Below are 57671 nucleotides of genomic sequence, written 5' to 3'. Positions count from 1 at the left end.
CAAGAGTAAAAATGGCTTATGATATTCTAAAAGGTTCTGAAACAGCAGTATGTGCATGTGTTGGTTTCCCAAACGGTGCAGAACTTACAGAATCAAAAGTTGCTGATACTCAAAGAGTATACAACATGGGTGCAACAGAAGTTGATATCGTACTTAACGTTTCAGCTTTAAAATCAGGTGATTATGATACAGTATTTAACGATGTTCATGCAGTAGTAAATGCTTCTCCTGCTAATATCAAAGTTATCTTAGAAAACTGCTTATTAACAAAAGATGAAATCGCAAAAGCTTCAAGAATTTGTTCTGATGCTGGTGCTGGATTTGTTAAAACATCTACAGGTTTCTCATCAGGTGGTGCTACACTTGAAGATATCGCAATCATGAAAGCAAATATCGATACAACAAGAGTTCAAATTAAAGCTGCCGGCGGTATTTCAACAGTTGCTGATGCTGAAGCATTCTTAAAAGCTGGTTGTTCAAGACTTGGTATTTCAAGAACACAAGCTATGTTTGATGAAATTGACGCAGCAAGCAAATAGTAACTTACATTTTTCTTAATACATAAAAAAGAAGAGAATATATTCTCTTCTTTTTTATTGATAATTAAAATATAAATGATTATTCAAAACCTTTGTCTATATCATTAAATAATTCACCATTAAAGAAATCCCTTATGCTTATTTCAAAAAAGTCACATAAGATTTTAATTGTCTTTATTCCCGGGTTTTTACATTTTCCATCGAACATACTGTAAAGAGTAGTAGGAGGAATACCTGCCATGTTTGCAAGTGAATTTATGGAATATCCGCTTTCTTCACATAGCGTCATTATTTTTTTATTTATAGCTTCCCTAAGTTGCATTTTATTCACCTCCGTTTATTAATATTACATAAATTAAATTTAGCCAAAATCAAATTTCTTTTTTCTATTTTACATGATTTTATTAAATTTAAAAAGTAACCTATGGCGACTTTATGTTGACTTTTTGAAAAAAATATTATAATATAAGGTGAACAATCTTCAGGGTTGGGTGAAATTCCCTACCGGCAGTTATAGTCTGCGAGCGAAAGCTGAAAAGGTGAAATTCCTTTACCGACGGTAAAGTCCGGATGAGAGAGGATACATAAAGTATTTTTTTTAGTAATTTCCTGAAGGGTGATTACTATTTTTTTATGTATACCTTAAATTTTAAGGAGGTATAAAAAAAATGAAAGACACTAGAAGACTTGTAACAGTTTCAATGCTTATTGCATTGTCAATCGTATTAATGCTTATTGTACGATTTCCAATTATGCCATCGGCTGCATGGCTTGAATATGAACCAATGGATGTTCCACTTCTTATTATTGGTTTAATGTTCGGACCTGTAACAGGAATAATATCCGTTATAATTTCAAGCTGTATACAAGCACTAACCGTAAGTGCTATGAACGGCTGGGTAGGTGCTTTGATGCACATAATCTCAAGCAGCGCACTTGTAGGAGTTGCAGGATTTGTATACAGTAAAAACAAAACAAGAAAAGGTGCTGTATTAGGGCTTGTTCTTGGAGCTATAGCAATGGTTCTTGTTATGATTCCGGCAAACTTGGTAATTACAACTAATTTTTACGGTATGCCATTAGAAGCTGTAAAAGCATCACTTCCTGTTGCGGTAATACCTTTTAATATTTTAAAAGCCGGTATTAACTGCATAATAACTTTTATTGTATATAAACCTATCAGTAACTTTATAAAGACAAGACCTGATAGTGCAAGAGTAAATACAACAAAATAGAAATAATAATAAAATCTTTACTTAATGAATCCATTTAGCCTCTCAAAACGAGAGGCTTTAATTTTTTTTATATAAAAAAGCCCCTTAAACAGGGGCATTCGTTCTTAATAATTATTCTGCTTCTTCGGCCAGCTCTTTTAGTTTATCCTCATAAGCTTCCAAAACTTTGTTTTGCATTTCGACTCTTGTTTCAAGGTTTATCGGATGTGCAATATCTTTGAATTCACCATTAGGCATTTTTCTACTAGGCATAGCAATAAATACCCCATTGTCTCCTTCAATTATTTTGATGTCATGAATTACGAATTGATCATCAAAAGTAACAGATACGATCGCTTTCATCTTTCCTTCGTCATATGTCTTTCTTACCCTAATGTCTGTGATTTGCATTTGTCTTTCCTCCCTTTATTCTGTTAAATATATTATACATTATAAATTTAAGAATTGCAATAACGATTACATACCTATGAATAAAGGATTTCATAATTTTTCAACATGATGTTTTTACTTTAAATATTTGCCGATTTTTTTAATATAATTATAATATAAATAAATATTGTAAAAATCATTGAAAGATAGTAAAATATATTAAGTATATAATAAGCATATAATGAAATAAATAAGTGTTAAAGTTTATATAAAAACAATACGGCGGTGAAAAAATGAATATAGATTTAGAAAATATAAAAAAGATATATTTTATTGGAATAGGCGGAACCAGTATGTCTGGTCTTGCTTTAATGTCAAAAATAAACGGTAAAGAAGTTTTAGGTTCAGATATGAGACTTTGTGTTTATACCGAAAAATTAGAAAAGAACGGAATTAAAGTTATTATAGGACATAATAAAGAAAATATAACCGACGATATAGATTTAATAGTTTATTCTGCTGCAATCAGAGAAAATAATCCTGAAAGAGTTGAGGGAAAAAATAAAGGTATTCTTGAAATAGAACGTTCAATTTTCCTTGGACTTATAAGTAAATATTATAAAAAAACCGTAGCTGTAAGCGGAACTCATGGAAAAACAACAACATCTTCCCTTATGTCTTTGGTATTTTTAAATGCAAATCTTGATCCTTCAATTTCAATAGGAGGAACTTTAAGAAAAATAAACGGAAACTCAAGAGTTGGGGACAGCGACTATTTTGTAATAGAAGCATGTGAATTCGTAGACAGTTTCCTTCATTCAAGACATTTTGTAGGAACAATACAAAATATAGAAAGAGATCATCTTGATTATTTTACAGGTGGTATAGAACAAATAAAAGAATCATTTAAAAAGTTTGCAAAAATTACTCCAAAAGACGGTTTACTTGTTGTAAACGGAGATGATAAAAACGTTCTTGATATTTTAGACGGACTTGAATGTAAAATAGTTAAAGTTGGTCTTTCAGAAAATAATGACTTTGTTGCTAAAAATATAACATATAACGAACTTGGAAAACCAAGATTTGATGTATATAAAAACGGTGAATTTTATTATCACTTTGAACTTAATATACCGGGAGAACACAACGTACTTAATGCTTTAAGCGTTGTTGCAGTTTCAGATTTCTTTATGATTGACAAAAAAATCGTAAATGACAGTTTTAAAGAATTTATGGGTGCAAAAAGAAGATTTGAAAAAAGAGGAGTTGTAAACAATATTACTGTAATAGAAGATTATGCTCATCATCCAACAGAACTTAAAGTTACTATTGATGCTTGTAAAAATTATGAACATAAAAAATTATTCGTAATATTCCAACCTCATACTTATTCAAGAACATTCCTTTTATTTGATGAGTTTGTAGATGCAATGAAAGGTGCAGACGAGCTTATATTAAACGATATTTACTCAGACAGAGAAGATAACGAATGGAATATATATTCTGAAGATATAGCCGAAAAAGTAGTTGAAAAATACGGCATACCTTCAAGAGTAATAAGTGAATTTTCAGATATAAGAGATTATATTGTAGAAAATGCTAAGCCGGGGGATTTTGTTCTTGTTGCCGGAAGTCAATCAATAAATCAAGTTGCTTACGATATAGTTGATAAATTAAAAGAAATATATGAATAAAAAAGACCGAGATTTCTCGGTCTTTTATAATATGTAGCAAAGAATCGGAATTGTAATAAAGGAGCATATAGTTGTTATAAATACTCCTTTTGATGCAAGAGCAGCGTTTCCTTCATATTTACCTGCAAACATTACGGTTATGTTTCCAACAGGCATTGCCATTACTATTATGGTAAGTCCTAAAATTAATGGATTTGTAATAACATGTTTTAAAATAAACATTGAAGCTAATGGAATTAATACTTGTTTTATTATTGTATAAGGATATAATTTATATTCGTTAAATATTTCTTTTACAGGAATTCTTGCTAATGAACAGCCTATTAAAATCATTGCAAGAGGACTTGTTATACTCCCTACCATTTCAAAAGTTGAGCTTAAGAAAGATGGAATATTTATAGAAAATATAAAAATAATTATTGCAAGAACGCTTGATATCATTCCCGGGTTTATGACTTTTTTGAAATCAAATTTTGTTTTTTCTTTACTATCCATATTAAATAGATAAATTCCGAGGCTGTAAACAAATATGCCGAATACCATATTAAAAAGGCTACATAGAAATACGGCACTTTCTCCGAATATTGTTTTTGTTACAGGATATCCCATAAATCCAATATTAGAAAATATTGTCATAAACATATAAAGTCCAAAATTTTCTTTTTCTATTTTTAATATTTTATTTAATAATATTGCTATAAAAGGAAGTATTAAATACATTAAAAAAGCAATAAGTAAAATAAGAAAAACAGTGCTTTTATTATATGATATTTCGCCAGTTGTTACGGATGATAGAATCAAACACGGGGTTGTTACATTTAAAATCAGTATATTTAACTTACTTGATACATGTTTATCCATATACCCTATTTTTTCTAAGATATATCCTAAAGTCATTACCAAAAACAAAACAATCATTTGTGTTATAATATTGCTTAAATCCATTATGCTCCTTTCTTTTTACCACATTAAACTGCTTAGTATTTCAAATTCTTTTTGAGAATAAGTTTCTTTTTTCTCTTTGTAAGGGAAATTTTTTTCAAATTCTATAAAGTCATTTTCGTTTATATTAAAATCTTCACTTTCAACAAATCTAAAATCTTTTACATCACTAAGATAATCTTTTTCAAGTTCTAAAGCCAAAAGAGGAACGTCGTTTTTACCGTCTTCGGTTTTTATATCGAATTTTAAAGCAAGTGTAAAACCGAACCTATGGTATAAAAGAGGATTTCCATATATTATAATTGCTTTATATCCCATTTCTTTTGCTTTTTTTATTGAATAATTTATTAAATCACTACCTATTCCTTTGTTTTTATATTCAGGTATTATGCTAACAGGACCAAAAGTAAGTACATCTTTAAATTTGTTTTCTTTTATTAATTTAGCATTTGAATATCCTATATGCCCTATTAATTGTTCATCTTTTTGCACTACAAAAGAAAGATCTTTAATATAATCATCGTTTTTATGAAGTTTATGTAGTACATAATGTTCTACACATCCTTTTGTATAAACATTAAAAAATGCTTCCCTTGTTAAAAATTCAGTATTTTTATAATCTTCTTTGGTTTCTTTTCTAATAATATAATCTTTATTCATATTTGTTCTCCTTTTATATTTAATTTAAAAATTGATACTAATAAAGGACACTAAAATAAAGATAACAAAGTTATCTTTATTAAATATACAAATATATTACATTACCGCTAACAAAAAGACACCACCTTTATTTTTATAAATTTAACACCTATATAATAACATATTTACAGGTATAATTTTAAAATAATAAAATTTAAAAAATAAATATTTTATTATTATTATATTGTATTAAAAAACTAATTTTGGTATAATCTTGTGATATTACAATAAATTTTTATTTTTTACTTATTTTTCTATATATTTTGGCAAATAAGAAAGTTATTTGTTTTATTGTTATTTTCATTTGGAGGTGTGATATGGAAAGTATCAATACCGCTAATCCTCTTGGGTATGAAAAAATTCCAAAACTCTTAAAAGGTTTTGCAATTCCAAGTATAATAGCGATGATTGTTAGTTCTCTTTATAACATTGTTGACCAAATTTTCATAGGTCAAGGTGTTGGTTATCTGGGTAATGCCGCAACGAACGTTGCATATCCTTTAACAACTATTTGTCTTGCAATAGCTCTTTTAATAGGAGTCGGAGGAGCTTCAAGATTTTCTCTTCGTCTTGGTGCGGGAGAAAAAGAAAAGGCCGCAAAAGTTGTTGGTAGTGCAATTTCAATGATGTTTGTTTTCGGTATACTTTATGCATTTTTAATTGAAATATTTTTAGTTATTTTGCTTAAAGCTTTTGGTGCTACAACACAAGTAATGCCTTATGCCATATCTTATACAAGAATAACTGCTCTTGGTATGCCGCTTCTTGTTGTAATAAACGGTATGAGCAATCTTGCAAGAGCAGACGGAAGTCCTAAATATTCAATGATGTGTATGCTTGTAGGTGCTATTGTAAACACAATTTTAGACCCTATATTCATTTTTGTATTTAATATGGGAGTTGCAGGTGCGGCAATTGCTACAGTAATAGGTCAAGTATTTTCTTTTGTTATGGCAATATTATATATAAAAAATTTCAAGCACGTACATTTAACAAGAGATTGTTTTGGGCTTCATTTTAAAGAATGCGTTAAAATTGCTTCTCTTGGTATGAGTAACAGTTTAAACCAAGTGGCGATTACTTTTGTACAAATAGTTTTAAATAATTCCCTTACATTTTACGGTGCGAGATCAATATATGGAATGGAAATTCCTCTTGCTGCCTGCGGGATAGTAATGAAAACAAATGCAATTTTACTTGCAGTAATCATAGGAATTTCTCAAGGAACTCAGCCTATAGTAGGTTTTAATTATGGGGCAGAAAAATATGACAGAGTAATAAGCGTTTATAAACTTGCAATACTTTGTAATCTTGTAGTATCTTTTATAGGTTTTATAACCTTTCAATTTTTCCCAAATCAAATTATTTCAATATTCGGTTCGGGAGATGCCCTTTACTATGAATTTGCGGTTAAGTTTATGAGAACATTTTTATTTATGGTTGTATTAAATGGTGTTCAGCTTATCTCATCAAATTTCTTTGCTGCTATCGGAAAACCTATAAAAGGGCTTATATTATCAATGACAAGACAGGTAATATTCCTTATTCCTTTAATAATAATTCTTCCTTTATTCTTTGAACTTAACGGTATACTTTTTGCTGCTCCCGTTGCGGATTTTATTGCATTCATAACAACAACTGCAGTTGTATCTAAAGAATTAAAAATAATAAAGAATAAGGAAATTAAACTTAGTACAAATTAAAAAGAAAGACTTTTATGTCTTTCTTTTTTATATGATTGATTATTATATTTTTATAATAATATTTTACTGTTTAAAATTATTTCTTTTTATATTATTTCTTTTAAAATATCTTCTACTTCTTTTTTTGATAATACTTTTCCTTGTGATACAACTTGTTCATTTATAACAAGGGCAGGTGTAGACATTACGCCATAATTTGAAATTTCAACAAAGTCTTTAACATGTACAACATTCATATTTATGTTAAGTTCTTCTAAAGCTTTTAAAACATTATTTTCAAGATTAATACAGTTCTTACATCCAGATCCTAATATTTTAATTTGCCCATTTGTTTTATTTTCATTATTGTCATTATTTTCACATTTACAAGTACTGCATCCACATGATTTTTTTAATATTTTCATTTTTCTCTCCTTTATTTTTTATATTAAAAATCCTTGCATATAGTTAAATATATAGCCTATTAAAATAATTCCAAAAGTACAAATTGATATAAACAATATAAGAAGTTTTGGCTTAACGGCTTTTTTAAGCATTATTATTGAAGGTAGGCTTAGTGTTGTAACTGCCATCATAAAAGAAAGAATTGTTCCAAGAAGTGCTCCTTTTGATAAAAGTGCTTCTGCTATTGGAATTGTTCCGAATATATCTGCATACATAGGTACTCCTACCAAAGTTGCAAGAATTACACCAAAAGGATTGTCGCTTCCAAGTATGCCGGTTATTATATCTTCAGGTATCCAGTTATGAGTTATTGCCCCTATTCCAACACCTATTAATATATAAGGAAATACTTTCTTAAATGTAGATGTCATTTGATTTTTTGCAAATATCATTCTTTGTTTTTTCGAGCGATCCGGAATTTTTACGTTTATGCTTTTTGCATTTTTAATAAAATCTTCAACGTATTCTTCCATGTGCATTTTTTCAATTATGCTTCCTCCAATAACTGCAAGAATAAGCCCTATAATTACATAAAAAATTGCAACTTTATAACCGAAAATGCTCATAAGCAAAACCAAACTTCCAAGGTCTACCATTGGAGATGATATTAAAAAAGAAAATGTAACTCCAAGGGGAAGTCCTGCTGATGTAAAGACCATAAATAAAGGTATTGAAGAGCATGAGCAGAAAGGAGTAACGGTTCCAAGTAAGGCAGAAATTATATTTGCTCTTATTCCCTTAAATTTTCCGAGTATTTTTTTACTTCTTTCAGGTGGGAAATAGCTTTGAATGTATGAAATAATAAAAATTAAAGTACAAAGTAGTATAGTTATTTTTATAACATCATAAATAAAAAACTGAAGGCTTCCACCCATTCTTCCATTTAAATCAATTCCCAAAAGAGTAAGAAAATTTCCTATTAATGTATTTAACCATTTCATTGAAAGAATTTGATTTTGAATAAATAATAATACTGACTGAATCATATTAATTCTCCTTATAATTTTTCATATCAAAAAATTTTGATATGTTGCTTAAAATAAAAGTCATCTTTTAGATGACTATTTACAGCAATTCGTAGTGTTTTCATTTTCCATTGTTATTTCTCTAAGTCTTTTTATTGCATGTTCGCTTCCGGATTTGCTTAATTTATAATGTGTCCATTTACCATCTTGTCTGCTTTGAACAATGCCTGATTCACATAATATTTTCATATGATATGAAAGAGAAGACTGCCCTATATCCATTTTATCTATTAAAACACAAGCACATTTCTCTCCGCTTTTTAATAAATCTATTATTTTTAATCTTTTTTCATCGCATAATGCTTTAAAAATTTTTATATCTTTTGAATAGTCTTCCATATTATTACCTCATATCAAAATATTTTGATATGAGTATAATATAATTTTTTTATAAACTGTCAATATATATATCAAATTTTTTTGATATGTATATATTATTTTATGTTTAATTAAGGATAAAAAGTATAAAATTTCTAAAATTAGAAAAAATATATATGAAAATATTATAAAGGAGATAGTAATGAAAGCGACAGGTATTGTAAGAAGAATTGACGATTTGGGTAGAGTTGTAATACCGAAAGAAATAAGAAGAACTTTAAGAATAAGAGAAGGAGATCCTTTGGAAATATATACAGATAACAGCGGAGAAGTAATATTAAAAAAATATTCCATGGTAGGAGAACTCTCAAGCTTTGCTCAGGAATATGTAGACAGTCTATTTTTAAGTGCAAAAATAACAAGCGTAATTTGTGACAGAGAAAATATAGTTGCAGCTTCAACGGGAGACAAAAAAGAGCTTATGGATAAAAAAATAAGCAAAGATTTAGATAAGATAATTTCAAAAAGACAGCTTGTTACTTCTTTAAACGGAGAAGTGGATATAGTAAAGGACAAAAAAAACGAACATAAATATGAAGTTATCTCCCCTATTGTTGCAAACGGAGATCCAATAGGAGCCATAGTACTTTTAAGTAAAGACAAAAATATTTCCGTTGAACAGGCAAGTCTGCTTGCAAAAACAGGTTCAATATTTTTAGGAAAACAAATGGAGCAATAAAAAAGAACACAGTTTGTGTTCTTTTTTTATTTTTTCTCGCTTAAAAACAGTCCCGATAAAACCAGTGTTGTTCCTATAATCATAACAGGGGTTATAGGTTCTTTTAATATTATAAACGAGGCAATAATTGTTATTACTGGTGTTATATAAATGTAAGCACTGGTTTTTACCGTACCTAAGATTTTTATTGATATATTCCAAGTTACAAAGCAAAGTGCACAGGCACAAAGTCCTAAAAATAAAATATTAAATATTAATACTTTAGAATTAAATAACGTTAAATCAAAGGTGAAATCAAAAAACGGAAGCATTAATATCATAAATATCAGCCCGTAAAAAAACATTCTTCTGGTTGAAGCAATCATATTGTATCCAAAAGTTGATATTTTTCTGCTTAAAAGAGAGTAAAAAGCCCATATTAAAGCTGCAATAATAGCAAGTATATCTCCTATAGGATATACTTTTACTCCGCTCATATCTTTAATGCTTATTAAAATAATTCCGGTCATTGCTATAATAAAACCGTAAAAAAAGTTTTTATTTATTTTTTCTTTTAATATAATCCAAGAAAGCATTCCCGTAAAAAACGGAGCTATGGAAACAAGAACACCTATGTTTGAAGCATTGGAATAAGTAAGGGCCATGTTTTCCAAAAGATAATATAAGCTTACTCCCGTAAGTCCCGCAAAGATAAAATATATTTCTTCTTTTCTATCCTTAAGTTTAAGTCTTTTTGGATACATAAGAAATAAAAACAAAAACCCTAAAGTAAATCTATAAAATAAAATTTCCATAGGGGTAAAAGTTTGTAAAAGTATTTTAGTTGATACAAAAGTTGTCGACCATATCATTATTGTAAATATTGCAAGAAGATGTCCTAATTTTTTATTTTTTTCCATTTTTAACGCCTTTCTTTATTATGCGCTTAATATTCTACATTAATTTATTTCTTATTTCAATTTAATAATTTAATATAATGTTTCATGTTTTTATTTATGTGTTAATATTGTTATATAAATATTTAAGGAGAAAATCATGGATATTTTTAAAGTTTTATACGAAAAAAGGAATGAAGAAAATTCCGTTAAAATGGCTAAGTATATGAAAAATAAATTTGACTTTCTAGGTATTCCCAGAAGTGAATTGAAAAAAATAGAAAAGATTTATTTTAAGGAAATAAAAAGTCAGGAATATATTGACTATGATTTTGTAAACAAGTGTTACGAAGATGCTCACAGAGAATTTCAATATCTATCCATAGATTATTTGATAAACAAGAAAAAATTTTTAACAAAAGAAGACATTCCTTTTATAAAAAATCTCATAATTACAAAATCCTGGTGGGATACAAGCGACATGATTGACAGACTAATAGGAGACATGGCATTAAAAGATACGAGCATAAACGAAATTATCATCAAATGGAGTAAGGATGAAAATATATGGCTCAGAAGAGTAAGCATAATTCATCAGCTTTTAAGGAAAGAAAAGACAAATACCGAGCTTTTGGAAACAATAATAGTAAACAATCTTGAAAATAATGAGTTTTTTATAAACAAAGCAATAGGATGGGCTTTGAGAGATTATTCAAAGACTAATAAGGAATGGGTAAGTAACTTTATCAATAAATACAAAGATAAAATGGCAAATCTAAGCATTAAAGAAGCAAGCAAATATTTTTAATTTTAATCTGACTTTAATTTTAAAAAAGTAGCATAAATAATAAAAAAGAAAGGAGAAAATTATGAGAATTCTTGTTGTTGAAGATGAAAAAAACCTTAATAATTTAATAGTTAAAAGGTTAAAAGCGGAAAAATACAGTGTTGACAGTTGTTTTGACGGCGAGGATGCTGTTTATTATATTGAAAATACCGATTATGATGTTGTGATTTTGGATATTATGATACCGAAAATTAACGGTTTTGATGTTATAAGAAGAATAAGAGATAAAGGAATTGAAACTTATATAATAGCACTAACCGCGATGGATTCTACCGAAGACATAGTAACGGGGCTTAATCTTGGGGCAGATGATTATATGGTAAAACCTTTTTCTTTTTCCGAACTTATTGCAAGAATTTATGCAGTAACCAGAAGAAATACAAAAAACAAAACCAATGTATATAAAGTGGCAGATTTAGAAGTGGATTGTAACAGTAAAACAGTAAAAAGAGCAGGAAAAGAGATTGAACTTTCTTCAAGAGAATATGGAATACTTGTATTTCTTATAAAAAACAAAGGAATGATTTTATCAAGAGAACAAATTGAGCAAAACGTTTGGAATTATGAGTATGAAGGTGCTTCAAATATGGTTGATGTATATATAAGATATTTGAGAAAAAAAATGGATACCGGGTATGAAAAGAAACTTATTCATACAAAAAGAAATATAGGATATGTTTTAAAGGAAGAATAATGAGAAATTTATCACTAAAGACTAAACTTAATTTTTGGTATATATTCGTAATAGCCCTTATACTTATTTTTACATTTGTATTTTTATCAGTAAGCATGGACGGATTTACAAATGTTACATTAAAACAGACTCTGCAAAATGAAATTAATGAATGTGTTCAGGAAATAAATGAAGAAGGCTATGAAGAAATTTACGATGATGATTTTGAATTTTACAAAGACGGAGTAGAAATAGCCATATATAAAAATGATAAGCTTCTTAGAGGTAATGTTCCATCAGATATAAATAATGCTTCATATAATGACGGAGTAAATGAATATGATGGAGAATCCAATAACTGGTATGTATATGATAAAATGACCAATATTGACGGAGTATTTGTGAGAGGATATATGTCAATTTCTACACTTCAAACCTTAAGTACTTTCATGATGACAATATTTATAATATTAATACCAATAATTCTTATTGTTTCGTCAGTGGTTGGATATTTTATAACAAAAAGAACTTTATCACCTATTGACAAAATAGTCGATACTGCCGTTAATATTTCAAACGGAGATGATTTATCAAAAAGAATAAATTTAAAAACAAAATCTAAAAATGAAATAAGCATAATGGCAAGCACTTTTGACGAGATGTTTGAAAGACTTGAAACATCATTCGAAAATGAAAAAAAATTCACTTCAGACGCTTCTCACGAGCTTAGAACTCCTGTTTCCGTAATACTTGCATCTTGTGACTATGCCTTGTATGAAGGAAGCGAAGAAGAACAAAGAGAAGCTCTTGAAATTATAAAAAAACAAGGCGAAAAACTTTCTTCTTTAATATCTCAACTTCTTATGTTTACAAGGTTTGATTTTAACAGAATAAAAATTCAAAGAGAAAAAATCAATTTAAACGAACTTATTGAAAGCGTTTTGGAAGAAATGGAAATAAAGGCAGAGGATAAAAATATAAAGTTAAATATGGATATAAAAGATGATATAAATATATATTTAGATACTGTACTTATAATGAGGGTATTTATAAACCTTGTATCCAATGCCATAAAATACGGAAAAGAAAATGGATATGTTAATATAAAAGCATCTCAAACAAATGAAGAAGTAATATGCTATGTTGAAGATAACGGAATTGGAATAAGCAGTGAGAACATAGATAAAATTTGGAACAGATTTTATCAGGTTAATCCTTCAAGAGATAATGAGAATAGTCTTGGACTTGGTTTATCAATGGTAAAAACCATAATAGAAAAAATGGGCGGTAAAATAAATGTTACAAGCAAAGAAAATGTTGGAACTACTTTTAAAATAATTTTAAAAAAATAAATTCTTTAATTTTACTTTAATTTTTCTTTCCTATCATTTAGGTAGAAAAAAGAAAAGAACGAAAAAAAATGGAGGAAAGAAAGATGAGAAAAAGAACAGTTTTGGTTATGGTAACAATAGTAGGTATTGCTTTAGTAGGTGCAAGCGTATTTGCAAAAGATTTAAGTATGAATTATATGGAAAATCCACTAAAAACTACAAGCACAGATGCTACAAATTTAGCAGATGAAAATACATCATTAATAGAAGTAAGTTCAGTTAAACAAGATGATGACAATAAAAATATAATAGACGTTCACTTTACAACAAAAGTTATGTGGGATGATAATGCAAGCATAACTTCGCTTACAGATGCCGGCGGTAACAGTTACAATGCAAAGATTATTGATAGAGATGATGACGATTTAGAAATTTATGTTGAAGGAATTAAAGACGGAACAAATTATACAGCTGACATTCAAGGAATAAAAGCATATAATGATAGCTCTTATACAAATTTAAAAGTAACTTTTGAAACAGAAAAACAAACATCAACTAACACAAAATCAAACTTAAAAGTAAGAGATGTCGATTTTGACAGAGAAGATGAAGAAGTATCATTTGACTTTGATAAATTTATCGAATTAAAATCAGATGCTTATATCATAATCAAAGATTCAAACGGAAATACTTATTCAAGTAAAAATTCAAGAATTATATGTGATGAAGATGATATTGAATTATTTCTTGATAAAAATTTAAAACAAGGTCAAAAATACACATATGAAATAAATGGTATAAAAGAAAACGTAGGTAATTCTTATGAAACAATAAACGGTAGCTTTACTGCTTATGATGATTAATTTAACATTGTAAATTAAATATAAACAAATAATAAAAACCTCATGTAGTTTACTATATGGGGTTTTTATTTATTAAAATTCTAATTGGCAATATTGAAAAAGTTAAAAAAAGATATATAATATAATCAAACATAATTATGAATACAAATAAATATTATTTCATAATACTGGGAGGTGTATGAAATGAAATATTTAACTGTAAAAGAAGTTGCACAAAATTGGAATGTTTCAATAAGGGTAGTGCAAAGATATTGTTTAGAAGGAAAAATCGAAGGAGCAAAAAAGGTTTCCAATGTATGGCAAATTCCACAAAATGCTTCCAATCCCATTAATAATGGAAGAACAAAACAGGAAGTAATAGATACATCAAATCTTATGCCTTTATTGAATACTCCTTTTAAGCCAGGTGAATGTTTGAAATATATTAATAATATTAAAAAAGGAGATTCGAGGGATATTGCTTTATGCGAATATTATTATTTTAGCGGACAAGCTGAAAAAGCCGCAAAAATGGCAGAATTATATCTAACAAGTTCCGATTTATCTTTAAGTCTTTCTGCTTATTTTATTTATTCATATGCAAATCTTTCCTTAGGTAATATAACACAAGCGAAATATGCTCTTTCAATACTTAAAAAAACAGCTTCAAGTAAAAAAGATATTCCACTATTAAAAGATGCAAGTGCATTTATTGCCACGGCAGCAGCGATTTTATTACATCTTCCTCTTCCAAATGAAATACCGCCAATGAAAGAATATATTAATTTTCTTCCTGAAGGGCTTAGAATGTTTGCGCTATATGTTCATGCTCATTATAGATATTTACAGGGAGAATATGAAAGAAGCATAGGTATAGTTGAAACTGCTATTGCATTGCAAAAAGAAACATATCCTATTTCTTCTATATATTTACATTTAGTTGCGGTTATGGATTATATGAGCATAAAAAATGTAAAAAAAGCACAAAAACATCTTCTTATTGCCTGGGATTTGGCACGTCCCGATGATTTAATCGAAGCATTTGGAGAACACCACGGACTTCTTGGAGGAATGCTTGAGTCTGTAATAAAAAAAGACTGGCCTGATGATTTTAAAAGAATAATAGATATTACTTATCGTTTTTCAGAAGGATGGAGAAAAGTACATAATCCGATAACAGGAAGAGATGTTGCGGATAATTTAACCACTACGGAATTTGCGGCTGCAATGCTTGCTGCAAGAGGGTGGACAAATCAAGAGATAGGAGAACATATGAATATATCTGCCAATACCGTAAAACAGTATATGTCTTCAGCTTTTCAAAAGCTTGGAATAAATCAACGTCAAGATTTAAAAAAATATATGTTGGATTAAAAAAACTCTGCATTTAGCAGAGTTTTTATTTTATATTATTGCATCTACAAAATCATCAACATCAAATTCTTCTAAATCTTCAAGTCCTTCTCCAAGGCCTACATACCACATAGGAGGTTTGTCTTCTCCTGCTAAGGAAACTATTACCCCGCCTTTTGCGCTTCCGTCAAGCTTTGTCATTATTATACCATCAACCTTGGCGCTTTCATTAAAGCTTTGTGCTTGAATTACACTGTTTTGTCCTGCTCCCGCATCTAAAACAAGAACTGTATATAAATTATAATCTCCTTTGAACTTATCACAGACTCTGTAAATTTTGTTAAGTTCGTCCATTAAATTCTTTTTGTTTTGAAGTCTTCCTGCGCTGTCTGCAAGAATAATATCCATATTTTTTGCTTTTGCAGAATCAAGACAATCATAAATTACACTTGCCGGATCTTGACCTTGTTTGCTTTTTACGATTGGAACATCTAGTCTTTCTGCCCAAGTTGCAAGCTGTTCGCTTGCTGCGGCTCTGAAAGTATCTGCTGCCGCTAAAATTACTTTTTTATCTTCTTTTAAAAATTTATTTGCAAGTTTTGCTATTGTTGTTGTTTTTCCAGCTCCGTTTACTCCTATGAAAAGTATTAAAGCTGGTTTTTTAATTTCTTTATCCCAAAGATTTAATTTTAGTCTGTTTTTAATTTCTTCTTTAATTAAATCATGTAGTTTGTTTATGTCTTTTACATCTTTTTTAGTGGCATTTTCCTTTACGTTTTCGATTATTTCTTCGCTTACATTAAAAGGAATATCGCTTAAAATAAGTACTTCAATTAATTCTTCATATAAATCATCATCTATTTTGTTTGATGAAAATACATCTTTTAACTTTGATAGTAAACTTTTTTTTGTTTTATCAAGTCCTTTATTATATTTATCTTTTGACATTTATTTCACCGCCTTCATGTATATCTTTTAATTTTACGCTTACGATTTTTGTTATACCTTCACTTCCCATGGTTGCTCCGTAAAGTACGTCGGCTATGCTCATGGTTATTTTTCTGTGAGTTACAACAATAAATTGGTTGTCTTTAATTATTGATTTTAAATATTTGCAGAACCTTGCAACATTTGCATCGTCCAAAGCTGCGTCGATTTCGTCAAGAACACAGAATGGTGCAGGTTTTAATTTAAGTATTGCAAATATCAAAGCTATTGCAGTCATGGATTTTTCTCCTCCGGATAGAGAAGAAATGTTTTTAAGTTTTGTTTTTGGAGGAGAAGCGACAATATCTATTCCGCTTTCCATTATATCATCGGGATTTGTTAAAATAAGTTTAGCGTTTCCTCCGTTGAATAACTGCTTGAATACTTCTTCAAACTCTTTGTTTATGTTGGTAAATTCTCTTAAAAATCTTTCTTCGATTTTAGAGTTCATATCTTTTATTATGTGTAGAAGTTCTCCTTTTGAATCTTCAAGGTCATCTTTTTGTTCACTTAAAAATTCAAATCTTTCTTTTACTTCTTTATATTCTTCTATGGATTCAACATTGATGTTTCCCAGTTTTTTTATGCTTGCTTTTAAGTCCTTTACTGTTGTTTCCGTTTCAAGCATATTTTCAATAGGCTTTTTATATTCAAGTGCTTGTGCGTATGTTAGGTTATAATCTTCTATTATTCCTTTTTGAAGATAATCCATTTCAAGATTTGTTTTGTCTTTTTTATTTTCAAGCTTTTGTATTTGCTCGCTTAAACGATATCTTTCTTCTTGAAGATTTTTTAAGTTGTGGTTAACTTCTTCAAACTCTTCATTTGATTGTTTTTTCTTTTCAATTAAAGAAGCATATTTATCGTCTAAGTTTTTCTTTAGTTCATCGTAATCTTTATCAAGCTCTTTAGCCTTATTTATTTGTTCATTTAATAAAGAAATATTTTCTTCGTTTTCTTCAATTTCTTTTAAACTTTCTGATGTGCTAAGTTCAATATTTTTAATGTTTTTGTTAAGCTCAAAAATAGCCGTGTTTATTCTGCTTAACTGTTCTTCTTGTTTATAAAGATTGATTTCCTCTTTATTTAGTTTTGTTGCCATATCAAGATATTTATCTTTATATAAACCAAGACCTATCTTTGATATTTCGTCTTTCTTTTCTTCAATTTCTTTATTTAATTGCTCAATTTCTTCTTTTGATTGTTCATTCATAAGAAGGATTTTTTCATCTGAAGTCTTTAAGTTTTCTATTCTTTTCTTGTTTTCTTCAAATGTTTTTATTTTCTTTTCAAGATTTTCTTCAGCTTCTCTGTTCTTGTCTTCTTCCTTGCTTATGATAAGAGTCAGTTCGTTTATTTCATCGGCCTTTAACTTTAACTGTTCATCTTTTTCTTTAAGTTTAATATCAAAAGAACCGCTTTGTTTTAAGTATTCGTTATAATCTTTTACCGCTTCTTTTATTTGTTTGTTTAGTTTTTCAATTTCGTTTTTTCTTGATAAAAGTGAACGGTCATTGTTTTTATTTTGTCCACCTACCAAAGCTCCTCCCGGGAATAAAACTTCTCCGTCAAGAGTTGCTATTTTATATTTATGTGCACTTTTTTTTGCAAAGTCATTTGCATTTTTTAGATTATCAAATATAAGAAGTGTGCCAAGAGCATTTTTAACGATATTTTCAAACTTCTTATCATATTTTACAATATCGCTTGCAACACCCTCAAATCCTTTTGCATTTGTTATTACAGAGTTTAAGTTATATATTTCTCTTGGTTTTATTATGTTATGAGGTAGGAATGTTATTCTTCCCCACTTGTTTTCTTTTAAAGCTTTAATTGCTCTTGCAGCTGTGCTTTCATCTTTAACTACAACGTGTTCAACGGTAGATGTAAGGGATTTTTGTATTGCATCCATATATTTATCGGGTACGGAAATAAGATCCCCTAAAGTGCCGTACACTTCGTCAGAAAGGCTTGTGTTTTTTGCAAATTCAAAAAGTTTTTTGATTGCGAATTTATAACCTTCCTTGTTTTCTTCATATCCCGTTAAAATGTCTCTTTGTCCTTTTAGAAGTTTTACTTTGTTGTATTTTTCAAGAAGATTTTCTTTGTAGTCAGCTTTTGCTTCTTCTATTAAATATCTTTCTTCTAAAAGCTTGTTGTTTTCATCGTCGAGTTTTTCAAGTTTTTCTTCGTTTTTAAGGTTATTTGAAGTAAAGTCCTGTTTTTCAAGTTCTTCTATTTCTACCTTTAATTCTTTGTTTTCTTCTTCAAGTTTTGTAATGATGAATTTATTGTTTTCGATTCTGTTAAAGCTGTCTGCAAGAAGGCTTTCTTTATCTTTTAGTAATCTTTCTTTTGTTTTAAGATTTATGTTTTCTTTTTCAATTGCACTTTCTGTTTCGTCTGAAAGTCCTTTTAATCTTTCCACTTCTTGTTTTAACTTAGAAAATTCTTCTTGTAATTTTGTAAATAATTCTTCTTGTTTTTCTTTATTTTCCTTATTTTCATTTAAAGATAAGACTGCTTGTTCTTTTTCTTCTTCAAGTTTTAATATTCCGTCTTTTAAGGATTTTATATTTTCTGTGTGAGTTAATATTTTATTTTTGTTTACTTCAACTTCAACTTTAGAATTTTCGTAATTTGAAATGAAGTCGTGTATTTCTTTATTTGCGTTGTTTATTTCTTCATCAAAAGAATTTACTTCAAGTTTTAATTTAGAGTATTTTTCATCCAAAACAGAGATACTCTCTTCTTGTTTTGTTAAAGTATCTCTCATTATTTTTTCGTCTTCTTCTATTTTTGAAAGTTCTTCTTTGTATTTATCTGCTTTATGAACGAATAAATTAAGCTCTATTCCCTTAAGTTCATCGCTTAATTTTATATATTCTCTTGCCTTTTTGGAATTTCTTTTTAAAGTAGGAATTCTTTTTTCAAGCTCTGAAATTATGTCTAAAATTCTGTATAGATTATTTTGTGTTTTATCAAGCTTTTTAATAGCTTCGTTTTTTCTGCTTTTATATTTAACTATCCCTACGGCTTCTTCAATCATTAATTTTCTCTCTACCGCAGAGTTGTTTACAATGCTTTCTATTTTACCTTGAGAAATTATTGAGTATCCTTCTCTAGATAGACCCGTATCCATGAAAAGTTCTTGAATGTCTTTAAGTCTTACGGAGTTTTTATTTATGTAATACTCACTTTCTCCCGAACGATAAAGTCTTCTTGAAACATTTACTTCGCTGTATTCACTTGGTAAAATCCCCGAAGAGTTGTCTATTGTTATGCTTACAAAAGCGTAACCAAGAGCTCTTTTTTCTTCAGTTCCGGAAAAGATGACATCTTCCATCTTTCCTCCTCTTAGGGATTTAACTCTTTGCTCTCCTAAAACCCATCTTATTGCATCTACAATATTACTTTTTCCGCTTCCGTTTGGACCTACTATTCCCGTTACGGGATTGTCAAATAAAATCTCGACTTTCTGTCCAAAGGATTTAAAGCCGTATATTTCAACTTTTTTTAAATACATTTGTTACCGCCTAAATTAATTTTAATTTTTTTAGTGTAGCAAAAGCAGCGTGTTGTTCGCTTTCTTTTTTGTTTTTTCCGTCCCCTTCACCCATGTCTTTGTTATTTATTACAACTTTTGAAGTAAACACTTGATCGTGTTCCGGACCTTTTATTTGAACTAATTCATAAGAAAAGTCTTTTATGTTTTTTGAGTGAATATATTCTTGAAGCAAAGTTTTATAATCATAAGTAAGTTTTCCGTCAATTGCCTTTTTTGTTATGCCAGAAAGAAGGTTAAGAGCAATTTTGCTTACTGTTTCGTAGTCGCTGTCTAAATATATTGCTCCAAGCACAGCTTCAAAGCAGTCTGCAATGATGTTTTTCTTATATTTGCCTCCGCTTATCATTTCTCCTTTTCCAAGAAGAATAAATTCTCCAAGGTCTAGTTTTTCGCTTGCAATATATAAAGAATCCGCACAAACGATTAATGCTCTAAGTTTTGTAAGAACGCCTTCTTTATCTTTTTTTAGTGTATTATAAAGATATGCTCCCACGCATAAATCAAGCACAGCGTCTCCCAAAAACTCAAGTCGTTCGTTGTTTTCGAGATTTTTGTTTTCATTGCTTTTTGATGAATGTGTAAGAGCAACTTTAATTAAATCTTTATTTTTAAAAGTATAACCAAGTTTTTGTTCCAATTTATAAATTTTATTTTCCATTTTCTCCCTCGTAAACCATGTAAAAAATTACAGAAGTTTCCTTTAATTTTTTAAATAGTTTAAGGCTCCTTTACGGAGCCCTTTTTTATTTTTATAGTGATTCTAAATAATCAACAACATCTTTAACTGTTTTCATATCTTCAAGTTTATCTTCTTCTATTTCGATATCGAACTCATCCTCGAAGTCAGCTATTAATTCGATCAATGTTAAAGAGTCAACGTCCAAATCATCAGTAAAAGAAGTATCCATTGTAACGGCTTCTTCACTTACTTCTAACTGCTTTACAATAATGTCTCTGACTTTTTCAAAAATCATTTACAATAAACCTCCATACATTTACTTAATATTATATATATACTTATATCATATATTTTCTATTTAGCATAGATATTTTTTATTTTTTCTAAAACTTCGTTTTCTTCAAATTTTATGGCTTGTTTAATTGCGTTTTTAAAAGCTATTTCATCTGAGTTTCCATGAGCTTTTATTATTCCTCCGTTTACTCCAAGAAGGGGAGCACCGCCGTATTTTTTAGATGAAAGTTTGCTTAATTCTTCGTTTAAAACGCTTTTTGCAAGAACATAACTTAATTTTGTTTTTGTATTTGTTAAAAATACATCTTTTAGTATGTCCTTCATTAAATTTCCCATACCTTCAATTGTTTTTAATATAATATTTCCCGTAAAACCATCACATACTATAACGTCGTTGTCGCTATTCATTATTTCAGTTCCTTCAACGTTACCTACGAAGTTGATTTCTTTGTTGTTTTTTAATATTTGATGTATTTCCTTATATAGTTTATCGCCTTTTTCTTCTTCTGAGCCTATGTTTGCAAGAGCAACTTTAGGGTTTTTAACTCCCATTACGTTTTCCATATAAATGCTTGACATTGTTGCGAATTGTTCTATATAGTCACTGTTACAATCTGCATTTGCACCGCAGTCCATTAAAAGTACAGGTTTCTTTCTTGCAGGTAACACTGCACCAAGGGCAGGCCTTTTTATCCCTTTTATTCTTCCTGTTACTAAAACTCCCGCAGATAAAACAGCACCTGTGCTTCCTGCTGTAACCAAAACACTGTTACGGTCTTCTTTTATCTTGTTTGCCGCAACAACCAGTGAAGATTGTTTTTTTCTTCTTATGGCAAGTGCGCTTTCATCATGACATGTAATTTCTTCAGGAGCATGGATAATACTTATTTTATCCATACTTAAGTTGTTGTCTTCAAATACTTTTTTTATTTTTTCTTCGTGTCCTACCAAAGTTATTTCTCTATCAAATTCTTTTACTGCAAGTACGGCACCTTTTACCATTGCATCAGGTGCATAATCTCCGCCAAAAGCATCTACGTATATCATATTTTTATACCTCTTTTTTTATAATTATATTCTATAAATTATATCATAAATTTAATTTCTTTTCTATATTGTGAGTATGCATTAATAATGTATATTTATGTATAATAAAAATAAGCTGTATTTTATAGGTGTTATTAAGGTTATCAAGTTTTCCACAACTTATCAACAAATTGTGAAAAAGTAGCATATAACCACCGGTTTTTATATATATGAGGTATATTAAATATCTTCTTAGTTATTTATATTCTTCCTCTGTATTTATTATTTAAAGGAACAAAAAATCCTTTTATAATAGGTATTTCGACAATTTAATGAATACAAAAAGTAAGCTATAAGACTACAAAAAATCAGTTATATAACTACAAAAAGTAAGTTTTTATTATAAAAATATTCTTTTTAAAAAATCTTTAAGTAAGCTATAAAGCTACAAAAAGTAAGGATTATAAATACAAAAAGTAAGTAGGCATTTTTCGTAAAAAAGCCCTTAAAAAAGCTATTTTAAGTTGAAAAACATAGAAATATGCACTTTCAAATTAGAAAAATAACGATAAAACGGATAAAATAGATTGTATTTATAATAAACTTTAACAATTTATTTAATTATAAACATACAAAAAGAGTATTTTTATTTACATTACATTTTTAGGATTTAAAATATCTTTAAAGTGTATACAAAAAGTAAGCAATTTTTATTTAAATTAATATTAAAAACTACAAAAAGTAAGTTAAAAATGTACAAAAAGTAAGCTGTTTTTATAACGAATTTAAAAAGAGTACAAAAAGTAAGATAAAAGTATACAAAAAGTAAGTGAAATTTATAAAATTTTTGTTAATAAGTACAAAAAGTAAGCTGAATTTAAAATAAATTTTAAAGTGTATACAAAAAGTAAGTTGTTTTTAAAATCGTTTTGATAATAGATACAAAAAGTAAGCTACAAGTATACAAAAAGTAGGTTATTTTTATAATAAATTTAAAAAGAGTACAAAAAGTAAGTTATTTTTGATATTAATTTAATAAGTGTATACAAAAAGTAAGTATGGTTTTTATCCATTAAAATAAAGGTACAAAAAGTAAGTTAAAAGTATACAAAAAGTAAGTTAATTTTGTTGACATTTTTTGACAAGTAATGTAAAGTATTAAAAGTGTATACAAAAAGTAAGTAGTAAAGATATAATCGAGGATTTAGAATGAGCGAAAAAAATGATTTAATCAATTTGGAAAACAGTTTTGTAACTCAAGTTACAATGCTTAACGTTGTTGCCGAGGCAAGATATGATATGCCTTTGGTTTCTCAGAAATTATTTATAGAAGCACTTTCCAGAGTCGATATTGACAGTGATGATTTTTCAGTTATAAGAATAGGGCTTAGTGAATTTGCAAAAAGAAACAACGTAAACAAAGATTATCTTTACAGAGAAAAGGAGAATATTACATCTAAAACCCTTACGGCTCAAATAATGATAAAGGATTTAGATACTGACAGCTACACTCAAAAGAATTTATTCTCTCAGTGCAGTTATAAAGACGGACAGTTTATTTTTGAATTCTCTGAAAAAATGAAACCGTATTTTTTAGATATATATTCTAAGGGCGGTTATTACTTTAAATTTATAAAAGAATATATTTCAAGATTCAAATGTAAATATACAATGAAACTTTATCTTCTTTGTCAGTCAAATTTATATAAATGTCAAAGAAATCAGGAAGTTAGTTTTTCTCTTGATACTCTAAAGAGTTTTTATGATATAAAAGGGGGAAAATATTCTTCTTATAGAAATTTTAATGAGAGAGTATTAAAACCTGCTTTTGAAGAGATAAACGAAAAAACAGATTTGAACGTTGAATATATACCGGTAAGAACCAGCGGAAGAAATATTGATAAAATCATTTTTAACATAGTAAGTAAAAAACTACTTGAAAATGCAAAATATACTGTTACTGACAGTACATTCAATAATTTCCTTGATTTTATTAATTATGATAAAGATGAAGATAAAAATATAAACAATAAAGTAGAAATGTTTAAAAACTGGCAGGAAAATTATGATATATATTTGATTTTCTATGTTTCCGAAAAAGCAAAGAAACTTGCAAATAAAAATATTTTCAGTTATATAGACGTAAGCCTTAAAAATACATACTTAAAAGGATATAACGTATATGAAAGTTTATTTGGAAAACATGAAGAACAAACTTATATAATGACAAATTCCGAAACAGAGTCATTTGGAGATAATATGTATATAGATTATCTTTCAAAATTCGATAAATATATTGCAGATAATGAAAATACCGCACAAGATATTTATAATAATTGGAGAAAAAACGTACGAAAATCCTTTGATAATGCTCTTAAATTTTGCAATGACATAATGGTAAGCATAGATGAAGAAGACGAAAATGTTATCTTAAACGTAAGAGACAGAATAAAACAAAACGATATTATGTCAAATGAATTTTTTGAAGTTTATACTGATATAACTTCAAAGGTTAATTATATAAAAGATTATATTAGTAAGAGCGGAATGAACATAAAAGAAGGAATGGAATTTTTAAACGGAATAAGCATGGATATACTTGATCCAACCCTTGAAGATGTATATTTCAAAATTGTATCTTTAAATGAAAAAGAAAAGAAGATGAAAAAGAAAAAATTATCTAAAGCTTAGGAGGGAGATAAAATGAAAGAAGAAATTCTTATAAGAGCAATGATTGACTATAATAAACATGACCCAAAGAGAATACAGCATTTAATAAAGGTACACTCTCTTGCAAAAACAATAGGAATTCTTGAAAATATAGATAAAAAAGATTTATTTATTCTTGAAACTGCAGCAATTTTACACGATATAGGAATAAAAGTAAGCGAAGAAAAGTATGGTAAATGCAGCGGAAAGCTGCAGGAAAAAGAAGGTCCAAAAGAAGCAGAAAAAATGCTTGAAAAATTTGGATATGACAGGGAAGTAATAGATAGAGTATGTTATTTAATAGGTAATCATCATACTTATGATAATATTGATGGGATTGATTATCAGATTTTGGTAGAAGCAGATTTTCTTGTTAATATTTATGAAGATAATTTAAAAAAGGAAAGTATAGAAAATATTAAAAATAAAATATTTAAAACAAAAACAGGAATAAATTTTATTGAAACAATGTATTAAAAAAAGCACCGTTAGGTGCTTTTTTATTAGTTATTGATTAATTTGTCGCTTTCGTCATTCCAGCTGTATAATTTACGGATTTCTTTACCTACTTCTTCTGATGGATGTTCAGCAGCTAATTTTCTCATAGCTCTGAAGTGAACTTGTCTTCCTGCATCAGACATATCAAGTAAGAATTCTTTAGCAAATGAACCATCTTGGATATCTGAAAGAACTTTTTTCATAGCTTCTCTGCTTTCTTTTGTGATGATTTTCTTTCCTGTTATGTAATCACCATATTCAGCTGTGTTAGAAATAGAATATCTCATTCCTTCAAATCCTGATTGGTAAATTAAGTCAACGATCAATTTCATTTCATGGATACATTCAAAGTAAGCATTTCTTGGGTCATATCCAGCTTCAACTAATGTTTCGAATCCAGCTTGCATTAATTCGCATAAACCACCGCAAAGTACTGCTTGTTCACCGAATAAGTCAGTTTCTGTTTCAATACGGAATGTTGTTTCAAGAACACCTGCTCTTGCTCCACCAATACCTGCTGCATATGCAAGTGCGATATCTTGAGCTTTGCCTGTTGCATCTTGTTCAACAGCGATTAAGCAAGGAGTACCTTTTCCTTCTAGATATTCAGAACGAACTGTATGACCAGGAGCTTTAGGTGCAATCATTGTTACATCGACATTTTTAGGTGGAACGATACATCCAAAGTGGATATTGAAACCATGAGCAAACATTAACATGTTTCCTTCTTCTAAGTTTGGTTCGATATCTTTTTTATACATGTCAGCTTGTTTTTCATCGTTGATTAGAATCATGATGATATCAGCTTTTTTTGCAGCTTCTGCAGCTGTATATACTTTAAGTCCTTGTTGTTCTGCTTTTGCCCAAGATTTTGAGCCTTCATATAGACCAACAATTACGTCACATCCAGATTCTTTAAGGTTTAATGCGTGTGCATGACCTTGGCTACCGTAACCGATAATAGCGATTGTTTTACCATCTAATAATCCTAGATTACAATCTTCTTGATAAAATATTTTAAAATCACTCATTTTAAAAACCTCCGTATTTGTATGACAACTTTATATTACTTGTATGATGTTTATTTTAAATGGTATTCCTAATATTGTCAAGACTTTTCTGAAAATTTTAAAAAATTTTTATTCCAAGCTTTATTACTGTATATTTTATGTTTTATTATAATTTATTTTAATAAAAAAAGACTTCATATATTTGAAGTCTTTAAAGTTCTTCTGTCCAAAAAGCATGATGCAAATGTATGGTAACCGCACTTTTTAATGCTTCTGAATCTCTTTTTTTTAGGAAATTCATTATCATAGCATGGTCTTTGTATGCATCTTTTGCAATAATGTCAAGATTATAGTTTAGGGCAAATGTTTTTTCTATTGTTTGTGTAAGTACCGGCATAAATGAACTTATAAATTCGTTGTGAGATGCTTTTATTATTGCACAGTGAAAGTCATTTTCCGATTTTATTCTTTCTTTTGCCGTTGGATTTTGCAAAATTAAATTTTGACATTTTTCTCCAAGTTTTAATATTTCTTCTATTTCTTTGTCGCTTGCTCTTTTACATGCAAGAGCAGCCGCACTTGGTTCAAATATCATTCTTGTTTCGTATAAGTCTCTAAGGGTAATCTTCATATCAGAAAAAGAATTTATCCCCATATCGCTTTTTGCATATCTGTTTAAAGTATCATTTACGAATGTTCCCCTGCCTCTTTGAACATCTAAAATACCTTCTGAAACAAGAGTTTTAACAGCTTCTCGAAGGGTAGAACGGCTAACTCCCAGTTTTTTTGAAAGGGAATTTTCGTTTGGCAGTTTTTCTCCCGTTTTATATATTTTTTCTTTTGTAATTAAATCTCTTAATTTATCAGCAGTTATTTGTGTTAAGTTTTTCTTTTCTTCTTGCATGATATTTCTCCGAAAACATTAAGTGTATATTGATTATAAGTAACTTGTCTGATGTTTGTCAAGAGTTATCATACAAATATTTATATTAACACATTATAAATACCTATCATAATAGGAATTGTAATAATAGATAAAAGTGTCGTTAAAACATAAAGACTGCTTGAATATTTTGCATCTAAGTTGTATAGCTGTATCATTGAAGTAACCGTTGCACAGGAAGGAGTAACACATGCAAGATAAACTATCATTAAGATATTTTTTCCGTCTATAATATAACTCGATGCATTTGTTATATATAATAAAAATAATGTAATTAAAGGATATATTATAAGCCTTAAGAAACATATAAAATAATATCTTGTTTTCTTAAATAGATTTATTATGGAAACTTCCCCCATTACCATTCCGGCTATTAACATTCCAATAGGTCCCATCATAGAACCTAATGTATCTACGGTATCAGTTATAATACTTGGAAGATTTATTCTAAATATAAATACCAACATTCCTATAAATATAGAAATAATATTTACATTTAAAATTATTTTCTTTATTTCAATTTTCTTTATTCCTTTAAGAAGGCTGTTACAATGTGTCCAAAGAAGTATTAGTTGAACAACAATAAAAGCGCAAGAATATATTACATATTCTTTTCCTAAAATGGAACTTATAAGAGGAATAACCAATATCCCCGCATTTGTATAAATTATATTTACTTTTTCCGCTACATTAAAATTAAATATTTTATTTAACATTGATGTAAGAATGATAAAAAGAATATGAACCAATATAGAAATTATAAATGCAAATATTAAACCTGTTTTTATTTTTTCATCATATTCAATCATAAATGAGTTTATTATCATACAGGGAGTTAGAAGATACACAAGTATTGCGGATATACTCTTGCTGTCCTCTGATTTTAATACTCCTACTTTTACGATAATATATCCTAAAAACATTATTATAAAAAGTTCTAAAATTTCTTTTGCTAAAATTAAACTAATATCCATGTTCTGTCCTTTTTTAATTAAATATAGTTAAAGTATAGTATAAATAAATAATCTTTAAAAGATAAAAATAAAAAGTCTTTACTTTAAGTAAAGACTTTAATTTATATTTTTTTGAATTTTGCAACTGATGCCATGAATTTTTTTATTCCTGTTCCAGGGAATGCTGCTGTGATTTTCATGTCATCTCCGCTTCCTTCAATGCTTACAACAGTACCTTCTCCCCATGCATTATGGTCTATTTTGTCTCCCGGGCTAAGTTTTTCGTCAAATGTATTGTTTTGTTTAAAAAGATTTTGTGTTTGTCTTATTGTATTTGCATAAGGGTCATACATCTTTTTAACATTGTTATTAATAATTTCTTTTTCCTTATTTGATTCTTTTATTGCACTGATTCCTTCAATAAGTTCATCGGGAACTTCAAGTAAAAATCTTGAAGGATTTCTCATTTCGTTTCTTCCGTAAACTCTTCTTGTTTCGGCTGAAGACATATAAAGTTTTTTTCTTGCTCTTGTTATTCCAACATAGCAAAGTCTTCTTTCTTCTTCCATTTCGCTTTCTTCGTTTACGGCTCTGTATGTAGGGAATAAATTTTCTTCCATTCCCGGCATAAATACAATGTTAAATTCAAGTCCTTTTGCATTATGAAGAGTCATAAGCAGTACCTTAGAGCTGTTTTCATCATAAGAATCAACTCCCGCAACAAGTGCTGCATTTTCAAGGAAAGCTTCAAGAGAACCATCTTCTTCGTTATTTTCAAAATCTCCCGCAGCATTTACAAGTTCGTCTAAGTTTTCAAGTCTGTTTTGTGCGTTTTCAACTTTTCCTTCTTTAAGCATTTGTTCGTATCCGCTTAAGTGAATTGTGTTTATTACAGTATCCATTAAAGAGTTTTCTTTTGCTATTCTTTCAAGTTCTTCCATTGTATCTTTAAATAAAATAAGTTTTTCTTTTACGCTTCCTTTAAATAAAGGGCAGGTGTCTATATCTTTTATAACTTCATACATGGATATGCCTTTCATGAAAGCATAATCTCTTATTTTTTCTATACTTGCAGGACCTATTCCTCTTTTTGGAGTATTGATTACTCTAATAAATGCAATATCATCTTTTGGATTTACTAAGAGTTTTAGATATGCAAGAATATCTTTAATTTCCATACGGTCATAGAATTTTGTTCCCGCAACAATTTGATAAGGGATATTTCTTCTCATAAGACCTTCTTCAAGTACACGGGATTGTGCGTTTGTTCTGTATAAAATTGCTATGTCACTATATGGAATGTCATGATATTCATTTAAGCAGAATATTTCCCTGGCAATAATTGAAGATTCTTCCAAATCCGAATTTGCATGAAGATATTTTATGATTTCTCCTTCTTCATTATCGGTAAACAAAGTTTTACCCATTCTCTTTTTATTATGCTCGATTACACCGTTTGCGGCATTTAAAATATTCTTTGTACATCTGTAATTTTGTTCAAGTCTTATTATTTTGGCATCTTCAAAGTCATCTTCAAATTCTAAGATATTTCTTATTGATGCACCTCTCCAACCGTAAATACTTTGGTCATCATCACCGCATACACATATATTTCTGTGACCTTCAGCCATTTTACTTATTATTGCGTACTGAGAAATATTTGTATCTTGATATTCGTCTACAAGAATATATTTGAATCTATTTCTATATTTATTTAATACTTCAGGACATTTTGCAAAAAGAATATTTGTATTTAAAAGCAAATCATCAAAGTCCATTGCATTTGCACTTAAAAGTCTTTTTTGATATTCACTGTATATTTGTGCAATTCTTGCTTCTGTATATCCTTCGTCAAAATCTCCATGCTCGTCCATGTAGTCGTCGCTTGTTTCAAGATCGTTCTTTAGTAAAGAAATTTGAGCTTTAACGCTTTCTACCGGAAATTCTTTATCTGAAATATCAAGCTCTTTAAGTATTGTTTTTAAAAGTCTTTTTGTATCATCATCGTCATATATTGAAAAATTACTTGTAAACCCTAGATTATCCCCTTCCATTCTTAAAATTCTTGCACAAATTGAGTGGAATGTTCCCATCCATATATCAGAAGTGAAAGGAATTCCCATTGAGTCAATTCTTTCTCTCATTTCTCCTGCTGCTTTATTTGTAAATGTAAGAGCAAGAATTTCCCAAGGTTTTGCATATCCATTTTCTATTATATAAGCAATTCTATGAATTATTGTTCTTGTTTTTCCGCTTCCTGCTCCCGCAAGAATAAGAAGAGGTCCGTTAACACAGGTAACGGCCTTCTGTTGTTTATCATTTAACATACTAAGTAAGTCCATTTTCATTCTCCTCGTAAGATATTAAAGGAAGTGTTATTATAACATCAGTTCCTTTATTTTCAATGCTTTCAATGTTTATATTTCCATTTAAGTTTGTAACTATCCATTTAGCTATTGGAAGACCAAGTCCGCTGCCATTTTTTCTTTTGCTTCTGGCTTTGTCTACTCTGTAAAATCTTGTAAAGACTTTTTTGATTTCTTCTCTTTTCATTCCAATGCCTTGGTCTTTAACTTTAATTGTAATATTATTTTTTGCTTTATCTACTTTTAAAGCCGTTATAATGTTTGTATTTTCATGTGAATAATTTACCGCATTGTCTAAAAGTATCATCATAAGCTGTGTAAACTTATCTTCATCAACATTTGCGATAACTTTATCATATGAGCAGTACATATAAGCTCTTATTTGTTTTTTTATTGCAATAGGTTCTATTTTTTCTATTGCGTCTTTTACAAGGTGTACTATATCACATTCTTTATTGTTAAATGGGATTTGACCTAAATCTGCTTTTGAAAGAGTAAGCAAATCTCCAACCATTTTATCCATTCTGTTTATTTCACTTTTTGCATATTCAAACCACATTTCCTGTGATTTTACCGTTTCGTCTTCATTTGTTTGTATAAGTTCAAGATTTGTTTTAATTACCGCAATAGGCGTTCTTAACTCATGGGATGCATCAGCGATAAATTGTTTTTGATTGTCTATTGTATCTTTAATTGGAACCAAAGCTCTGTCGGCAGTGTAAAATCCTCCAAGAAGAGATATAATTACGCCCACTATTATTGCAATAATCAAAGCTGAAAGAATTATGTTAAGATTTGAGTTTTGCTCTGTATTATCTTTTGCCATTAAAATAAGCTGCATATTTCCGCTATCGTTAATTACAAGAGTTGTGCAGCTTCTAAATGAGACATTGCCATATGAATAGTTTGTAAAAACATACTTTCCGTCTTGTTCTTTTATTTCTATGTTTTTATCGTCTGGATCATAGAAATAGCAGTAAGCAATATCCGCAAAAATATTTTCGTCAACGTTCATTTTGCCATAGCTATATGTTTGATTTAAGTTTTCGTCAAAAATAACGATTTTACATTTACCTGCATTAATCTGCTGTTTAAAATATTTTAATTCTTCATTATAAGATAAATCACTTGTATTTTTTAAATTGCTTTTTGTATATCTTTTTGCTTGATATACCATATTAATAAGTTCATTATCGGAAGACTCAGAAAAGGAATAAGATGAAAGCAGGTAAATAAAAGCAGTCATTGAAAGTAAAATGACCAGTAAAACAAAAGTATTTATAAAAATTAATTTATTTTTTATTTTATTTATCATTGTTTTTTTCCTTTAAGGAATAACCAAGACCTCTGTTTGTTACTATTTTTATATCTGCGTCGCTTGATAATTTTTTCCTTAAGTAATGTATATATATTTCAACGCTGTTATCTATTGCATAACTGTCAATTCCCCATACTTTATCAAGTATATAATCTTTTGATAAAACATGGTCTTTGTTTCTCATTAGGGTTTCAAGAAGATTTGCTTCTTTTTTAGTTAAGTTTTCCTTTCTTTCTCCTACCGTAAGAGATGCATCGTTTGTGTTTAGGCTTACGTTTCCTATGCTTATTATATCATCAGAGATACTTCCCTTTCCTCTTCTTGACAAAGCTTTAATTCTTGCTATAAGTTCTTTTGTGTCAAAAGGTTTTGTAAGGTAATCATCAGCCCCAAGGTCCAAACCTTTTACTCTGTCGTCTATATTGTCAAGAGCCGTCAAAAGAAGAATCGGAGTATAGTTGTTTTCTTCTCTTAAAGTTTTTAAAACACTAAGTCCATCCATTTGAGGTAGCATTATATCTAAAACTATAACGTCATATATCATTTTTCTTGCAAGCATTAAACCTGATTCGCCGTCTTCAACGGTATCTGCAAGAATTTGGTTTTTCCCTAAAAGAGCAACCAAAGGTTTAGCCAACGTAACTTCGTCTTCTACTATAAGTACTCTCATATTAATCTTTCCTTTCTGCTTTTAATATTATAATTCATAAAATTAAATTTAACAAATTTTTTTACAATTTTTAATTTTTTAAGGTAATTTAAAGGTTTTAATCATATAATAATGGCATATAAGGAGAAAAGGGAGTGTTTATATGAAGTGTCCTTATTGTTCTAGTAAAGAAATTGGTAAAATTGGAAGAAAGAAATATTTTTGCAGTAACTGTTTTTCAGAAATAGTAGTTAATTCTGATAAAATGAAAGTAATTTCATTAAATGAAAAAGGTATTGCGAAAGTTATTAAAACTTGTTCAATAGCTGATTAGCATAGATAAATTTAGAAGTACCCCTTAATCCCCTCAATACTTCTAAAAATCTATTACAGATTATATAGTAAAAAGCAGCTTTTAAAAGCTGCTTTTTATTTTTTTATTCTATAAAACCAAACTCTTTATCTATTTGGTTAAGTTTTTCAAGATCGAAAGGTGTAGTTTGATATACATGATAATTTAACCAGTTTGAAAAAAGCATATTTCCGTGTGCTCTCCATCTGACTATTGGTTTTTTAGTATCGTCATCATCTGGGAAATAATGTTTTGGAACTTTAGGATTTAAACCTTTTTTCTTGTCTCTTTCGTATTCTTCTTTTAATGTATTTGGATCATATTCGCTATGTCCAAATACAAATATTTTTCTTTGGTCTTTGCTTACAAGTAGATAAGCACCTGCTTCTTTACTGCTTGCAACAATTTCAAGGTCTTTTTCTTTCTTAATATCCTTAATAAGACACTGGGTATGTCTTGAATGAGGCGCATAGAAAACATCGTCAAATCCTCTTACTATCGGTCTTCTTCTTAAAACTCTATGCTCGAATACTCCAAACATTTTTTCCGGAAGATCTTTTTTGTCTATTCCGTAGTAATGATTTAGGGCTGCCTGTGCTCCCCAGCATATAAACATGGTGGAGAAAACATTTTTATCTGCGAAATCAAAAATTTGTTGAAGTTCTTCCCAGTAGTTTACATCATCAAATTCAAGTTTTTCCACAGGTGCTCCCGTTATAATCATACCGTCATATTTTTTATGTTTTATATCATCAAAATTTTTATAGAATGTTTTTAAATGCTTGTAAGACGTATTTTTACTTACATGGCTTTTCATATTAATTAAGTCAACTTTTACCTGTATAGGTGTATTACTTATAAGCCTTAGAAGCTGTGTTTCTGTTACTATTTTTGTAGGCATCAAATTTACAATAGCAATTTCAAGTGGTCTAATGTCTTGTGTTTCTGCTCTTTCTTGATGCATTACGAATATATTTTCCCTGTCAAGCTGTTTTGCCGCAGGTAAATCTTTTGGTATTATAACAGCCATATTTAAACCTCTTTTCTATTATAAAAATTACTTTATTATTTTTTGATAGATTGCAATAATAATTTTTTATACTAGTTCAAGAGCTTTATTTAAATCTTCGATAATATCATCAATATCTTCAATACCAACTGATAATCTTATTAAATCAGGTTGAACTCCCGCTTCAATTAATTCTTGATCATTCATTTGACGATGAGTATGACTTGCAGGGTGAAGTACTGATGTTCTTGCATCTGCAACATGAGTAACAATTGCTGTCATTTCTAAATTGTCCATCATTTTTACTGATGCTTCTCTTCCGCCTTTTAATCCGAATGAAATTACACCGCATGTACCATTTGGCATATATTTTTGTGCAAGGTCATAATATTTGTTTCCTTCAAGTCCCGGATAATTAACCCATGCAACTTTTTCGTGATTATCTAAGAATTTTGCAACTGCCAAAGCATTTTCGCAGTGTCTTTGCATTCTAAGATGAAGTGTTTCAAGTCCCAAGTTTAAAAGGAAAGCATTTTCAGGGGACTGAATTGAGCCTAAATCACGCATTAATTGAGCTGTTGCTTTTGTTATATAAGCAAGTTTGCCAAATCTTTCAGTATAAACAAGACCGTGATATGTTACATCAGGAGTTGTAAGTCCAGGGAATTTGTCTTTATGTTTATCCCAGTCGAAGTTTCCGCTGTCTACTATTGCTCCTCCTACACATGTTGCGTGTCCGTCCATGTATTTTGTTGTAGAATGAGTAACAATATCTGCACCCCATTCAAAAGGACGGCAGTTGATAGGTGTTGCGAAAGTATTATCAATAATTAAAGGTACACCGTGTTCATGTGCCGCATTAGCAAATTTTTCAATGTCTAGTACTACAAGAGCTGGGTTTGCGATTGTTTCTCCTACAACAGCTTTTGTGTTTTCTTTGAATGCTTTATCAAGTTCTTCTTTTGATATGTCTGGATCTACAAAAGTACATTCAACTCCCATTTTCTTTATTGTATGAGCGTAAAGGTTATATGTACCTCCGTATACTGCAGTTGAGCAAATAATATGATCTCCTGCCTGAGCAATATTCATTATTGCATAAAAGTTAGCAGCTTGTCCTGAAGAAGTAAGCATTGCTGCAACCCCTCCTTCAAGTTCGCATATTTTCTTTGCAACCATATCGTTTGTAGGATTTTGAAGTCTTGTATAAAAATATCCTTCTGCTTCAAGATCGAAAAGTTTTCCCATTTCTTCACTTGTTGAATACTTAAATGTTGTTGATTGTATTATAGGAAGAATTCTTGGTTCTCCCGTTTTAGGCTGATATCCGCCTTGAACGCACTTTGTGCCTTGTTTTTTATTTGTAATGTCCATATTTAGTCATCTCCTGTGTAAAAGTTAATGTAGAAATAATATTATCAAATATTTTGTTATAAGTAAATATATAAATTGTTATTTAGAAATAGATTTTATCTATAGCCAGTTATAAGGCTGAAAGGTCATAAAATATATTGTATGTACGCTTAAGATACTATATAATTTATATATAATGATAAAAGGGGAAATTAAAATGAAAAAGAAAATTTTAAAATGTTTATGCGTTGTGTTTAGTTTGTTAATGCTTGTTTCTTTATCCGCATGCTCTAATATGGGACCTGAAGAGACCTTTAATGAGTATATACATATTATTACAACAGGTGAGAATCCTGAGAAGCTTTTTGAAATAGGGACAATGGAGAGAGATGCTAAGGAATTATTTGATAAATCAGGTCTTGCAGAGGAAGAATATATGAATTATGTTACTAATACTAATTTAGATGAAGATACACAAAATAAATTAACATCAAAGTTATCATATAAAATTGTTTCTGTAAAACAAAATGAGAGCACTGCGACGTTAACTGTAGAGTTTACCAATATCGACTATTCTACTTTAATGGACAATATAATGGATAGACTTTTTGATTATTCATCAGAAGATATGGCTAATTTTAGTGAGGAAAAAATAAACGAGCATATAGAAAAGTTATACGAGGAAGAGATAAATAAAATTTATGAAAAAGGCAAAATTATAACCGTTACTGGTGAAGTTAATATGATAAAAGAAAACGGAACATGGATGGTTGAAAGCAGCCCTGAATTATATAGTATGATTTATGGTCAAATGCTTAATTATAAAAATATGGATAGTTTTAATTACTAATAAAAAAAGAGGGGTAACCTCTTTTTTATTTTATATAAAATTTACTTGTATCCACACCTTCAAATTCCAAAAGATTTATTTTTTTTTCTATTCCTCCTGCATATCCCGTTAAGTTGCCGTCTGATCCTACTACTCTATGACAAGGAATTATTATGCTTATGGGATTATGAGAAACCGCTCCTCCAACAGCCTGAGGCGACATGTTTTTTTTGTTCATTTTTATTTTTAACTTTTCAGATATTTCTTTGTATGTAGTAGTTTTTCCGTAAGGTATTTCACATAGAATATTTAGTACTTCCATTTGAAAATCACTTGCATTTGGTTTTATGTTTAAATCTACAATATTTGGTTTTCTTCCGCTGAAATAATCATCAAGCCATAATTTTGTTTTATTTAGAATTTCTATATCTTCGTTTTTTAAAGGGGTTTCTTTTATTTTATTCATGAAATATTTTTGACCTTCTATATATAGACCTATTAAATATTTATTATCGCTTATAAGGGTAATCTTTCCCACAGGTGAATAATATGTATCATAGTAAAGCATTGGTTTTCTCCTTGTATATTTTGTTTTAAGTTTAGTTTATTTTAAATGTAAGTACAATATATTATTTAATTATACTATATAATTTGATTTGAATTATATACGATGATTATTTAATATTACTTAAAAAAAGAGGCTTAAGCCTCTTTTTATTTTTCTTTTATTATTTTTTTACTTGAAAAATATGTAATAAGAAAATATCCTCCGTATATTAAAATTATTGCTATTGCCGTTACAATTATAGAAGGAAGAATATTCATATGCCCTATTGTTGAAAGAATATAATCGGAGAATTTTAGACCAAATATAGAGTGTATTACTGCAAGCAGTAATGGAAGTATAAAGAATATTCCTATTTGCATAAATAAAGCTTTATTTATCATTTTTTCGCTGGTTCCTATTTTTCTTAAAATCTTATATCTTTCAATATTATCAGCACTTTCCGAAAGTTCTTTTAATGCAAGTATAGCCGCAGATGTAATAAGGAATATTATTCCAAGATATATACCGATAAAAGTAACTGTGGCACCAAGCCCTTTTGATGATTCATAGTTATATATTTTTGTAGATGTATCAATTTTGATTGAATATACATCTATATCTTTAAACCCACTGTTTTCATCTATTTCTTTTGTAAGTTTATTTTCAAAATCAGCTTTTTGTTCTTCATTTCCTAAATTATAATTTGCATTAAAGTAGTTTATTTCCATTTGTTCCCTTGTAAACTTAGTACTGTCGGGAACAATTATTATACCTAAATTTATTGCTTGAATTGAATCTTCGATAAATCCATCGTAACATTCACTTACAGAAGGTTTATAAGTTTTGCCGTTTATTGTAATTTCTGTTCCCATCTTTAATGCTTTGTTTCTGTAACCTGTCATCATGTCATAGTTACAAACTACTGCATATTCTCCTTCTTTAAGACTTATTTCTTCATTCCCAAAAACTCTTGCGATTTTATTATAATCGGAAACTTTCATTATGCTTTCTGCTGCATCAAATTGTGCCGTAGGGGTTTCTTTTTTTATTTCATCTATAATACTTTTTAAAGTATCTTTTAATGTAACTGTGTCTGCGGTATAAGTGCTTACTTCGATGTAGTCTTTAAAGTTGCTTTCTACATCGTATCCCATATCTTCAAGTACTTCATTTATGCTTTTTTCTGAAAAGTCAACGGCAGAAGGGGAGTACTCTCCGTTATTTGGTAACATCATTGTTTTTGATATTGTTATGTCAACGGGATTATATTTTGTAAGTTCGCTTGTAAGAGACTGGTTCATTGCAAGCCCTGATGAAAGCATACATATTGTTGTAAAAAGCATTAAACATATTATGCTCATGGAAACAACAGTAGTATTTATTTTCGAGTTAATCTGTTTTAAAACAAACATATTAAGGTTTTTGTAGTAAAGTTTTTTACATGATTTTACCAGTCTTAAAACAAATCCCGAAAGGGAGAAGAAAAATAAAAATGTTGAAACTGCTCCGATTATTATGTATTTTACTATTTCATTTACTTCTAAATCGTTAATGCCTATTGTAACTTTATAATATGCAAATCCAAGCATAATGATTGAAATGATAAATAGTAATACAGAAAGAAAAGGACTTCTCATTTTTATTTTTTCGATTCTCTTACTGCCCGTTATTAAGTCTATTAATTTATATTTGTTTATTACAAAAGTATTGAATATCATTACAAATATATACATTAAAGAAAAGTATAATATTGTTTTAAAAAGTGCCCCAGAGGAAAAAACAAATTTGAATTCGTTCATATCCGCTTCAAACATACTGGCAACTATTATAGACATAAACTGGGAAGCAAAAATTCCAAGTATTAAGCCCACAAAAAGAGATATTATACCTATAAAAAGAGTTTCCAAAAATAATATTTTTGAAAGTTGCCCCTTACCCATTCCAAGAATAAGATATATTCCAAATTCTTTTTTTCTTCTTTTTATTAAAAAATTATTTGCGTATATTATCAAAAAACCAAGTACGATTGATATAAAAACAGATAATCCGGAAAGCATTTTTACCATTAAGCCAACAACGTCATAGGATGATTTTGCAAAATTTTGTATTGGTTCTTGTGCATCCATGGAATTGAATACATAAAATACTGCAATACCTAAAATAAGTGTCATGAAATAAATGGCATAATCCTTTATGCTTTTTTTAATGTTTTTCATGGATAACTTAAATAACATCGTTAAGCTCACCTCCAAGAAGTGTCACAACTTCAATTATTCTGTTAAAAAATTCTTTTCTGCTGCTGTCTCCTTTTAGAATTTCATTAAATATTTTTCCGTCTTTTATAAATAAAACTCTCTGTGCTTTTGATGCGGTAAAAGCATCATGTGTAACCATTAAAATCGTGGCTTTAAGTTTTTTGTTTAGAAGTTCAAGACTTTGAAGAAGCATTTTAGCACTTTTTGAATCTAATGCTCCTGTTGGTTCATCGGCAAGAATAAGTTTAGGATTTGTTATAATTGCTCTTGCACATGCTACTCTTTGTTTTTGTCCTCCCGACATTTCATAAGGATATTTATCAAGCACATCTTCTATTCCAAGGGCTCTCGATATGTTTTTTACTCTTTTTTCTATTTCGCTTACTCTCATTTTTTGAATGGTCAGTGCAAGGGCAATGTTTTCATATGCCGTAAGAGTATCCAGTAAATTAAAATCCTGGAATATAAAACCGAGTCTGTTTCTTCTAAATTCGTTTAGGTGTTTGCCTTTTAGGTTTGTTATATTTATATCTCCAACAAAAATATCGCCGCTTGTTACTTTGTCTATTGTTGATATAACATTTAATAATGTTGTTTTACCGCTTCCGCTTGAACCCATTATTGCAACGAATTCTCCGTTATTTACATCAAAACTTATATCTTTTATGGCTTTTGTAAGATTTGATTTATTGCCATAATATTTTTCTATATTTTCAACTCTTAATACTTTTCCCATTTTTTTCTCCTTAAATATATTTTGTGGTGATTTCAATTTTTCCACTGAAATCTTCACCTATAATGCTTAAATAATATTCACCATCCGTTAGGGATAAATCTCTTCCCCCGCTTTCCGGTCCTTCTATATCAAAACTTGCTATAATTTTTGTTTTTGAATCATTTTTTACGATTAGCTTTGCTTTTCCTTTTTGAATATCTGCTTTGTAGCTTATATTAATGTTTTTGTTCTTTCTATTTACTTCCACGGAACCGAATATTACTTCTTTTATATTTTCATCTTTATATAAGGAAGTATACTTGCCGGTGTTTGTGTCTACATAAAAAATTCTTTCTCCCATTAAATCTTCATCGGAAGTTAAAAATTTTTTCCCTACAAGATTTAGTATATCATTATATTTATTTATTAATTGATTTTTGTTTATACTGCATCCTGTAATTATTAACGATATTGAACATAAAAGTATGATTGCTGTTTTTTTCTTCATGTCTATCCTCCTTTCTTTAAATTGATTATAGAAAGGATTAAATTTTTTATCCATCGATTAAAATTACAAAACATTACAATTTTGTAAGGTTTTGTAATTAAGTTTATTTTAATTATTAACATTCCTCATTTTGATTGATTTTTTATAGTATTTATAATATAATTAAATTGCTTACTTTTCATGGTGTGTACCATTACATATATGGCGCTCCTTGAACCCTTTGTCTCAATCGGGGCAAAGGGATTTTTTATTTGAATTTTTATAATATTTAATCCGAAACCCGTGTAATATAATGTAAATTATTTTGCTGAAACCACGTTTTTTTATTAACATTCTTTCTTTGTCGGTTTCCATAACGTTTGTTGCAATATTTTGTAATTAAAAAGTTTAACATTTAAAATTTCATATAGTTCTTAAATATATTTTATTATTACTAAATATGATATAATATTTATAAATTTTACATTAATAATGCAAAACAGGTGAAATAATGGAGAATATCGTTTTAATAATAGACTGCGGAACTCAAAGCATAAGAGCGATGCTTATAAATGATAAAGGCGAAATTTTAATAAAAGAAAAAGAAAAATATGAATACATAACAAAAGAAAAAGGAAGTATTATAGAGTTTGACGCAAATAACTTTTTTGAGGAAATAATTTCTCTTTTACTTAAGTTAAAAAGTAAAAACGAAAAACTATATTCTAAGATAAAAGGGATAAGCATAACTACTCAAAGAGATACTTTTGTTTTGGTAGATAGAAACGGAGCTCCTTTAAGAAATGCTATTTCATGGCTTGACAGAAGAAAAGCAAAAAATTATAAAAAACCTAATATATTATATAGAATGCTTTTTTCTTTAGTTGGTATGGGAGCCATGACTAAAAATTTAATGAGTGAAGCAAGGTTTAATTGGATTATAGAAAATGAACCTAATGTATGGGATAAAACATATAAATATTTGTTGTTGCCTCAATTTTTAAATTATAAGTTTACGGGTAAGTACATAGAAAGTGATGCGGGAACGGTCGGTCACATTCCTTTTGATTACAAAAAGAGGGAGTATGATAAATCTTACGGAATTAAAAGGCAGCTTTTTGACATAGACCAAAGGAAGCTCGCAAACGTGATTCCTTCGACAAAAATAATAGGAAGTATATTGGATGAAGTTTGTGAAAGAGCGGGAATAAAAAGAGGAACTCCTCTTGTTGCAAGCGGAAGCGACAAAGCTTGCGAAACAATCGGAGTAGGTTGTATAAAAGAAGGAATAGGCAGTATATCTTTGGGAAGTCAGGTTACGATACAGGTAACCACAGGCAGATATTATGAACTTACAAGGTTTGTTCCTCCTTTTTGCAGTGTGATTCCAAATACATATAACCCTGAAATTATTTTATATAGAGGTTTTTGGCTTGTTACATGGTTTATAAAAGAATTTGCTTATAAGGAAGAACAAATATGTAAAGAAACCGGTAAAGATATATATGATGTAATGGATGAAAAGTTAAAAGAAATACCCGTAGGTTGTGATGGTCTTATTCTTCAACCTTACTGGGGACAAGATATTCTTCGTCCCGAAGCAAAAGGAAGTATACTTGGATTTAATGATAAACATACTAGAATGCATATTTACAGGGCAATAATTGAGGGAATAGGATATTCCTTAAAAGAAGGAATAGAGAGAATTGAAAAAGTATCTAAAGTTAACATAGATAAAATAGCATTATCAGGTGGAGGGTCAAGAAGCGACATAATATGTCAGATAATAAGTGATATTTTAAATAAAGAAGTTTATAAAATTCAAACCTATGAGGCAAGCGGTATAGGAGCTGCTATGGCAGGTTTTATAGGTCTTAAGGTTTTTAAAGATTTTGATGAAGCAAAAGAAAATATGGTAAGACAGACAAAAACATTTTCTCCAAATGAAGAAAATGCAAAAAAATATGATGACATTTATAATAATGTATATTTAAAAATATATAAAAATGTAAAAAAAATATATACAAAAATGAATAATATTAATTTATAGGGGGGAAAATTATGCCACTTAAAAGTACAGTTGAAAACTACAAAGATTATATGGGGATATCTCCAAAAGCAGAGGATTTTGATAAATACTGGGCAGAAGGAGTAAAAGATTTAAAGGAAACTGATTTTTCTTATACTCTTGAGAAGAGGGATTTCCCAATGAAAGATATCGAAGTATACGATATGTATTTTAAAGGAATGAATGGGGAAAGAGTTCACTGTGAACTTGTTAAACCTAAACACATTGAAGGAAAAATCCCGGGAGTAATGTCATTCCATGGTTATACATCAAATGCAGACAGTATTTATTCAAAAGTTCCATATGCATATAATGATATGGCCTTTTTAGCTTTTGAAGTTCCTGGACAAGGTGGAAAAAGCGAAGATAACTACACTGCTGACGGACCTACTCTTTATGGTCAAATAATAAGAGGCGTAATGGATGAAGACAAGAAAAAATTATTTTTCAGAAATATTTATCTTGACGCCGTAAAAGCTTTTGTTCTATTTGAAAATATGGATTTCATAGACGAAAACAGAATTGGCACAACAGGAAAAAGCCAAGGGGGCGCATTAAGTCTTGTTGTTGCGGCATTTAATAAAAATGTTAAGGCTAGTGCTGTTATTTATCCTTTCCTTGCAGACTTTAAAAAGGTTTTTGAAATGAATATGTGTGAAGATGTGTATGTTGAATTTAAAAATTGGTTTAGAAAATACGATACATTACACGAAAAAGAAGATGAATTTTTTGAAAGACTTTCTTACATAGATGTTCAAAATTTTGCGGATAAAGTAAAATGTGATGTATTATTCTTTACGGCGCTTCTTGATACAACTTGTCCGCCTATAACACAATTTTCAATATACAATAAATTAAAATGTAATAAGGAATTAAAAGTATACTGCGAATATACTCATGAAAGACTTCCTTATTCAGACGATATAATATATGAATTCTTTAAAGAAAAACTTTAATTAATAAGCACCCTGAAGTTAATATTCAGGGTGTTTTATTTTTGTTAAAATTTAAAAAAAATTATTAAATTTCCAAACAAGTTTTTATATTTTTTGTCAAATTTAAGGTATAAAATATTAAAATTAAAGGTAAAAAAATACATTTAATTAAGCTAAAACCCTTTATTTAAAAGGGTTTTGGTTGTTTGAAAGGTTTTAGATAAATAAATATTATAAAATTATTAATTTGTAATTAAAATTATATAATTCTATTGACAAATTATATAATCAGGTATATAATTTAGCCAAAATAAAGGAAAGGTGCAGGTAAAATGGGAAAAAGTGTATATAGTTTAGTATTAATGGATGAAGTCGTAGAAAAAGTTGATGAAGCGGCTTATAAAATGGGTACAAGCAGGTCTAATTTAATAAATCAAATTTTGGCTGATTATGTATCATATACAACACCTCAAAAACAGGTTGAAGGAATATTTACATCCCTTGAGAATATGTTTAAGGAAATGAATACTTTTCAAGTTTTAGCTAATCCATCTCCTTATTTTATGAATATAACCAGCTCTCTTAGATATAAATACAGACCAACCATAAAATACGGAGTAGAGTTATATGACAATTCAAAGTATTCATTTGGAGAGCTTAAAGTTACTTTAAGAACGACAAATCAGACTTTAATAAGAGATATGAACAGATTTTTGAATTTTTATTCAAAGCTTGAAGAAAAATATATTAGAGGAATACTGGAGGATAATTTATGTTACAAGATAGAAGAAAAGAAATATACAAGACAATTTGTTTTACCAAAGGAACAAGGTGTTGACAAAGTTGACCTTGGAGTTTTAATCGGAGAATATATAAAGGTATTTGACAGCGTGTTAAAAGTATTTTTAAATGATCTTCCATATATTGATGACGCATGCTCCGATGCTGAAAAAGAATATGTTACTTTAATGCAAAAGGTTCATGCAATTATATAATGATTATTTAACATAAAGGAGGGTTTTAAAATGAATGCAAATGACTATACTGAAAAATCACTTCTTGCACTTCAAAATGCACAGAATTTAGCTATAGATAACAATAACTCGGTTATGGAAGCCGAACATTTATTATACGCATTACTTGATGACAGAGGAGGGCTTATTCCTGAACTTCTTGAAAAAATGCAGGTTAATGTATCTGGATTAAAATCGGAAGTAGAAAACAAAATAAAATCTTTTCCGAAGGTTTCATCAAGCAGCGTAGATAACTTATACGCAAGCAACAACTTAAATAGAGTTATTCGTCTTGCAGAAAATATAGCAAAGAATATGAAAGACGAATATGTTTCCGTTGAACATTTATTCCTTGCAATGTTTAATGAAGGCGGAAGCTTTATAAAAGATGAATTTAGAAAATATAATGTTACAAAAGATAACTTCACAAAGAACTTGTCTTTGGTGAGAGGAGGGAGAACAGTGAACAATCAAAATCCTGAAAACACATATAATGTACTTGAAAAATATGGTTCCGACTTGGTGGAACTTGCAAAACAAAATAAACTTGACCCTGTAATCGGCAGGGACGATGAAATAAGAAATGTAATAAGAATACTATCAAGAAAAACAAAGAATAACCCTGTTTTAATAGGTGAACCTGGTGTTGGTAAAACAGCAATCGCAGAAGGTCTTGCTCTTAGAATTGTAAGAGGAGATGTTCCAAACAACCTAAAAGACAGAAGTATTTTCTCTCTTGATATGGGTGCTCTTGTTGCAGGTGCAAAATTCAGAGGTGAATTTGAAGAAAGAATCAAAGCCGTACTTGATGAAATCAAGAAAAGCGAAGGTAAAATTATTCTATTCATTGATGAACTTCATACGATAGTAGGCGCAGGTAAGACTGACGGTGCAATGGATGCCGGCAACCTATTAAAACCACTTCTTGCAAGAGGGGAATTACACTGTATAGGTGCAACTACTTTAAATGAATATAGAGAATACATCGAAAAAGATGCTGCACTAGAAAGAAGATTTCAACCTGTTATGGTAGGAGAACCAAGTGTTGAAGATACAGTTGCAATCCTTAGAGGTCTTAAGGAAAGATATGAAATATATCACGGCGTAAAAATCACAGACCAAGCTCTTGTTTCTGCAGCAATTTTATCAAACAGATATATTACAGACAGATTCTTACCTGATAAAGCAATTGACTTAATCGATGAAGCCTGTGCTTTAATCAAGACTGAAATGGATTCAATGCCAACAGAGCTTGATGAAGTAAACAGAAAGATTATGCAATATCAAATTGAAGCAACAGCTCTTAAAAAAGAAAAAGACGAACTTGCAAAGAAACGTCTTGAAGAAATCAACAAGGAAATCGCTGAACTAACCGATAAATTCAACGCCATGAAAGCAAAATGGATGAAAGAAAAAGATACAATCGGAAAAGCTCAAAGATTAAGGGAAGAAATAGATAGAGTAAACGGAGAAATAGAACAGGCTCAAAGAGTAAACAATCTTAATAAAGCAGCCGAACTTAAATATGGTAAATTGCCAGAACTTCAAAAAGAACTAAAAGCCGAAGAAGAAAAATCAAAAGAAAAACATTCTACTCTTTTAAGAGATAAAGTTACGGAAGAAGAAATCGCAAAGATTGTTTCAAAATGGACTCATATTCCGGTATCTAAACTTGTTGAAAGCGAAAAAGAAAAACTTCTTCACCTAGAAGATACACTTCACAAGAGAGTAATCGGACAAGATGAAGCAGTGAGACTTGTAAGCGATGCGATAATCAGGTCAAGAGCAGGTATTCAAGACCCATCAAAACCAATAGGTTCATTCTTATTCCTTGGTCCAACAGGGGTAGGTAAAACAGAGCTTGCAAAAACTCTTGCTTATACACTATTTGATAATGAACAAAATATCATACGTATCGATATGAGTGAATACATGGAAAAATTCAGTGTGTCTAGACTTATAGGTGCACCTCCGGGATATGTAGGATATGATGAAGGGGGACAACTTACGGAAGCAGTAAGAAGAAGTCCTTACAGTGTAGTACTTTTCGATGAAATTGAAAAAGCTCATCCTGATGTATTTAACATCTTACTTCAAATCCTTGATGACGGAAGAGTTACAGACTCACAAGGAAGAACTATCGACTTTAAAAATACAATTATTATATTAACATCTAACCTTGGAAGTGAATACTTGCTTGAAAGTACAGAAAAATACGGCGATATTACAGAAGAAACAAAAGATAATATAGATAAACTTCTTAAATCACACTTTAGACCTGAATTTTTAAACAGACTAGATGAAATAGTTATTTATAAACCACTTAAGAAAGAAGAAATATCTAAGATTGTCGACCTTATGTTGGAAGAACTTAAAAACAGACTTGAAGATAAATTCTTACATTTGGTTATAAGTGATAAAGCCAAAGAATTTATAATCGACAATGGCTATAACCCAATATTTGGTGCAAGACCTCTTAAGAGATTTATTCAAAGTCATGTTGAAACATTAATAGCTAAAGCAATTTTAGCAAATAACTTTGAAAGCGGAACAACATTAAAGGTAGATGTAGAAGACGATAAATTAGTCGTAAGATATTAATAAAAGGACCTTAATTGGTCCTTTTATTTTTTTTGTTTATAAAGTAAAATATGATTAAGTATATATTATTACTTTAATTATAACGAGGTGGGGAAATGAAGGTATTAAAAAAACTTATTATAGTTATTATTCCAATTTTACTTATTGCCGGATATTTTACATTTAAAAATATAAATTCCAATTGGCCTAAAAAGTTTAGTGATGAGTTTGATATTTTCTTTGGTAAAGGTAATTGGGAAAGTGTATCAGAAGAAACAAAGGAAAGTATAATATATGATGAATATATAGTAGTTCATTCTGCTCCTTATTTATCTCACAGTGTACCGGGTAAGTTCAATGAGTGGAATATAACTTATATGAATGCTGACAATAAAAGAGAAATGGCAATAATTTCAGACCATACCTATAGAATAAATAACGATAAATATTCTTTTCTCAGCAAAAAACGATATTCAAAAAAACAAGCTCTTACATTAGAATTTATGAATATTTCTTTTTCTATTTGCGGGGATAAAGTTATGAAAGAGAGCATAGCACCTTATTTAAGCGAAAAAGAAAGAGAGGCTTTAACCATAGAGATATCTTATAACGGCGGTAACCCTGAACCCGAATTTTATGATGATTTAATAAAACAGGAATGGTTTAACGTAAAAGATGTAAGTGCTAAAGATTATCTAAATTATGATAAGCATGAATTTTTTATTTATATACGTTCCTATGACTATAAATTGGATAAATTAACCGAAGAAGAAAAACAACATCTTTTTGATAGCATGGAAAAAATAGAGAAAGATTTACTTGAAAAATATGGGAAAAATGCTTCATTTGAAATATATATAGACGAAAATCACAAAGCAGAATATAAAGACGGAGTAAAAGTTACAAATTAACATGAATTCTCACCCTCTGTCCTTTATAAAAAACATAAAAATATCATAATGAGATTAAAGATAGGATAGAAAAGGAGAATTAACATGAATCAATCTCAGATTGGTAAATTTATAAAAAGTCTAAGAGAAGAAAAGAATTTAACTCAAGAGCAGCTTGCCGAGAAGTTAAATGTAAGCAACAAATCTGTTTCAAGGTGGGAAAACGGAAAAACAATGCCGGATTTATCTTTGCTTGATATGATTTGTGAAGAATTCGATATAACAATAAGTGAGCTTTTAAATGGAAGAAGAATGAATATTGATGAGTTAAAGCAGTTAAAGGATACTGTGGAAAGGCTTATTAATTATTCTATGGAAGAACAGTCATCTAAAGCAAAAAAAGTAAACAGATTTTTATTCTTAGGAATTTTGTTTACTATTCTTGCAATTTTAAATAATTATATTCTTTATTTAGATTTTATTTTTAGGGAAAACATAGCCCAATTTGTAAGCGGACTGTTTTATGGGCTTGGAACTTCTTTTGAACTTGTGGGTTTATATAACAGTTCAAATAGAATATCTTTAAAAGAAAGAAAAAAAGCATTAAAAAAAGATAAGTAAAACTTATCTTTTTTTCTTTTCTTTTTTTGCTTTAATAAAAATTATTATTGCGCTTATTACATCTAATACAAAAATGAAGTGCATTATTATATAAATAACAGCTTCTTTCTTTGATAAAATATTTTCATTTCTCATTTTTGTAATAGCATTTATTCCGTATGAAGAAGATACCAGGATTAATATATAATCAAGACATGCTAGAATAAAACAAATTATCGGAGAAAGGATAAATAATGCTGGAACTACCATAGCCATTAAAAATATCATTCCAATTATAAATATTAAAATAAAGAAAGGAATATGTATAAGCTTTATTAGCATATTCCAAAAAGCAAGTTTATAAAATCCATTTTCTTCATTTAATATACATGCATTTATTATATTTGCTATGTATAAGATAATCGTAAAAATAAAATATGGGAAAAGAACATAAAGCAGATTATCTTCGTCTATTAGTCCAAACATAAAAAGAAGAATATAAGGATAGAATATTAATAATAAAGGCAGTATAATTCTTTTTCTCATTTTTTGTTCCCTCTTTTTTTATTATATTATAAATTTATGTAATAGTATATAAAAAAAACAAAGATATTTTATATCTTTGTTTTTTAACCTATACCAAAGAATTTATCAAAAAATTCTTTTAGATTTTCAATAACCTTTTGTTTTTTCTCTTTTCGTTTGTTTCCCTCTTTAGAAAATCTTGATACAGGAGGCATTATTTTGTCAATGTCCGTTCCTGTTGTTTTTATATATCCGTCTCTAAACGCATTTTGAATAAACTTTTTAGTGTCTTCTTCTTTTAAGTTTTCTTCTTTAATTATTTTATCAAGTTCTTTTTCTTTTTCTTTCTTTATAAAATTTTTCCACTCTTCGTTTATATTGTCTGTTTCATTTACTCTTTCAATAAAGTTTTCAATTAGAACTTTTTTACTTCTTAATTCATAACTTGCATCAACTGCGTTTTGTATATTAATTAATACTTCTTTGTCTTTGCAGTGACTTTCATGATATTTTTTTACAAGCATTAATATATAATCAATATTTATATCTACTTGCTTTATAAGTTCTATTTCAAATATAACATCATTGGTTATATCTTCTTTTTCCATATCTTTTTTGTTTATCCATTCATCTCTAATATCTTGATATCTTCCTGTGTAGTTTTGTATGTCTCTTATGGATATTATGTCATTTTCTTCAAATTCATCAAAGGAATTTAAAAGATTTCTCATTCTAAGTATAGAGCCAAAAAGCATTATAAATTCTTTTTGTCTTTCTTCCCCTGTTATTCTTTCTTCACTTAACGGGAATTTCTCTTTTAATTTATTTATTAGGTCGATATAACCGGGTTTGTTTTCTCCCTTTTCGTTTGTATAGCCATAAAAATAGTCTTTGAATTTTCTTATTAATACAATTCCTCCTGCGTCTTTATCGCCAAATAATGCAAGAGCATCATCTACTTCTTTTTGAAGATTTCTAAAACAAACTATATTCCCAAATGTTTTAATTGAATTTAAAATTCTGTTGGTTCTGCTGAATGCTTGAATCAAGCCATGCATTTTTAAATTTTTATCTACCCATAATGTATTAAGAGTAGTTGCATCAAATCCTGTTAAAAACATATTTACTACAATAAGCAAATCAATTTCCTTATTTTTCATTCTAAGGGATACATCTTTATAATAATTTTGGAATTTATCGCTTGTTGTATCATAGGAAGTGTTAAACATTTTGTTATAGTCTTTTATTGCATCTTCCAAAAATTCTCTGCTGTTTGTATCTAAAGCGGAAGTATCTTCGCTGTTTTCTTCTCCTAAAATTCCATCTGCTTCTTCTTCATTTTGGCTATAACTGTAAATAAGAGCGATTTTTAATTGCTTATTCCTATTTTCGTTCATCTGTTTTTTAAACTCGCTGTAATAAGCCTTTGCCATTTCAACGCTTGCTACTGCAAAAATGGAATTAAAACCGCTTAATCTTTGTTTTTGTTTTATTTCTTCAATTTTCTTATCTTTATTTGTGGCAACTTGTTCAATATTTTTTAGGGAATTAAAAACATAGGTTTTGTTTCCCCTATATGTCTTTTGGTCAAAGTGGTCTAAGATATATTTTGTAATAAGTGAGATTCTTTCTTTTGCCATATATACATTTTCTCTGTCTATGTCGTATACCTGCTTATCTTTGATATTATCTTCATAGTCCATTGTCTTGTTGTATTCTACTCTAAAAGGCAGAACATTTCTGTCGTTTATGGCATCTACTATTGTGTATGTATGAAGTAAATCCCCGAATGTTTGAGCTGTCGTTAAATTGCTGCCACTATTTATTCCTTTCGCATTTACGGCAAAAATAGGCGTTCCCGTAAAACCGAATAAATAATATTTCTTAAAGTTTTTTACTATTGCTTTGTGCATTTCGCCGAATTGACTTCTATGGCACTCATCAAAAATTAATACAATTTGTTTATCATATATATCGTGTTTTTCATTTTTCTTTACGAAAGTTGAAAGCTTTTGTATTGTCGTTATTATAATTCTTGCATTATCGTCTTCAAGCTGTTTTGTCAATACGGCAGTTGAAGTGTTGCTGTTTGCACATCCTTTTTCAAACCTGTCGTATTCTTTCATTGTCTGATAATCCAAATCTTTACGGTCTACGACAAATATAACTTTATCTATAAAATCTAAATTAGAGGCTATTCTCGCAGTTTTAAAGGAAGTTAGGGTTTTTCCGCTTCCTGTCGTATGCCAAATATATCCACCTGATGCAATACTTCCGTATTTTTTATAGTTGTTTGCAATTTGTATTCTGTTTATTATTCTTTCCGTTGCCGTAATTTGATAAGGTCTCATTACCATAAGCATATTTTCCGATGTAAATATGCAGTATTTTGCAATTATGTTAAGAATTGTATGTTTTGCAAAGAATGTTTTTGCAACGTCTATTAAATCGGGAATTATTTTATTGTTTGCATCTGCCCAAAAGCTGGTAAATTCAAAACTATTGCTGGTTTTATTTTTGTTTGAATTTTTTGTTGTGGCTTCTTTTATGGCATTATATCTGGTGGAGTTGGAATAATATTTTGTATTTACTCCGTTTGAAATAACAAATATTTGAACATATTCAAAAAGACCGTCTCCCGCAAAGAAAGAATCTCTTTGATAGCGGTTAATTTGATTAAAAGCTTCTTTTATGTTTATTCCCCTTCTTTTTAGTTCAATATGAATAAGAGGAAGTCCGTTTACGAGAATTGTAACATCGTATCTGTTATCGTAGTTTGCCCCTTCTTCTTTTGTCACTTCGTATTGATTTAAAACCTGCAAATGATTGTTATGAATATTGTTTTTATCTAAAAGAGAGATATTTTTTGATGTGTTGTCGTCTCTTTTTAATACTTGAATATAGTCTTCTTGTATTTTTCTTGTCTTTTCAACTATATGTTCATTTTTATTTGCTATGGAATCTTTATAAAATCTTTCCCATTCCATATCGCTGAATTCATAGTTATTTAATTTTTCAAGCTGTTTCCTTAAATTAAGTTTAAGTTCATCTTGTGTATGTATATCTACATATTCATAACCTTGAGACATTAGCAGATTTATAAATTCTTTTTCAAGTTCTGCTTCGCTTTGATATGCTTTTGCAGTTTGTATTCCCGGTTTATATTCTGTTATTACGGTGTTTTCGGTTGTTGATGCAACTATGTTAAAGTAGCTCATGTTTTCACCTCTTTTTTATTTTGAAAGTTCCTTAAAATCAAGCAGTTTATCTCTATAATATTCATATTGTTTCTGTCTTTTTTCTATTTCAGCAGGAAGACCATTTGTTATATCGTTACAAAGGGTATCGAAACGGTCAAGTATGTCTACTATTCTTTGTTGTTCTGATAGCGGAGGGAGGGGAATAATTATATTATTTAGTTTTTTTGGTGAAACCTCTATAACTTTTGTTCCATGTGCGAGTTTTATTTTTTGTTTAAAAAACATTTGTGTATTAAAATAATAAGTTAAATATTTATGATTTTGATTATGAGAAATAATGGCAGTATGTCCTCCTACTGCAACTTCATTTTCTCCACACCATGCAATACATTTACATACATCTTCAATATTTTCACTTGTTACAGCCATAATAATATCATTTTTGTTTGCTTTTTTTTGTTTAAAAGCTTTTTCTTTAGATATATAAGTAAATGTTTTATTCGGGAATTTACTGTATTTAGTATATATTTGACCATAATGTATACAAGGAAATCCTTGTTCAATAAAATCTTTTTTTTGTAAAGATCCACCTCTTTCAATTTTAGCAATATCCCCAAGTTTAACTCTTTCAACTTCATCTCCAAATTTCAACAACTCATCCCTATAATACTCATACTGTTTTTTTCTTGCTGTAAGCTCTGCTGTAAGCTCTGCTGTAAGCTCTGTAAAGGTATCCAAAATACGCACGATCTCTTCTTGTACGGGAAGAGGGGGGAGAGGGATTTTTATTTTTGCCATAGTATTACTCATTAATTTTGGGTTGCCCATCCCTTTTTTTACATGTTTTTTTGCAAGTACTAATAAAGAAAAATATAAAAAACGAGCATTTAAATTTTTAATTTTTACTTTTAATAATCCACATACATTTGTTATGTTAAATTTTTCATTTCTATAGAAAACAGACCCAGCATTTGCACCATCTGTTGTCCAAGTGATAAATTCTCCATCATATTCGTATGTAGATATTTTTCCTAATTCTCCATTATTTTCTGTTTGAGATGAATATACTGGATAATCTCCTATATTATTTTTTATATAAGTTTTAGATATAACTCTTCCTCTTGAAATATTACATGCATTACTAATTGTCATATACTCAACCCCATCGGGACAAAGTTCATTTATCAGTTGTTCTAATTTGCTCATATGTTTTCACCGTTTTCTTTAAGCATTTTGTTTATTTGTTTATCAAAATCAGATTCTATTTTTTGTGTCTTGTTGAATTGGTCGTATTCCAAATAGGCTTTTTCCTTTGCATCCTTACTTGATATTTTGCCTTTATCTTTTAATATTTCATATCTTCTGAATTCCAAAAATGCATTTATGCTTTTTGCAAATTCTTCCATTGTAAATGTGTTTTCTCTCTCGATTAGGTCTTCAATATAATCAAAATATCCGCTTACTGCTCTTTCGAGACTTTTAATTTGTTTCTCATCCAAATAATTTTTTGCAACTGTTACATCTGATTTTAATATTCTTCCAGCAGGAGCATTTTTCCATGTTGTAAGCCCCATATGTTCTTTATTATGATCTGATTTTGTATATACTATTTCTGCTGCTGTTTGACCTGTTATTGCAAAATGAAATTTATTTTGCACCATAGCATAAAATCTTTTTGTAATATCTGAATTTTTGTCATAATCAATACTGCATTCTGCAAAAATATCTGTTATTTGCTGCCATATTCTTCTTTCGCTCGCCCTTATAGAACGAACTATTTCCAGCAATTCTTTAAAATAATCTTTGCCAAATAAGGTTTTGCCTTGTTTTAGTCTTTCATCATCCATTGCAAAACCTTTAATCATATATTCTTTTAATATTTTTGTCGCCCAAATTCTAAAATTTGTTGCACGCAGAGAATTTACACGGTAACCTACTGAAATGATTGCATCAAGATTATAAAAGTTTGTCATATGAGTTTGTGTTTTATCTTCAATGGCACCATGTTTAGTGGTTGTTGCAAATTCTGCAACAACCATGGATTGTTTTAATTCTCTTTCTTCAAAAATATTTTTTAAATGTCGGCTTATTGTTGATTTATCTACGTCAAACAGTTCAGCCATTGCTTTTTGTGTAAGCCAAATTGTTTCATCTTTTATAAAAGCATTTACTTTTATATTTTCTTCTTCTATTTTATACATTAAAAATTCAAATTGATTTTTCATGTTATCCCTCAATCTCCTTGATTATTTTGTCGATTTCGGCTCTTAAAATTTCTTCTTTTTCTACTATCTCTTTTATTTCTTTGTTTAATACATCAATATCTATTACTTCTCTTGTATCTTGTAGTTCAACATATGTATTTACAGATAAGTTGTAATCTTCTTCTTTTATCTTTTCATATTCCACAAGAGAAGAAAAATGTTCTTCTTCTTTTCTTTCTTTAAATACTGATAGTATTTTATCCATGTTTTCTTTTGTAAGTTTATTGTTGTTCGTTACCTTTATGCATTCTTTGCTTGCATCAATAAACAAAGTTTTGTTATCGGTTTTGTTCTTTTTCATTACCATAATGCATGTTGCTATTGATGTTCCAAAGAATAGGTTTTCCGGAAGCTGGATAATAGTATCTATAAAGTTATTATCAATAAGATATTTTCTTATTTTTTTCTCTGCTCCTCCTCTGTACATTACCCCCGGGAAGCATACTATGGCAGCTGTTCCGTTTGTGGCAAGCCAGCTTAATGAATGCATAATAAAAGCAAGGTCTGCTTTTCCTTTTGGTGCCAAAACTCCGGCAGGGGAAAATCTTGGGTCGTTTATTAAGGTTGCGTTGCTGTCTCCTTCCCATTTTATTGAATAAGGAGGATTTGATACGATAAGCTCAAAAGGTTCATCATCCCAGTGTTTTGGTTTTGTTAAAGTATCTTCACAGGCTATATCGAATTTGTCATAGTCTATATCGTGAAGAAACATATTTATACGGCATAAGTTATAGGTTGTTATATTTATTTCCTGACCGTAAAAACCGTTTCTTACATTTTCTTTTCCAAGTACTTTAACGGATTTTAAAAGAAGCGAACCTGAACCGCAGGCAGGGTCGTATACTTTGTTTACTTCTTTTTTCCCTACTGTTCCAAGAAGCGTAAGAAGAGTCGAAACATCTGCCGGTGTGAAGAACTCGCCTCCCGATTTTCCTGCATTTGATGCATACATTGTCATAAGATATTCATAAGCATCACCAAAGGTATCTATATCGTGATTTTGAACATTGTCCAGTTTCATGTTGTTTATGCCGTCTAAAAGTTTAACAAGTCTTTCGTTTCTCTTTTTAACCGTTGAACCAAGCTTGTTGCTGTTTACGTCAAAATCATCAAACAGTCCAGCAAAAGAATTTTCTGAATCGGTTCCTTTTGCCGAATTTTCAATATTTCTAAACACTTTTTCTAATGTTTCGTTTAAATTTTCATCGCTTTTTGCCTTATTCTGCACATTGCAGAAAAGTTCGCTTGGAAGAATAAAAAAGCCTTTTGAATTTACTATATCTTCTCTTATTGTTTCTGCTTGTTCATCTTCTAATTTAGCATAGTCAAATTCAAGGTCACCGGCGTCTCTTTCTCCTTTGTTTATATATTCTGATATATTTTCTGATATATATCTATAAAACATTGTGCCAAGGACATAATTTTTAAAGTCCCAGCCGTCAACTGCTCCTCTTAATTCATCGGCTATAGCCCATATAGCTCTATGAAGCTCATCTCTTTCCATTTCTTTTTTATTGTCTGCCATAATTTTTATCCTTTGTTATATATTTAATTTTATTTTACATAATTTTTAAACCCATTTCAATTTTATTGGATATTTTGTAGAAATAAGAATTTTGTTAGGGAAATTTTTCCTTATAAAACTTATAATAAATAAATCAAATCTTTTAATGTATATTATAATAAATAAAAAAACAGGAGATAAAAATGAACGAATGGGAAAAAGCACAAAGAGGAATGCTTTACGATGCAAATTATAATAAAGAAATTTTAAAGCTTAGAGAAAAATGTGCAGATTTGTGTTTTGAATTTAATAATATAAAACCATCAGACAAAGAAAATCAAAACAGTATTTTAGAGAATATTTTAGGTGAAATAAAAGGTGAAATAACAATAACCCAACCTTTTTACTGTGATTACGGATTTAATATTTCTATCGGAAAGAATTTTTATTCAAATCATAATTTAACTGTTCTTGATGCGGCAAAAGTTACAATAGGAGATAATGTATTCATAGGCCCAAACTGCGTTATAACAACGGCTTCTCATCCCAAAAATAAGGAAGAAAGAAGAAGAGGGCTTGAATTTGCAAAGCCTATAAAAATCGGAAATGATGTTTGGATAGGTTCAAACGTCGTTATTCTTCCGGGTATTACCATAGAAGACGGGGCGATAATTGGAGCGGGAAGCATTGTAACAAAGGACATCCCAAAAGACAGCGTGGTTTATGGAATTAAAGGAGAGATTAAAAGATAAGGGTTTATTTAGGGGGATTTATTATAAGTTATTAAATTCTTAAGAAAAAGTTAATTGTAATATAAAATAAAAAAATTATAATAAAAATAAAATATTACAATAAATTAAGGGAAATAGATGAAAACAAAATATAAGTATAATCCTCCTTTTTCTTATAGCTTACATGATATGTATGTTAATAATATTAAAATTATTGATAGTAACATAAAACTTGAATTTGAAAATGGGTATGTAAAACTTATTGAACCGTACAACGTAATACCGGGCAGTATTATTATTGAAAATGTAGATTTTGATTTTTCAAGTGTGGTTATTCAAAACAGTCTTGGTGAATATGGAATGTTCAAAAGTGAAAAATTAGAAATTGGAGAGTTTATCAAAAAATATGATGATTTTAGTTTTGAAATTGTAGATGAACTTTATGGATATAATAAATTATTCTATTCAGGTTATCTAAGACGTAAACATAAAGATGAGATTTATGCCATGGATTTATATGTTTATTTTACCGGTGATATTATTTATGAAACAGAAGAATAAAAATACCCTTTAATATATTTAAAGGGTACTTTTATATTTTAAATATTATGATTAATGCAATTATAATTTTATATTATTTAATAATATAATTGAATTTTTTATAATATGAAAACACAATTTTTTTATTATTTAAATATCTTCATCAATTTTCTTTACATTAAACCAAGAGCCTTTTGTATCAATTATTCCCAATTTTTTTAATTTGCCAATTTCTGCCGACATGGCACTTCTTTCTACCCCCAAATAATCGGCAAGAGCCTGCCTGTCAAAAGGTATTGTAAATTCACAGCTGTTGTTTTGTTTTGCTTGATCTAAAAGATACAGCATTAGCTTGTTCTTTGTTGTCTTTTCTGACATATATCTTATTTTTTTATTTAATGATAGTGTTTTTTGTGCCATCTCTTTTAATAAATTTTTGATTACTAAATTATGATAATGACAGGAAGCGGAACACATTGTCATTACTTTATCTGTATTTAAAAGCATTATTTCGCTGTCTTTATCTGCTACCGCACTTACGGGAAAAGTATTAAGCCCTGCAAAAGCAAATACTTCCGCAAACATCTCTGACTCTTTTAATATTGTTAAAACGCTTCTATTTCCATAATAGTCATCTCTTATAATT

53 protein-coding genes and 1 riboswitch (2 of these 54 cut by a window edge) are annotated in these 57671 nt (G+C 29.1%); of the genes, 22 read left to right on the top strand and 31 right to left on the bottom strand.

Features of this window, described 5'->3' with window-relative positions; genetic code table 11:
* On the top strand, positions 1-539 hold the 3' portion of the coding sequence (deoC, locus tag V2W16_RS04275) for a deoxyribose-phosphate aldolase (protein WP_329382028.1). 133 nt of this gene lie to the left of the window's left edge; 539 of the gene's 672 nt are visible here — the last part of the coding sequence; the start codon falls outside the window, past its left edge; the stop codon is at positions 537-539.
* Between the two features lie 79 nt (positions 540-618).
* On the opposite strand, the gene V2W16_RS04270 is transcribed toward deoC, so the two are convergent.
* Positions 619-861: a helix-turn-helix domain-containing protein gene (locus V2W16_RS04270; RefSeq protein WP_329382025.1), complete on the bottom strand. Its 243-nt coding sequence runs from the start codon at positions 859-861 to the stop codon at positions 619-621.
* A 151-nt stretch (positions 862-1012) separates the two neighbouring features.
* Positions 1013-1125, top strand: a riboswitch (FMN riboswitch).
* An 82-nt stretch (positions 1126-1207) separates the two neighbouring features.
* Here V2W16_RS04270 and V2W16_RS04265 point away from each other — a divergent pair.
* Entirely contained in the window at positions 1208-1774 is a 567-nt protein-coding gene (locus V2W16_RS04265) for an ECF transporter S component (protein WP_329382022.1), read from the top strand.
* A gap of 111 nt (positions 1775-1885) precedes the next feature.
* Here V2W16_RS04265 and spoVG read toward each other — a convergent pair whose 3' ends face one another.
* Positions 1886-2164 carry a septation regulator SpoVG gene (gene spoVG / locus V2W16_RS04260; RefSeq protein WP_138269243.1) on the bottom strand — a complete coding sequence of 93 codons (279 nt, stop codon included), beginning with the start codon at positions 2162-2164 and terminating at the stop codon, positions 1886-1888.
* 272 nt (positions 2165-2436) lie between these two features.
* Between spoVG and murC the strand changes: the two genes are divergently transcribed.
* Positions 2437-3837, top strand: coding sequence for a UDP-N-acetylmuramate--L-alanine ligase (gene murC, locus V2W16_RS04255; RefSeq protein WP_329382016.1), 1401 nt, complete (start codon positions 2437-2439; stop codon positions 3835-3837).
* Between the two features lie 24 nt (positions 3838-3861).
* Here the strand turns inward: murC and V2W16_RS04250 are convergent, their stop codons facing one another.
* Entirely contained in the window at positions 3862-4782 is a 921-nt protein-coding gene (locus tag V2W16_RS04250) for an AEC family transporter (protein WP_329382013.1), read from the bottom strand.
* A gap of 15 nt (positions 4783-4797) precedes the next feature.
* Positions 4798-5439 (bottom strand): GNAT family N-acetyltransferase, encoded by a 642-nt coding sequence (locus tag V2W16_RS04245; protein ID WP_329382010.1) that lies wholly within the window; start codon positions 5437-5439, stop codon positions 4798-4800.
* Between the two features lie 356 nt (positions 5440-5795).
* Between V2W16_RS04245 and V2W16_RS04240 the strand changes: the two genes are divergently transcribed.
* On the top strand, positions 5796-7181 hold the full coding sequence (locus tag V2W16_RS04240; RefSeq protein ID WP_329382007.1) for an MATE family efflux transporter: 1386 nt from the start codon (positions 5796-5798) through the stop codon (positions 7179-7181).
* A gap of 86 nt (positions 7182-7267) precedes the next feature.
* Here the strand turns inward: V2W16_RS04240 and V2W16_RS04235 are convergent, their stop codons facing one another.
* From V2W16_RS04235 to V2W16_RS04225, 3 genes are all read right to left on the bottom strand, one after another.
* Positions 7268-7585 carry a thioredoxin family protein gene (locus V2W16_RS04235; protein WP_329382004.1) on the bottom strand — a complete coding sequence of 106 codons (318 nt, stop codon included), beginning with the start codon at positions 7583-7585 and terminating at the stop codon, positions 7268-7270.
* An 18-nt stretch (positions 7586-7603) separates the two neighbouring features.
* Positions 7604-8611: a permease gene (locus V2W16_RS04230; protein WP_425353938.1), complete on the bottom strand. Its 1008-nt coding sequence runs from the start codon at positions 8609-8611 to the stop codon at positions 7604-7606.
* A gap of 75 nt (positions 8612-8686) precedes the next feature.
* Positions 8687-8989 carry an ArsR/SmtB family transcription factor gene (locus tag V2W16_RS04225; protein WP_329382001.1) on the bottom strand — a complete coding sequence of 101 codons (303 nt, stop codon included), beginning with the start codon at positions 8987-8989 and terminating at the stop codon, positions 8687-8689.
* A gap of 181 nt (positions 8990-9170) precedes the next feature.
* Between V2W16_RS04225 and V2W16_RS04220 the strand changes: the two genes are divergently transcribed.
* A complete protein-coding gene (locus V2W16_RS04220) occupies positions 9171-9707 on the top strand; it encodes a stage V sporulation T C-terminal domain-containing protein (protein WP_138269251.1) in 537 nt (178 codons plus the stop codon).
* Between the two features lie 26 nt (positions 9708-9733).
* Here the strand turns inward: V2W16_RS04220 and V2W16_RS04215 are convergent, their stop codons facing one another.
* On the bottom strand, positions 9734-10606 hold the full coding sequence (locus V2W16_RS04215; protein ID WP_329381996.1) for a DMT family transporter: 873 nt from the start codon (positions 10604-10606) through the stop codon (positions 9734-9736).
* Positions 10607-10742: 136 nt separating this feature from the next.
* Here V2W16_RS04215 and V2W16_RS04210 point away from each other — a divergent pair, with 136 nt between their 5' ends.
* The 5 genes from V2W16_RS04210 to V2W16_RS04190 all read left to right on the top strand — a co-directional run bounded on the left by V2W16_RS04210 (position 10743) and on the right by V2W16_RS04190 (position 15649).
* Complete coding sequence (locus V2W16_RS04210; protein WP_329381994.1) at positions 10743-11390, top strand: DNA alkylation repair protein; 648 nt, start codon at positions 10743-10745, stop codon at positions 11388-11390.
* 61 nt (positions 11391-11451) lie between these two features.
* Complete coding sequence (locus V2W16_RS04205; RefSeq protein ID WP_253229697.1) at positions 11452-12123, top strand: response regulator transcription factor; 672 nt, start codon at positions 11452-11454, stop codon at positions 12121-12123.
* Positions 12123-13454: a sensor histidine kinase gene (locus tag V2W16_RS04200; protein WP_329381990.1), complete on the top strand. Its 1332-nt coding sequence runs from the start codon at positions 12123-12125 to the stop codon at positions 13452-13454. The genes V2W16_RS04205 and V2W16_RS04200 overlap by 1 nt, the downstream gene beginning before the upstream one ends.
* 83 nt (positions 13455-13537) lie before the next feature.
* Positions 13538-14296 carry a hypothetical protein gene (locus tag V2W16_RS04195; protein ID WP_329381988.1) on the top strand — a complete coding sequence of 253 codons (759 nt, stop codon included), beginning with the start codon at positions 13538-13540 and terminating at the stop codon, positions 14294-14296.
* 183 nt (positions 14297-14479) lie between these two features.
* A complete protein-coding gene (locus tag V2W16_RS04190; protein ID WP_329381985.1) occupies positions 14480-15649 on the top strand; it encodes a LuxR C-terminal-related transcriptional regulator in 1170 nt (389 codons plus the stop codon).
* A 30-nt stretch (positions 15650-15679) separates the two neighbouring features.
* On the opposite strand, the gene ftsY is transcribed toward V2W16_RS04190, so the two are convergent.
* The 5 genes from ftsY to plsX form a co-directional block, all read right to left on the bottom strand.
* Positions 15680-16576 (bottom strand): signal recognition particle-docking protein FtsY, encoded by an 897-nt coding sequence (ftsY, locus tag V2W16_RS04185; protein WP_329381983.1) that lies wholly within the window; start codon positions 16574-16576, stop codon positions 15680-15682.
* Complete coding sequence (gene smc, locus V2W16_RS04180) at positions 16563-20141, bottom strand: chromosome segregation protein SMC (RefSeq protein ID WP_329381980.1); 3579 nt, start codon at positions 20139-20141, stop codon at positions 16563-16565. Before smc ends, ftsY begins: the two co-directional genes overlap by 14 nt.
* A 10-nt stretch (positions 20142-20151) precedes the next feature.
* Positions 20152-20841: a ribonuclease III gene (gene rnc, locus V2W16_RS04175; RefSeq protein WP_329381977.1), complete on the bottom strand. Its 690-nt coding sequence runs from the start codon at positions 20839-20841 to the stop codon at positions 20152-20154.
* A 91-nt stretch (positions 20842-20932) separates the two neighbouring features.
* Entirely contained in the window at positions 20933-21157 is a 225-nt protein-coding gene (gene acpP / locus V2W16_RS04170) for an acyl carrier protein (protein WP_329381975.1), read from the bottom strand.
* Between the two features lie 59 nt (positions 21158-21216).
* Positions 21217-22203: a phosphate acyltransferase PlsX gene (gene plsX / locus V2W16_RS04165; RefSeq protein ID WP_253229702.1), complete on the bottom strand. Its 987-nt coding sequence runs from the start codon at positions 22201-22203 to the stop codon at positions 21217-21219.
* A gap of 1188 nt (positions 22204-23391) precedes the next feature.
* Here plsX and V2W16_RS04160 point away from each other — a divergent pair.
* On the top strand, positions 23392-24873 hold the full coding sequence (locus V2W16_RS04160; RefSeq protein WP_329381970.1) for a replication initiation protein: 1482 nt from the start codon (positions 23392-23394) through the stop codon (positions 24871-24873).
* 12 nt (positions 24874-24885) lie between these two features.
* Positions 24886-25368, top strand: a complete 483-nt coding sequence (locus tag V2W16_RS04155) for an HD domain-containing protein (RefSeq protein WP_329381967.1) — start codon at positions 24886-24888, stop codon at positions 25366-25368.
* 26 nt (positions 25369-25394) lie between these two features.
* Here V2W16_RS04155 and ilvC read toward each other — a convergent pair whose 3' ends face one another.
* The 6 genes from ilvC to V2W16_RS04125 all read right to left on the bottom strand — a co-directional run bounded on the left by ilvC (position 25395) and on the right by V2W16_RS04125 (position 32649).
* The gene (gene ilvC, locus V2W16_RS04150; protein WP_138268392.1) at positions 25395-26420 is read right to left on the bottom strand and encodes a ketol-acid reductoisomerase; all 1026 of its coding nucleotides are present in this window, start codon (positions 26418-26420) and stop codon (positions 25395-25397) included.
* A 190-nt stretch (positions 26421-26610) separates the two neighbouring features.
* Positions 26611-27303: a FadR/GntR family transcriptional regulator gene (locus tag V2W16_RS04145; RefSeq protein WP_329381962.1), complete on the bottom strand. Its 693-nt coding sequence runs from the start codon at positions 27301-27303 to the stop codon at positions 26611-26613.
* A gap of 80 nt (positions 27304-27383) precedes the next feature.
* A complete protein-coding gene (locus tag V2W16_RS04140) occupies positions 27384-28316 on the bottom strand; it encodes an AEC family transporter (protein WP_329381959.1) in 933 nt (310 codons plus the stop codon).
* A gap of 101 nt (positions 28317-28417) precedes the next feature.
* The gene (pcrA, locus tag V2W16_RS04135) at positions 28418-30637 is read right to left on the bottom strand and encodes a DNA helicase PcrA (RefSeq protein WP_329381956.1); all 2220 of its coding nucleotides are present in this window, start codon (positions 30635-30637) and stop codon (positions 28418-28420) included.
* Positions 30624-31976 (bottom strand): sensor histidine kinase, encoded by a 1353-nt coding sequence (locus V2W16_RS04130; protein ID WP_329381953.1) that lies wholly within the window; start codon positions 31974-31976, stop codon positions 30624-30626. The genes pcrA and V2W16_RS04130 overlap by 14 nt, the downstream gene beginning before the upstream one ends.
* Complete coding sequence (locus V2W16_RS04125; RefSeq protein ID WP_329381951.1) at positions 31966-32649, bottom strand: response regulator transcription factor; 684 nt, start codon at positions 32647-32649, stop codon at positions 31966-31968. Before V2W16_RS04125 ends, V2W16_RS04130 begins: the two co-directional genes overlap by 11 nt.
* A gap of 142 nt (positions 32650-32791) precedes the next feature.
* Between V2W16_RS04125 and V2W16_RS04120 the strand changes: the two genes are divergently transcribed.
* Positions 32792-32962 carry a hypothetical protein gene (locus V2W16_RS04120; RefSeq protein ID WP_171020566.1) on the top strand — a complete coding sequence of 57 codons (171 nt, stop codon included), beginning with the start codon at positions 32792-32794 and terminating at the stop codon, positions 32960-32962.
* A 103-nt stretch (positions 32963-33065) separates the two neighbouring features.
* On the opposite strand, the gene metA is transcribed toward V2W16_RS04120, so the two are convergent.
* Complete coding sequence (gene metA / locus V2W16_RS04115) at positions 33066-34010, bottom strand: homoserine O-acetyltransferase MetA (protein ID WP_138268398.1); 945 nt, start codon at positions 34008-34010, stop codon at positions 33066-33068.
* Between the two features lie 66 nt (positions 34011-34076).
* Positions 34077-35363, bottom strand: coding sequence for an O-acetylhomoserine aminocarboxypropyltransferase/cysteine synthase family protein (locus tag V2W16_RS04110; RefSeq protein WP_329381946.1), 1287 nt, complete (start codon positions 35361-35363; stop codon positions 34077-34079).
* A 196-nt stretch (positions 35364-35559) separates the two neighbouring features.
* Between V2W16_RS04110 and V2W16_RS04105 the strand changes: the two genes are divergently transcribed.
* Entirely contained in the window at positions 35560-36192 is a 633-nt protein-coding gene (locus tag V2W16_RS04105; protein ID WP_329381943.1) for a DUF5105 domain-containing protein, read from the top strand.
* 25 nt (positions 36193-36217) lie between these two features.
* Here V2W16_RS04105 and V2W16_RS04100 read toward each other — a convergent pair whose 3' ends face one another.
* From V2W16_RS04100 to V2W16_RS04085, 4 genes are all read right to left on the bottom strand, one after another.
* Positions 36218-36739, bottom strand: coding sequence for a methylated-DNA--[protein]-cysteine S-methyltransferase (locus V2W16_RS04100; RefSeq protein WP_329381940.1), 522 nt, complete (start codon positions 36737-36739; stop codon positions 36218-36220).
* Positions 36740-36885: 146 nt separating this feature from the next.
* Positions 36886-38952 (bottom strand): ABC transporter permease, encoded by a 2067-nt coding sequence (locus tag V2W16_RS04095; protein ID WP_329381937.1) that lies wholly within the window; start codon positions 38950-38952, stop codon positions 36886-36888.
* Entirely contained in the window at positions 38942-39709 is a 768-nt protein-coding gene (locus tag V2W16_RS04090) for an ABC transporter ATP-binding protein (protein ID WP_329381934.1), read from the bottom strand. The genes V2W16_RS04095 and V2W16_RS04090 overlap by 11 nt, the downstream gene beginning before the upstream one ends.
* A 10-nt stretch (positions 39710-39719) precedes the next feature.
* Complete coding sequence (locus V2W16_RS04085; protein WP_329381930.1) at positions 39720-40196, bottom strand: hypothetical protein; 477 nt, start codon at positions 40194-40196, stop codon at positions 39720-39722.
* A gap of 490 nt (positions 40197-40686) precedes the next feature.
* On the opposite strand from V2W16_RS04085, the gene V2W16_RS04080 reads away from it, so the two are divergent.
* The 6 genes from V2W16_RS04080 to V2W16_RS04055 all read left to right on the top strand — a co-directional run bounded on the left by V2W16_RS04080 (position 40687) and on the right by V2W16_RS04055 (position 48282).
* Positions 40687-42225 (top strand): FGGY-family carbohydrate kinase, encoded by a 1539-nt coding sequence (locus tag V2W16_RS04080; protein ID WP_329381928.1) that lies wholly within the window; start codon positions 40687-40689, stop codon positions 42223-42225.
* A gap of 11 nt (positions 42226-42236) precedes the next feature.
* Positions 42237-43199: an acetylxylan esterase gene (locus tag V2W16_RS04075; RefSeq protein ID WP_329381926.1), complete on the top strand. Its 963-nt coding sequence runs from the start codon at positions 42237-42239 to the stop codon at positions 43197-43199.
* A gap of 311 nt (positions 43200-43510) precedes the next feature.
* The gene (locus tag V2W16_RS04070; RefSeq protein ID WP_329381925.1) at positions 43511-44173 is read left to right on the top strand and encodes a CopG family transcriptional regulator; all 663 of its coding nucleotides are present in this window, start codon (positions 43511-43513) and stop codon (positions 44171-44173) included.
* 30 nt (positions 44174-44203) lie between these two features.
* Positions 44204-46792, top strand: coding sequence for an ATP-dependent chaperone ClpB (gene clpB, locus V2W16_RS04065; protein ID WP_329381922.1), 2589 nt, complete (start codon positions 44204-44206; stop codon positions 46790-46792).
* Between the two features lie 95 nt (positions 46793-46887).
* Positions 46888-47682 (top strand): hypothetical protein, encoded by a 795-nt coding sequence (locus V2W16_RS04060; RefSeq protein ID WP_329381919.1) that lies wholly within the window; start codon positions 46888-46890, stop codon positions 47680-47682.
* 84 nt (positions 47683-47766) lie between these two features.
* Complete coding sequence (locus V2W16_RS04055; RefSeq protein ID WP_329381916.1) at positions 47767-48282, top strand: helix-turn-helix domain-containing protein; 516 nt, start codon at positions 47767-47769, stop codon at positions 48280-48282.
* Between the two features lie 3 nt (positions 48283-48285).
* Here V2W16_RS04055 and V2W16_RS04050 read toward each other — a convergent pair whose 3' ends face one another.
* The 5 genes from V2W16_RS04050 to V2W16_RS04030 all read right to left on the bottom strand — a co-directional run bounded on the left by V2W16_RS04050 (position 48286) and on the right by V2W16_RS04030 (position 55775).
* Entirely contained in the window at positions 48286-48807 is a 522-nt protein-coding gene (locus V2W16_RS04050; RefSeq protein ID WP_329381913.1) for a DUF6652 family protein, read from the bottom strand.
* Between the two features lie 83 nt (positions 48808-48890).
* Entirely contained in the window at positions 48891-52004 is a 3114-nt protein-coding gene (locus tag V2W16_RS04045; protein ID WP_329381909.1) for a type I restriction endonuclease subunit R, read from the bottom strand.
* A gap of 15 nt (positions 52005-52019) precedes the next feature.
* A complete protein-coding gene (locus V2W16_RS04040; RefSeq protein ID WP_329381906.1) occupies positions 52020-53192 on the bottom strand; it encodes a restriction endonuclease subunit S in 1173 nt (390 codons plus the stop codon).
* Positions 53189-54211: a virulence RhuM family protein gene (locus tag V2W16_RS04035; RefSeq protein WP_329381903.1), complete on the bottom strand. Its 1023-nt coding sequence runs from the start codon at positions 54209-54211 to the stop codon at positions 53189-53191. Before V2W16_RS04035 ends, V2W16_RS04040 begins: the two co-directional genes overlap by 4 nt.
* Before the next feature lies 1 nt (position 54212).
* Positions 54213-55775 carry a type I restriction-modification system subunit M gene (locus tag V2W16_RS04030; protein WP_329381900.1) on the bottom strand — a complete coding sequence of 521 codons (1563 nt, stop codon included), beginning with the start codon at positions 55773-55775 and terminating at the stop codon, positions 54213-54215.
* 182 nt (positions 55776-55957) lie between these two features.
* Here V2W16_RS04030 and V2W16_RS04025 point away from each other — a divergent pair, with 182 nt between their 5' ends.
* The gene (locus tag V2W16_RS04025; RefSeq protein WP_329381897.1) at positions 55958-56506 is read left to right on the top strand and encodes a sugar O-acetyltransferase; all 549 of its coding nucleotides are present in this window, start codon (positions 55958-55960) and stop codon (positions 56504-56506) included.
* Between the two features lie 117 nt (positions 56507-56623).
* Positions 56624-57046: a hypothetical protein gene (locus V2W16_RS04020; RefSeq protein WP_329381894.1), complete on the top strand. Its 423-nt coding sequence runs from the start codon at positions 56624-56626 to the stop codon at positions 57044-57046.
* Between the two features lie 129 nt (positions 57047-57175).
* Here the strand turns inward: V2W16_RS04020 and V2W16_RS04015 are convergent, their stop codons facing one another.
* On the bottom strand, positions 57176-57671 hold the 3' portion of the coding sequence (locus tag V2W16_RS04015; RefSeq protein ID WP_329381892.1) for a Crp/Fnr family transcriptional regulator. The gene runs 182 nt beyond the window's last position; the window shows 496 of its 678 coding nt (coding positions 183-678); its start codon lies beyond the right edge, outside the window — the gene reads right to left on this strand; the stop codon is at positions 57176-57178.

Origin of the sequence: Anaerofustis butyriciformans, from assembly GCF_036289385.1 — a bacterium.
In the GTDB taxonomy this organism is placed as follows: domain Bacteria; phylum Bacillota; class Clostridia; order Eubacteriales; family Anaerofustaceae; genus Anaerofustis; species Anaerofustis butyriciformans.
The sequence above is the reverse complement of the archived record's forward strand: the minus strand, read 5'-3'. Positions and strand labels throughout refer to the sequence as shown.

Excerpts from the sequence above, each read along its gene's own strand:
- V2W16_RS04270 (WP_329382025.1), bottom strand. The coding sequence starts at position 861 with ATGCAACTTAGGGAAGCTATAAATAAAAAAATAATGACGCTATGTGAA.
- V2W16_RS04265 (WP_329382022.1), top strand. The coding sequence starts at position 1,208 with ATGAAAGACACTAGAAGACTTGTAACAGTTTCAATGCTTATTGCATTG.
- spoVG (WP_138269243.1), bottom strand. The coding sequence starts at position 2,164 with ATGCAAATCACAGACATTAGGGTAAGAAAGACATATGACGAAGGAAAG.
- murC (WP_329382016.1), top strand. The coding sequence starts at position 2,437 with ATGAATATAGATTTAGAAAATATAAAAAAGATATATTTTATTGGAATA.
- V2W16_RS04250 (WP_329382013.1), bottom strand. The coding sequence starts at position 4,782 with ATGGATTTAAGCAATATTATAACACAAATGATTGTTTTGTTTTTGGTA.
- V2W16_RS04245 (WP_329382010.1), bottom strand. The coding sequence starts at position 5,439 with ATGAATAAAGATTATATTATTAGAAAAGAAACCAAAGAAGATTATAAA.
- V2W16_RS04240 (WP_329382007.1), top strand. The coding sequence starts at position 5,796 with ATGGAAAGTATCAATACCGCTAATCCTCTTGGGTATGAAAAAATTCCA.
- V2W16_RS04235 (WP_329382004.1), bottom strand. The coding sequence starts at position 7,585 with ATGAAAATATTAAAAAAATCATGTGGATGCAGTACTTGTAAATGTGAA.
- V2W16_RS04230 (WP_425353938.1), bottom strand. The coding sequence starts at position 8,611 with ATGATTCAGTCAGTATTATTATTTATTCAAAATCAAATTCTTTCAATG.
- V2W16_RS04225 (WP_329382001.1), bottom strand. The coding sequence starts at position 8,989 with ATGGAAGACTATTCAAAAGATATAAAAATTTTTAAAGCATTATGCGAT.
- V2W16_RS04220 (WP_138269251.1), top strand. The coding sequence starts at position 9,171 with ATGAAAGCGACAGGTATTGTAAGAAGAATTGACGATTTGGGTAGAGTT.
- V2W16_RS04215 (WP_329381996.1), bottom strand. The coding sequence starts at position 10,606 with ATGGAAAAAAATAAAAAATTAGGACATCTTCTTGCAATATTTACAATA.
- V2W16_RS04210 (WP_329381994.1), top strand. The coding sequence starts at position 10,743 with ATGGATATTTTTAAAGTTTTATACGAAAAAAGGAATGAAGAAAATTCC.
- V2W16_RS04205 (WP_253229697.1), top strand. The coding sequence starts at position 11,452 with ATGAGAATTCTTGTTGTTGAAGATGAAAAAAACCTTAATAATTTAATA.
- V2W16_RS04200 (WP_329381990.1), top strand. The coding sequence starts at position 12,123 with ATGAGAAATTTATCACTAAAGACTAAACTTAATTTTTGGTATATATTC.
- V2W16_RS04195 (WP_329381988.1), top strand. The coding sequence starts at position 13,538 with ATGAGAAAAAGAACAGTTTTGGTTATGGTAACAATAGTAGGTATTGCT.
- V2W16_RS04190 (WP_329381985.1), top strand. The coding sequence starts at position 14,480 with ATGAAATATTTAACTGTAAAAGAAGTTGCACAAAATTGGAATGTTTCA.
- ftsY (WP_329381983.1), bottom strand. The coding sequence starts at position 16,576 with ATGTCAAAAGATAAATATAATAAAGGACTTGATAAAACAAAAAAAAGT.
- smc (WP_329381980.1), bottom strand. The coding sequence starts at position 20,141 with ATGTATTTAAAAAAAGTTGAAATATACGGCTTTAAATCCTTTGGACAG.
- rnc (WP_329381977.1), bottom strand. The coding sequence starts at position 20,841 with ATGGAAAATAAAATTTATAAATTGGAACAAAAACTTGGTTATACTTTT.
- acpP (WP_329381975.1), bottom strand. The coding sequence starts at position 21,157 with ATGATTTTTGAAAAAGTCAGAGACATTATTGTAAAGCAGTTAGAAGTA.
- plsX (WP_253229702.1), bottom strand. The coding sequence starts at position 22,203 with ATGATATACGTAGATGCTTTTGGCGGAGATTATGCACCTGATGCAATG.
- V2W16_RS04160 (WP_329381970.1), top strand. The coding sequence starts at position 23,392 with ATGAGCGAAAAAAATGATTTAATCAATTTGGAAAACAGTTTTGTAACT.
- V2W16_RS04155 (WP_329381967.1), top strand. The coding sequence starts at position 24,886 with ATGAAAGAAGAAATTCTTATAAGAGCAATGATTGACTATAATAAACAT.
- ilvC (WP_138268392.1), bottom strand. The coding sequence starts at position 26,420 with ATGAGTGATTTTAAAATATTTTATCAAGAAGATTGTAATCTAGGATTA.
- V2W16_RS04145 (WP_329381962.1), bottom strand. The coding sequence starts at position 27,303 with ATGCAAGAAGAAAAGAAAAACTTAACACAAATAACTGCTGATAAATTA.
- V2W16_RS04140 (WP_329381959.1), bottom strand. The coding sequence starts at position 28,316 with ATGGATATTAGTTTAATTTTAGCAAAAGAAATTTTAGAACTTTTTATA.
- pcrA (WP_329381956.1), bottom strand. The coding sequence starts at position 30,637 with ATGGACTTACTTAGTATGTTAAATGATAAACAACAGAAGGCCGTTACC.
- V2W16_RS04130 (WP_329381953.1), bottom strand. The coding sequence starts at position 31,976 with ATGATAAATAAAATAAAAAATAAATTAATTTTTATAAATACTTTTGTT.
- V2W16_RS04125 (WP_329381951.1), bottom strand. The coding sequence starts at position 32,649 with ATGAGAGTACTTATAGTAGAAGACGAAGTTACGTTGGCTAAACCTTTG.
- V2W16_RS04120 (WP_171020566.1), top strand. The coding sequence starts at position 32,792 with ATGAAGTGTCCTTATTGTTCTAGTAAAGAAATTGGTAAAATTGGAAGA.
- metA (WP_138268398.1), bottom strand. The coding sequence starts at position 34,010 with ATGGCTGTTATAATACCAAAAGATTTACCTGCGGCAAAACAGCTTGAC.
- V2W16_RS04110 (WP_329381946.1), bottom strand. The coding sequence starts at position 35,363 with ATGGACATTACAAATAAAAAACAAGGCACAAAGTGCGTTCAAGGCGGA.
- V2W16_RS04105 (WP_329381943.1), top strand. The coding sequence starts at position 35,560 with ATGAAAAAGAAAATTTTAAAATGTTTATGCGTTGTGTTTAGTTTGTTA.
- V2W16_RS04100 (WP_329381940.1), bottom strand. The coding sequence starts at position 36,739 with ATGCTTTACTATGATACATATTATTCACCTGTGGGAAAGATTACCCTT.
- V2W16_RS04095 (WP_329381937.1), bottom strand. The coding sequence starts at position 38,952 with ATGTTATTTAAGTTATCCATGAAAAACATTAAAAAAAGCATAAAGGAT.
- V2W16_RS04090 (WP_329381934.1), bottom strand. The coding sequence starts at position 39,709 with ATGGGAAAAGTATTAAGAGTTGAAAATATAGAAAAATATTATGGCAAT.
- V2W16_RS04085 (WP_329381930.1), bottom strand. The coding sequence starts at position 40,196 with ATGAAGAAAAAAACAGCAATCATACTTTTATGTTCAATATCGTTAATA.
- V2W16_RS04080 (WP_329381928.1), top strand. The coding sequence starts at position 40,687 with ATGGAGAATATCGTTTTAATAATAGACTGCGGAACTCAAAGCATAAGA.
- V2W16_RS04075 (WP_329381926.1), top strand. The coding sequence starts at position 42,237 with ATGCCACTTAAAAGTACAGTTGAAAACTACAAAGATTATATGGGGATA.
- V2W16_RS04070 (WP_329381925.1), top strand. The coding sequence starts at position 43,511 with ATGGGAAAAAGTGTATATAGTTTAGTATTAATGGATGAAGTCGTAGAA.
- clpB (WP_329381922.1), top strand. The coding sequence starts at position 44,204 with ATGAATGCAAATGACTATACTGAAAAATCACTTCTTGCACTTCAAAAT.
- V2W16_RS04060 (WP_329381919.1), top strand. The coding sequence starts at position 46,888 with ATGAAGGTATTAAAAAAACTTATTATAGTTATTATTCCAATTTTACTT.
- V2W16_RS04055 (WP_329381916.1), top strand. The coding sequence starts at position 47,767 with ATGAATCAATCTCAGATTGGTAAATTTATAAAAAGTCTAAGAGAAGAA.
- V2W16_RS04050 (WP_329381913.1), bottom strand. The coding sequence starts at position 48,807 with ATGAGAAAAAGAATTATACTGCCTTTATTATTAATATTCTATCCTTAT.
- V2W16_RS04045 (WP_329381909.1), bottom strand. The coding sequence starts at position 52,004 with ATGAGCTACTTTAACATAGTTGCATCAACAACCGAAAACACCGTAATA.
- V2W16_RS04040 (WP_329381906.1), bottom strand. The coding sequence starts at position 53,192 with ATGAGCAAATTAGAACAACTGATAAATGAACTTTGTCCCGATGGGGTT.
- V2W16_RS04035 (WP_329381903.1), bottom strand. The coding sequence starts at position 54,211 with ATGAAAAATCAATTTGAATTTTTAATGTATAAAATAGAAGAAGAAAAT.
- V2W16_RS04030 (WP_329381900.1), bottom strand. The coding sequence starts at position 55,775 with ATGGCAGACAATAAAAAAGAAATGGAAAGAGATGAGCTTCATAGAGCT.
- V2W16_RS04025 (WP_329381897.1), top strand. The coding sequence starts at position 55,958 with ATGAACGAATGGGAAAAAGCACAAAGAGGAATGCTTTACGATGCAAAT.
- V2W16_RS04020 (WP_329381894.1), top strand. The coding sequence starts at position 56,624 with ATGAAAACAAAATATAAGTATAATCCTCCTTTTTCTTATAGCTTACAT.